General features: G+C 59.2%; 60 protein-coding genes, 2 tRNA genes and 2 pseudogenes (1 of these 64 only partly in view). 19 read left to right on the top strand and 45 right to left on the bottom strand.

Annotated features, from left to right (window positions below; translation table 11 throughout):
- Positions 1–1,696: the 3' end of a hybrid sensor histidine kinase/response regulator gene (locus ACYP2A_RS24920; protein ID WP_459748593.1), read on the top strand. Its footprint begins 1,778 nt before the window's first position; the window shows 1,696 of its 3,474 coding nt (coding positions 1,779–3,474); its start codon lies off the left edge, out of view; it ends in the stop codon at positions 1,694–1,696.
- 36 nt (positions 1,697–1,732) lie between these two features.
- Here the strand turns inward: ACYP2A_RS24920 and ACYP2A_RS24915 are convergent, their stop codons facing one another.
- From ACYP2A_RS24915 to cysK, 5 genes are all read right to left on the bottom strand, one after another.
- Positions 1,733–2,044, bottom strand: coding sequence for a HigA family addiction module antitoxin (locus tag ACYP2A_RS24915; protein WP_459748592.1), 312 nt, complete (start codon positions 2,042–2,044; stop codon positions 1,733–1,735).
- An 8-nt stretch (positions 2,045–2,052) separates the two neighbouring features.
- The gene (locus ACYP2A_RS24910) at positions 2,053–2,331 is read right to left on the bottom strand and encodes a type II toxin-antitoxin system RelE/ParE family toxin (RefSeq protein WP_459748591.1); all 279 of its coding nucleotides are present in this window, start codon (positions 2,329–2,331) and stop codon (positions 2,053–2,055) included.
- 68 nt (positions 2,332–2,399) lie between these two features.
- Positions 2,400–4,118: a bifunctional isocitrate dehydrogenase kinase/phosphatase gene (gene aceK, locus ACYP2A_RS24905; protein WP_459748590.1), complete on the bottom strand. Its 1,719-nt coding sequence runs from the start codon at positions 4,116–4,118 to the stop codon at positions 2,400–2,402.
- A gap of 21 nt (positions 4,119–4,139) precedes the next feature.
- Positions 4,140–5,075: an aspartyl/asparaginyl beta-hydroxylase domain-containing protein gene (locus tag ACYP2A_RS24900; RefSeq protein ID WP_459748589.1), complete on the bottom strand. Its 936-nt coding sequence runs from the start codon at positions 5,073–5,075 to the stop codon at positions 4,140–4,142.
- Between the two features lie 113 nt (positions 5,076–5,188).
- Positions 5,189–6,163 carry a cysteine synthase A gene (gene cysK, locus ACYP2A_RS24895; protein ID WP_459748588.1) on the bottom strand — a complete coding sequence of 325 codons (975 nt, stop codon included), beginning with the start codon at positions 6,161–6,163 and terminating at the stop codon, positions 5,189–5,191.
- Between the two features lie 131 nt (positions 6,164–6,294).
- Between cysK and ACYP2A_RS24890 the strand changes: the two genes are divergently transcribed.
- The 4 genes from ACYP2A_RS24890 to ACYP2A_RS24875 all read left to right on the top strand — a co-directional run bounded on the left by ACYP2A_RS24890 (position 6,295) and on the right by ACYP2A_RS24875 (position 10,343).
- Positions 6,295–7,359, top strand: coding sequence for a DUF748 domain-containing protein (locus tag ACYP2A_RS24890; RefSeq protein WP_459748587.1), 1,065 nt, complete (start codon positions 6,295–6,297; stop codon positions 7,357–7,359).
- A gap of 61 nt (positions 7,360–7,420) precedes the next feature.
- Positions 7,421–8,266, top strand: a complete 846-nt coding sequence (locus ACYP2A_RS24885; protein ID WP_459748586.1) for an AAA family ATPase — start codon at positions 7,421–7,423, stop codon at positions 8,264–8,266.
- Positions 8,267–8,299: 33 nt separating this feature from the next.
- Positions 8,300–9,478: a vWA domain-containing protein gene (locus ACYP2A_RS24880; RefSeq protein WP_459748585.1), complete on the top strand. Its 1,179-nt coding sequence runs from the start codon at positions 8,300–8,302 to the stop codon at positions 9,476–9,478.
- A 166-nt stretch (positions 9,479–9,644) separates the two neighbouring features.
- Positions 9,645–10,343, top strand: coding sequence for a WbqC family protein (locus ACYP2A_RS24875; protein WP_459748754.1), 699 nt, complete (start codon positions 9,645–9,647; stop codon positions 10,341–10,343).
- Positions 10,344–10,351: 8 nt separating this feature from the next.
- Here the strand turns inward: ACYP2A_RS24875 and ACYP2A_RS24870 are convergent, their stop codons facing one another.
- From ACYP2A_RS24870 to ACYP2A_RS24860, 3 genes are read right to left on the bottom strand one after another with little or no spacing between them, the layout of a single operon-like run.
- Positions 10,352–10,876, bottom strand: coding sequence for a DUF2937 family protein (locus tag ACYP2A_RS24870; RefSeq protein WP_459748584.1), 525 nt, complete (start codon positions 10,874–10,876; stop codon positions 10,352–10,354).
- Between the two features lie 30 nt (positions 10,877–10,906).
- Positions 10,907–11,710 (bottom strand): class II glutamine amidotransferase, encoded by an 804-nt coding sequence (locus tag ACYP2A_RS24865; RefSeq protein ID WP_459748583.1) that lies wholly within the window; start codon positions 11,708–11,710, stop codon positions 10,907–10,909.
- A gap of 60 nt (positions 11,711–11,770) precedes the next feature.
- A complete protein-coding gene (locus tag ACYP2A_RS24860) occupies positions 11,771–12,271 on the bottom strand; it encodes an MFS transporter (protein WP_459748582.1) in 501 nt (166 codons plus the stop codon).
- A 141-nt stretch (positions 12,272–12,412) separates the two neighbouring features.
- Between ACYP2A_RS24860 and ACYP2A_RS24855 the strand changes: the two genes are divergently transcribed.
- From ACYP2A_RS24855 to ACYP2A_RS24825, 7 genes are all read left to right on the top strand, one after another.
- Positions 12,413–14,461, top strand: a complete 2,049-nt coding sequence (locus ACYP2A_RS24855; protein WP_459748581.1) for a S9 family peptidase — start codon at positions 12,413–12,415, stop codon at positions 14,459–14,461.
- A gap of 78 nt (positions 14,462–14,539) precedes the next feature.
- Entirely contained in the window at positions 14,540–15,016 is a 477-nt protein-coding gene (locus tag ACYP2A_RS24850) for a Crp/Fnr family transcriptional regulator (protein ID WP_459748580.1), read from the top strand.
- 57 nt (positions 15,017–15,073) lie between these two features.
- Positions 15,074–15,439: a YajD family HNH nuclease gene (locus ACYP2A_RS24845; protein WP_459748579.1), complete on the top strand. Its 366-nt coding sequence runs from the start codon at positions 15,074–15,076 to the stop codon at positions 15,437–15,439.
- Positions 15,440–15,549: 110 nt separating this feature from the next.
- Positions 15,550–17,256, top strand: a complete 1,707-nt coding sequence (locus ACYP2A_RS24840) for a copper resistance system multicopper oxidase (protein ID WP_459748578.1) — start codon at positions 15,550–15,552, stop codon at positions 17,254–17,256.
- 11 nt (positions 17,257–17,267) lie between these two features.
- A complete protein-coding gene (locus ACYP2A_RS24835) occupies positions 17,268–18,140 on the top strand; it encodes a copper resistance protein B (RefSeq protein ID WP_459748577.1) in 873 nt (290 codons plus the stop codon).
- A 42-nt stretch (positions 18,141–18,182) separates the two neighbouring features.
- Positions 18,183–18,683: an RNA methyltransferase gene (locus ACYP2A_RS24830; protein ID WP_459748576.1), complete on the top strand. Its 501-nt coding sequence runs from the start codon at positions 18,183–18,185 to the stop codon at positions 18,681–18,683.
- Between the two features lie 76 nt (positions 18,684–18,759).
- Entirely contained in the window at positions 18,760–19,119 is a 360-nt protein-coding gene (locus ACYP2A_RS24825) for a YgaP family membrane protein (protein WP_459748575.1), read from the top strand.
- 15 nt (positions 19,120–19,134) lie between these two features.
- On the opposite strand, the gene ACYP2A_RS24820 is transcribed toward ACYP2A_RS24825, so the two are convergent.
- A complete protein-coding gene (locus ACYP2A_RS24820; RefSeq protein ID WP_459748574.1) occupies positions 19,135–19,584 on the bottom strand; it encodes a YcgN family cysteine cluster protein in 450 nt (149 codons plus the stop codon).
- A gap of 210 nt (positions 19,585–19,794) precedes the next feature.
- Between ACYP2A_RS24820 and ACYP2A_RS24815 the strand changes: the two genes are divergently transcribed.
- Positions 19,795–20,388 (top strand): nitroreductase family protein, encoded by a 594-nt coding sequence (locus tag ACYP2A_RS24815; protein ID WP_459748573.1) that lies wholly within the window; start codon positions 19,795–19,797, stop codon positions 20,386–20,388.
- A 17-nt stretch (positions 20,389–20,405) separates the two neighbouring features.
- Here the strand turns inward: ACYP2A_RS24815 and ACYP2A_RS24810 are convergent, their stop codons facing one another.
- From ACYP2A_RS24810 to ACYP2A_RS24795, 4 genes are all read right to left on the bottom strand, one after another.
- Entirely contained in the window at positions 20,406–21,338 is a 933-nt protein-coding gene (locus ACYP2A_RS24810) for a D-2-hydroxyacid dehydrogenase (RefSeq protein ID WP_459748572.1), read from the bottom strand.
- 80 nt (positions 21,339–21,418) lie between these two features.
- On the bottom strand, positions 21,419–21,712 hold the full coding sequence (locus ACYP2A_RS24805; protein ID WP_459748571.1) for a YcgL domain-containing protein: 294 nt from the start codon (positions 21,710–21,712) through the stop codon (positions 21,419–21,421).
- Positions 21,709–22,842 carry a ribonuclease D gene (rnd, locus tag ACYP2A_RS24800; RefSeq protein ID WP_459748570.1) on the bottom strand — a complete coding sequence of 378 codons (1,134 nt, stop codon included), beginning with the start codon at positions 22,840–22,842 and terminating at the stop codon, positions 21,709–21,711. The genes ACYP2A_RS24805 and rnd overlap by 4 nt, the downstream gene beginning before the upstream one ends.
- A gap of 132 nt (positions 22,843–22,974) precedes the next feature.
- The gene (locus tag ACYP2A_RS24795; protein ID WP_459748569.1) at positions 22,975–24,666 is read right to left on the bottom strand and encodes an NAD-dependent malic enzyme; all 1,692 of its coding nucleotides are present in this window, start codon (positions 24,664–24,666) and stop codon (positions 22,975–22,977) included.
- A gap of 407 nt (positions 24,667–25,073) precedes the next feature.
- On the opposite strand from ACYP2A_RS24795, the gene ACYP2A_RS24790 reads away from it, so the two are divergent.
- The gene (locus ACYP2A_RS24790) at positions 25,074–25,334 is read left to right on the top strand and encodes a hypothetical protein (protein ID WP_459748568.1); all 261 of its coding nucleotides are present in this window, start codon (positions 25,074–25,076) and stop codon (positions 25,332–25,334) included.
- A gap of 162 nt (positions 25,335–25,496) precedes the next feature.
- Here ACYP2A_RS24790 and gvpU read toward each other — a convergent pair whose 3' ends face one another.
- The 12 genes and pseudogenes from gvpU to dapA form a co-directional block, all read right to left on the bottom strand.
- A complete protein-coding gene (gvpU, locus tag ACYP2A_RS24785) occupies positions 25,497–25,961 on the bottom strand; it encodes a gas vesicle accessory protein GvpU (protein WP_459748567.1) in 465 nt (154 codons plus the stop codon).
- A gap of 164 nt (positions 25,962–26,125) precedes the next feature.
- Positions 26,126–26,578, bottom strand: a pseudogene (locus tag ACYP2A_RS24780) (methyl-accepting chemotaxis protein); the annotation flags it as partial.
- Between the two features lie 105 nt (positions 26,579–26,683).
- A pseudogene (locus ACYP2A_RS24775) lies at positions 26,684–27,454 on the bottom strand (PAS domain-containing protein); the annotation flags it as partial.
- A gap of 63 nt (positions 27,455–27,517) precedes the next feature.
- Positions 27,518–27,982 carry a hypothetical protein gene (locus ACYP2A_RS24770; protein ID WP_459748566.1) on the bottom strand — a complete coding sequence of 155 codons (465 nt, stop codon included), beginning with the start codon at positions 27,980–27,982 and terminating at the stop codon, positions 27,518–27,520.
- 103 nt (positions 27,983–28,085) lie between these two features.
- Positions 28,086–29,123 (bottom strand): GGDEF domain-containing protein, encoded by a 1,038-nt coding sequence (locus tag ACYP2A_RS24765; protein WP_459748565.1) that lies wholly within the window; start codon positions 29,121–29,123, stop codon positions 28,086–28,088.
- A 43-nt stretch (positions 29,124–29,166) separates the two neighbouring features.
- Entirely contained in the window at positions 29,167–30,009 is an 843-nt protein-coding gene (locus tag ACYP2A_RS24760; RefSeq protein WP_459748564.1) for a hypothetical protein, read from the bottom strand.
- A 351-nt stretch (positions 30,010–30,360) separates the two neighbouring features.
- Positions 30,361–31,104: a hypothetical protein gene (locus tag ACYP2A_RS24755; RefSeq protein ID WP_459748563.1), complete on the bottom strand. Its 744-nt coding sequence runs from the start codon at positions 31,102–31,104 to the stop codon at positions 30,361–30,363.
- A 114-nt stretch (positions 31,105–31,218) separates the two neighbouring features.
- A tRNA-Ser gene (locus tag ACYP2A_RS24750) sits at positions 31,219–31,308 on the bottom strand.
- 92 nt (positions 31,309–31,400) lie between these two features.
- On the bottom strand, positions 31,401–32,111 hold the full coding sequence (purC, locus tag ACYP2A_RS24745; protein WP_056835104.1) for a phosphoribosylaminoimidazolesuccinocarboxamide synthase: 711 nt from the start codon (positions 32,109–32,111) through the stop codon (positions 31,401–31,403).
- Positions 32,112–32,139: 28 nt separating this feature from the next.
- The gene (locus ACYP2A_RS24740; protein WP_459748562.1) at positions 32,140–32,898 is read right to left on the bottom strand and encodes an MBL fold metallo-hydrolase; all 759 of its coding nucleotides are present in this window, start codon (positions 32,896–32,898) and stop codon (positions 32,140–32,142) included.
- Positions 32,899–34,017, bottom strand: a complete 1,119-nt coding sequence (bamC, locus tag ACYP2A_RS24735) for an outer membrane protein assembly factor BamC (protein ID WP_459748561.1) — start codon at positions 34,015–34,017, stop codon at positions 32,899–32,901.
- Between the two features lie 18 nt (positions 34,018–34,035).
- Positions 34,036–34,914, bottom strand: a complete 879-nt coding sequence (gene dapA / locus ACYP2A_RS24730; protein WP_459748560.1) for a 4-hydroxy-tetrahydrodipicolinate synthase — start codon at positions 34,912–34,914, stop codon at positions 34,036–34,038.
- Positions 34,915–35,229: 315 nt separating this feature from the next.
- On the opposite strand from dapA, the gene ACYP2A_RS24725 reads away from it, so the two are divergent.
- Together ACYP2A_RS24725 and ACYP2A_RS24720 are read left to right on the top strand one after the other, a co-directional pair.
- The gene (locus ACYP2A_RS24725) at positions 35,230–35,793 is read left to right on the top strand and encodes a glycine cleavage system transcriptional repressor (RefSeq protein ID WP_459748559.1); all 564 of its coding nucleotides are present in this window, start codon (positions 35,230–35,232) and stop codon (positions 35,791–35,793) included.
- A 9-nt stretch (positions 35,794–35,802) separates the two neighbouring features.
- Positions 35,803–36,276, top strand: coding sequence for a peroxiredoxin (locus tag ACYP2A_RS24720; RefSeq protein ID WP_459748558.1), 474 nt, complete (start codon positions 35,803–35,805; stop codon positions 36,274–36,276).
- Between the two features lie 38 nt (positions 36,277–36,314).
- Here the strand turns inward: ACYP2A_RS24720 and ACYP2A_RS24715 are convergent, their stop codons facing one another.
- Together ACYP2A_RS24715 and ACYP2A_RS24710 are read right to left on the bottom strand one after the other, a co-directional pair.
- A complete protein-coding gene (locus ACYP2A_RS24715) occupies positions 36,315–37,385 on the bottom strand; it encodes an AI-2E family transporter (RefSeq protein ID WP_459748557.1) in 1,071 nt (356 codons plus the stop codon).
- Between the two features lie 30 nt (positions 37,386–37,415).
- Positions 37,416–37,664, bottom strand: coding sequence for a sulfurtransferase TusA family protein (locus ACYP2A_RS24710; RefSeq protein ID WP_459748556.1), 249 nt, complete (start codon positions 37,662–37,664; stop codon positions 37,416–37,418).
- A gap of 138 nt (positions 37,665–37,802) precedes the next feature.
- Here ACYP2A_RS24710 and ACYP2A_RS24705 point away from each other — a divergent pair, with 138 nt between their 5' ends.
- Positions 37,803–39,236 carry a M48 family metalloprotease gene (locus tag ACYP2A_RS24705; RefSeq protein ID WP_459748555.1) on the top strand — a complete coding sequence of 478 codons (1,434 nt, stop codon included), beginning with the start codon at positions 37,803–37,805 and terminating at the stop codon, positions 39,234–39,236.
- A gap of 57 nt (positions 39,237–39,293) precedes the next feature.
- On the opposite strand, the gene nadA is transcribed toward ACYP2A_RS24705, so the two are convergent.
- Positions 39,294–40,352 (bottom strand): quinolinate synthase NadA, encoded by a 1,059-nt coding sequence (gene nadA / locus ACYP2A_RS24700; RefSeq protein WP_459748554.1) that lies wholly within the window; start codon positions 40,350–40,352, stop codon positions 39,294–39,296.
- A gap of 250 nt (positions 40,353–40,602) precedes the next feature.
- On the opposite strand from nadA, the gene ACYP2A_RS24695 reads away from it, so the two are divergent.
- Together ACYP2A_RS24695 and ACYP2A_RS24690 are read left to right on the top strand one after the other, a co-directional pair.
- Positions 40,603–41,052, top strand: coding sequence for a DUF7832 domain-containing protein (locus ACYP2A_RS24695; protein WP_459748553.1), 450 nt, complete (start codon positions 40,603–40,605; stop codon positions 41,050–41,052).
- On the top strand, positions 41,049–41,708 hold the full coding sequence (locus ACYP2A_RS24690) for a DUF1963 domain-containing protein (protein WP_459748552.1): 660 nt from the start codon (positions 41,049–41,051) through the stop codon (positions 41,706–41,708). Before ACYP2A_RS24695 ends, ACYP2A_RS24690 begins: the two co-directional genes overlap by 4 nt.
- Positions 41,709–41,764: 56 nt before the next feature.
- On the opposite strand, the gene ACYP2A_RS24685 is transcribed toward ACYP2A_RS24690, so the two are convergent.
- The 17 genes from ACYP2A_RS24685 to ACYP2A_RS24605 all read right to left on the bottom strand — a co-directional run bounded on the left by ACYP2A_RS24685 (position 41,765) and on the right by ACYP2A_RS24605 (position 55,327).
- Positions 41,765–41,840, bottom strand: a tRNA-Lys gene (locus tag ACYP2A_RS24685).
- A gap of 60 nt (positions 41,841–41,900) precedes the next feature.
- Positions 41,901–42,575 carry a 7-cyano-7-deazaguanine synthase QueC gene (queC, locus tag ACYP2A_RS24680; RefSeq protein WP_459748551.1) on the bottom strand — a complete coding sequence of 225 codons (675 nt, stop codon included), beginning with the start codon at positions 42,573–42,575 and terminating at the stop codon, positions 41,901–41,903.
- A gap of 13 nt (positions 42,576–42,588) precedes the next feature.
- The gene (gene queE / locus ACYP2A_RS24675) at positions 42,589–43,236 is read right to left on the bottom strand and encodes a 7-carboxy-7-deazaguanine synthase QueE (protein WP_459748550.1); all 648 of its coding nucleotides are present in this window, start codon (positions 43,234–43,236) and stop codon (positions 42,589–42,591) included.
- Positions 43,237–43,403: 167 nt separating this feature from the next.
- On the bottom strand, positions 43,404–44,216 hold the full coding sequence (gene ybgF / locus ACYP2A_RS24670) for a tol-pal system protein YbgF (protein ID WP_459748549.1): 813 nt from the start codon (positions 44,214–44,216) through the stop codon (positions 43,404–43,406).
- Between the two features lie 6 nt (positions 44,217–44,222).
- Entirely contained in the window at positions 44,223–44,726 is a 504-nt protein-coding gene (pal, locus tag ACYP2A_RS24665) for a peptidoglycan-associated lipoprotein Pal (RefSeq protein WP_459748548.1), read from the bottom strand.
- 54 nt (positions 44,727–44,780) lie between these two features.
- On the bottom strand, positions 44,781–46,082 hold the full coding sequence (gene tolB, locus ACYP2A_RS24660) for a Tol-Pal system beta propeller repeat protein TolB (RefSeq protein WP_459748547.1): 1,302 nt from the start codon (positions 46,080–46,082) through the stop codon (positions 44,781–44,783).
- Positions 46,079–47,242: a cell envelope integrity protein TolA gene (gene tolA / locus ACYP2A_RS24655; RefSeq protein ID WP_459748546.1), complete on the bottom strand. Its 1,164-nt coding sequence runs from the start codon at positions 47,240–47,242 to the stop codon at positions 46,079–46,081. The genes tolB and tolA overlap by 4 nt, the downstream gene beginning before the upstream one ends.
- Complete coding sequence (gene tolR, locus ACYP2A_RS24650; RefSeq protein ID WP_056835064.1) at positions 47,242–47,706, bottom strand: protein TolR; 465 nt, start codon at positions 47,704–47,706, stop codon at positions 47,242–47,244. Before tolR ends, tolA begins: the two co-directional genes overlap by 1 nt.
- A gap of 14 nt (positions 47,707–47,720) precedes the next feature.
- Positions 47,721–48,416: a protein TolQ gene (gene tolQ, locus ACYP2A_RS24645; protein ID WP_459748545.1), complete on the bottom strand. Its 696-nt coding sequence runs from the start codon at positions 48,414–48,416 to the stop codon at positions 47,721–47,723.
- Complete coding sequence (ybgC, locus tag ACYP2A_RS24640; protein ID WP_459748544.1) at positions 48,406–48,882, bottom strand: tol-pal system-associated acyl-CoA thioesterase; 477 nt, start codon at positions 48,880–48,882, stop codon at positions 48,406–48,408. The genes tolQ and ybgC overlap by 11 nt, the downstream gene beginning before the upstream one ends.
- 97 nt (positions 48,883–48,979) lie before the next feature.
- Positions 48,980–50,038, bottom strand: coding sequence for a Holliday junction branch migration DNA helicase RuvB (ruvB, locus tag ACYP2A_RS24635; RefSeq protein WP_459748543.1), 1,059 nt, complete (start codon positions 50,036–50,038; stop codon positions 48,980–48,982).
- Complete coding sequence (gene ruvA, locus ACYP2A_RS24630; protein ID WP_459748542.1) at positions 50,039–50,647, bottom strand: Holliday junction branch migration protein RuvA; 609 nt, start codon at positions 50,645–50,647, stop codon at positions 50,039–50,041.
- A gap of 89 nt (positions 50,648–50,736) precedes the next feature.
- Entirely contained in the window at positions 50,737–51,261 is a 525-nt protein-coding gene (ruvC, locus tag ACYP2A_RS24625) for a crossover junction endodeoxyribonuclease RuvC (RefSeq protein ID WP_459748541.1), read from the bottom strand.
- A gap of 52 nt (positions 51,262–51,313) precedes the next feature.
- Complete coding sequence (locus ACYP2A_RS24620) at positions 51,314–52,060, bottom strand: YebC/PmpR family DNA-binding transcriptional regulator (protein ID WP_459748540.1); 747 nt, start codon at positions 52,058–52,060, stop codon at positions 51,314–51,316.
- Positions 52,061–52,182: 122 nt separating this feature from the next.
- Positions 52,183–53,958, bottom strand: coding sequence for an aspartate--tRNA ligase (gene aspS / locus ACYP2A_RS24615; RefSeq protein WP_459748539.1), 1,776 nt, complete (start codon positions 53,956–53,958; stop codon positions 52,183–52,185).
- 284 nt (positions 53,959–54,242) lie between these two features.
- Positions 54,243–54,572 (bottom strand): ribbon-helix-helix domain-containing protein, encoded by a 330-nt coding sequence (locus ACYP2A_RS24610; protein ID WP_459748538.1) that lies wholly within the window; start codon positions 54,570–54,572, stop codon positions 54,243–54,245.
- Positions 54,573–54,853: 281 nt separating this feature from the next.
- Complete coding sequence (locus tag ACYP2A_RS24605) at positions 54,854–55,327, bottom strand: Dps family protein (protein WP_459748537.1); 474 nt, start codon at positions 55,325–55,327, stop codon at positions 54,854–54,856.
- Between the last annotated feature and the right edge of the window lie 123 nt (positions 55,328–55,450).

The raw sequence follows: 55,450 nt of genomic DNA, 5'->3' as shown, positions 1-55,450 counted from the left end.
GGCCGGCGTGCTGGGTAGCTCTTCGGCCCGCGCAGTGGTCAAGGCCGCCATCGAAGGCCGCGAGATGCAACTCGACGATGTGGTGCGCATTGCCGACGAAGCCTCTGAGGTGCTGGAGTTCAACCGTGCGCTGTTGCAGGGCGCCATCGAAAACATCACTCAGGGCATCAGCGTGGTCGACCAGTCGCTGCGGCTGGTGGCCTGGAACCGCCGTTATCTTGAGCTGTTCGACTACCCGGAAGGCCTGATCGGCGTCGGCCGGCCGATTGCCGATATCATCCGCTTCAACGCCGAGCGCGGGCTGTGCGGACCAGGCGAAGCCGAGGTGCATGTGGCGCGGCGCCTGCACTGGATGCGCCAGGGCCGGGCGCACACTTCCGAGCGCTTGTTTCCCAATGGCCAGGTCATCGAGCTGATCGGCAACCCGATGCCCGGCGGCGGTTTTGTCATGAGTTTTACCGACATCACGCCGTTTCGCGAAGCTGAAAAAGTCCTCAAGGACGTCAACGAAAGCCTTGAGCAACGGGTGGCCGAGCGCACCTTTGAACTGTCGCAGCTCAACCAGGCACTGAGCGAAGCCAAGGCGCATGCCGAAGCCGCGAACGAATCGAAGACCCGTTTTCTCACGGCCGTCAGCCACGACCTGATGCAACCGCTGAACGCCGCGCGGCTGTTTTCCGCAGCCTTGTCGCACCAGCAGGACGGGATTTCCAGCGAGGCCCAGCAGTTGATCCAGCATCTGGACAGTTCGTTGCGCTCGGCTGAGGACCTGATCAGCGACCTGCTCGATATCTCGCGCCTGGAAAACGGCAAGATCACCCCGGACCGCCAGCCCTTCGCGCTCAATAGCCTGTTCGATGCATTGGGCGCCGAATTCAGTGCGCTGGCCCGCGATCAGGGCCTGAAGTTTCGTGTGCGCGGCAGTGCATTGCGCATCGACAGCGACAGCAAGCTGCTGCGCCGCGTGCTGCAGAATTTCCTCACCAACGCTTTTCGTTATGCCAAAGGCCCGGTATTGCTCGGGGTCAGGCGTCGTGGGCGTTACCTGAGCCTTGAAGTCTGGGATCGGGGGCCGGGTATTCCGGAAAACAAGCGCCGGGAAATTTTCGAAGAATTCAAACGCCTCGACAGCCACCAGACCCGCGCCGCCAAAGGCCTGGGGCTGGGCCTGGCAATTGCCGACGGCCTGTGCCGGGTGCTTGATCACCCACTGCAAGTGCGCTCATGGCCAGGTCACGGCAGTGTGTTCAGCGTTCGGGTGCCACTCGCCGAAGCCGTTGCGCACCCCTTGCCGGCGCCTGTCGAGACCGACCGCCAGCCGCTCAATGGCACTCAGGTGCTGTGCGTCGATAACGAAGACAGCATCCTGATCGGCATGCACAGCCTGCTCAGCCGCTGGGGCTGCCAGGTCTGGACCGCGCGCAACCGCAGCGAATGCCAGGCCTTGCTCGACACCGGTATCCGCCCGCAAGTGGCGCTGGTCGATTACCACCTGGACGACGGCGAAACCGGCACCGCACTGATGGCCTGGCTGCGCACCCGCCTGGGCGAGCCGGTGCCGGGCGTGTTGATCAGCGCCGACGGGCGTCAGGAACTGATCGCCCAGGTGCATGCCGCAGGCCTCGATTACCTGCCTAAGCCGGTGAAACCGGCGGCCTTGCGGGCGTTGCTGAGCCGGCATGTGGATTTGAGTTGATGGCGCCGTACGCTTTCGCTGAAGCGCTAGTGCGGTTCAGGCCCAGGCGCAGCAATCAAGGAGATGGACATCGCGAGCAATCTCTTCGCCCTTTTCGATTTCTGCTTTACGCAGATCGTATGAGGCCTGAAGGTTGAGCCAGAATTGCGCCGTCGTCCCCAACGCATGAGCCAATCGCAAAGCGACATCGGCCGTGATATTTCTTCGCCCACGGGCGATATCATTCACTGTCGGCGCAGAAACCTTAAGCGCACGAGCGAGCGCTGCTGGCGTTAAACCTAACGGCTCCAGATACTCTTCCTTGAGAATTTCTCCCGGGTGTATTGGACGCATGCCGTTCTTGAGCATGGTGCACCTCAGTGATAGTCGACGATTTCTACGTTTTCAGGTCCATTGTGGCCCCATACGAAGCAAATCCTGAATTGATCGTTGATACGAATGCTGTGCTGGCCTTGGCGATTACCTTGCAGTTCTTCAAGCCTGTTACCCGGTGGAGAGCGTAGGTCTTTCAGCTCTGTCGCGGCATCAAGCATTGCCAGCTTGCGTTCGACAACATTTTTTATAGTGTTCCAACGCCGTGTTCTGCCTGTCGTGAACAATGCCTCGGAATCGGAGCAGCGAAAGCTTCGGATCATTGTTATTCTTAATGCTTAACGTTATGCGTTAATATGGAGTATACAGAGCTCACCGCATATTTCAATGATCAGCCACGCGCCACGCTACGATACGCAAACACATCTATCACCTTCCCTGCGCGAATATCGGCCTGAATCGCCTGCCAGTAAGCCGCATCAAACAGCTCGCCATGCAGGCTTTCAAATAGCGTTCTAAGCCCCCGGTCGGGAAACAGGAAGGGCGGAAATTCTTCCGGGAATACATCACGCGGGCCCACGGCGTACCAGGGTTCGGCGGCCCATTCGTCTTCGGCGAAACGCGGGGGCGGAATGTGCCGGAAGTTGACGTCGGTGAGCAGGCTGATTTCGTCGTAGTCATAGAACACCACACGGCCATGGCGGGTGACGCCGAAGTTCTTGAGCAGCATGTCGCCGGGGAAGATATTCGCCGCCGCCAGTTGTTTGATCGCCAGGCCATAGTCGTCCAGCGCGTCCTGCACCTGCGCAGGACTGGCCTGTTCCAGATAAAGGTTGAGCGGAATCATGCGCCGTTCGGTCCAGCAATGGCGGATCAGCACGGTATCGCCGTTCTCGATGACCACGGTCATCGCCGCGACCTCAAGCAATTCGGCCAGGCACGCAGGTTCGAAGCAGGTCACTGCAAAACGAAAGTCGGCAAATTCCTGGGTATCGGCCAGGCGCCCTACCCGATCGGTGTTTTTCACCAGCCGATAGCGGTCGATCACCGTCGCCCGGTCGACCAGTTTGGCCGGCGCAAAGCGGTCGCGGATGATCTTGAACACGGTATTGAAGCCCGGCAGGGTGAATACGCTCATGACCATGCCCGGCACGCCGGGAGCCAGGACGAAACGGTCGTCGGTGCGTGCCAGATGGCGGATCAGGGCGCGGTAGAACTCCGATTTCCCTTGCTTGTAAAAACCGATCGAGCTGTACAGTTCGGCCATGTGCTTACCCGGCAATATCCGTTTGAGAAAGGCCACGAAATGCGCTGGCACCCGTACATCGACCATGAAGTAGGAACGGGTGAACGAGAAGATGATCGACACCTGCGCCTCATCGAGAATCAGCGTGTCGACCGTGATGCCCTGCCCTTCGCGGTTCAGCAGCGGTATCACCAGCGGCCACTGCTCATCGACCGTGAACAGCCGCCCGACCAGATAAGCCCCCTTGTTGCGGTAGAACACGCACGTGAACAGCTCGACGCGCAGCGCCGGATCGCGGATGACCCAGTCAGGCAGATTGCCTTGCAGCAAGGTGAACAGCCGTTGCAGGTCGCCTGTCAGATCGGCATACGGCACGTCAAAGCGATAGTCATTGAAGATGCGGATCAGCAGCCCCTCAAGATCACCTCGCGGCCGATAGCGGCGGATCTGTGCCAGAGGATCGCCGGGGCTCAAGGACGGACGCGTGCTGTGGATGAACATGCACTGGTCGCTGATCAGGTCATGACTGAACAGCGCGCAAAAGATCGAGTTGAACCAGGTCTCGGCCAGTTCGGCCTCCGGACGCGGGTCGATCAGCTCAAGGTAAGCCTGTTTGATCGGCGGCCACTGGCTGACCGCCAGCAAGTGTTCGGCTGTAAAGCGCTCACGCAGCCGGGCAACCAACTGGTTGATCTTGAGTTCGTAGAGTTCGATGCGTTCGGCAGAGACGCTCTGGATCAATTGCCAGTGCGCCTGCTCGAAGCGTGAGCGGGCGCCATCGGTCAGGCGCCGGAAGTGGTGGCGGTAATCGTCAAAACCGGCCAGCAGCAACCCGGCGATGGCGCCGGGCAAACGGGGTGACATGGGATTTCCCCATCGTCAGATTCAGAACAGCCAATACCCCAGCAATGTCAGTACCACGACCGCCAACACCGGACGCAGGATGCGGTAGGCCTTGGGATTGCTGCGTTTGAACTGCTTGACCTGGCCGCTGATGCCATTGCTGAAGCGCTTGCTGAAAGCATAGGCGCGATTGATGCCGCCAACGCGTTCGTCGTCGAGATTCTGCGGCGCGGTGGCGCGGCCCAGAAAATCACTGACGCTGCGGTTGATGCGGGTCATCAGGCGGTTGGTCAGCGGTCGCTCGATGTCGCAGAACAGAATCACGCGGGTCACACTGGTTTCGTTCTTGACCCAATGCACATAGGTTTCGTCGAACATCACGTCTTCGCCATCGCGCCAGGCGTATTCCTCGCCATCGACGAAGATGCGGCAGGCATCGGAGTTGGGCGTCGACAGACCCAGGTGATAGCGCAGGGAGCCTGCAAACGGGTCGCGGTGCGGGTTCAGGTGGCTATCGCCGGGTAGCAGGGCAAACATCGCACCCTTGACGTTGGGAATGCTGTTGACCAGTGCCACGGTTTGCGGGCACAGGGTTTCAGCCGACGGCAAGGCCTTGTCGTACCATTTCAGGTAAAAGCGCTTCCAGCCCTTCTTGAAGAAGGAGCCGAAACCGGCATCGTTGTCCTTGGCGGCGGCGCGGATGTAGCCCTCGTCGAACAGGCGCATGGCCTCTTCGCGAATCACCTGCCAGTTGTCCTTGAGCACATCCAGTTCAGGAAACTGGCGGCGGTCCAGGTAAGGCCTGGACGGCACTTTGGAAAACAGGTACATCAGGCTGTTGTAGGGTGCGAACAACGCCGAATGGTTGACGAACTGACGCAACAGCGGCAATCGCGCCCGACCGCGCAAGTGCACATACAGGGTGCTGCCCACGAACAACAGCAGGATCGACGCCTTGACAGCGAACGATAGGGTCATGGAAATCTCCTAGAACACTGCCTGCCCTTCCCCGGCGGAAAGCGGCAGGCAGCGCTTGTCATTAGCCGGCCATCATAAACCTTCACTTGGCCGACAAGAAATCTACTTCACTGTCAGGGTTGTAACTGCTCGTCGGTAAACAGATCGCTGAACAACATGCTCGACAGATAACGCTCGCCCGAGTCCGGCAGAATCACCACCAGCGTCTTGCCCTGCATTTCAGGTTTTTCGGCCAGACGCACAGCGGCGGCCATGGCGGCGCCACACGAGATGCCGCACAGAATGCCCTCTTCCTGCATCAGGCGCAGGGCCATGGCCTTGGCGGCATCTTCACTGACTGACTCGACGCGGTCGATCAGCGACAGGTCGAGGTTTTTCGGGATGAAGCCTGCGCCAATGCCCTGGATCTTGTGCGGCGCGGGCGTGATCGCTTCACCGGCCAGGGCCTGAGCGATGATCGGCGAAGATTCAGGCTCGACGGCCACCGACAGGATCGGCTTGCCCTGGGTGTTTTTGATGTAGCGCGAAATACCGGTGATCGTGCCGCCGGTGCCGACGCCGGCAACCAGTACATCGATGGCACCGTCGGTGTCGTTCCAGATTTCCGGACCGGTGGTTTTTTCGTGAATGGCCGGGTTGGCCGGGTTCTCGAACTGCGCCGGCATGAAGTACTGCTCGGGGTTGGCGGCCAGCAGCTCTTCAGCCTTGGCGATGGCGCCTTTCATGCCCTTGGCGGGCTCGGTCAGTACCAGTTCGGCGCCGAGGGCCTTGAGCACCTTGCGCCGCTCCAGGCTCATCGAGGCCGGCATGGTCAGTACCAGTTTGTAACCGCGCGCGGCGGCCACGAAGGCCAGACCGATACCGGTGTTGCCCGAGGTCGGCTCGACGATGGTCATGCCAGGCTTGAGCCGGCCGCTGCCTTCGGCGTCCCAGATCATGTTCGCACCGATCCGGCATTTGACCGAGTAGCCAGGGTTGCGCCCTTCGATCTTGGCCAGAATGGTGACGCCGCGCGGCGCTATCCGGTTGATCTGCACCAGCGGCGTGTTACCGATGGAGTGGGCGTTATCTGCATAGATCCGGCTCATGACGGTGTCCTTGTGGCAAAGGCATGGAGAAAGACCCAACAGCCTATTCCCCCGACCGTTTTGCGTCCAGTCGCAGCGAACCGATGCCGCTACAGGCAGTCAATCGCTTATCCCGCCTTGAGGCTTGCACCATGAAACGTCGCTACCGCTGGCCACTGTCGACCCTGGCCGGCCTCGCTGCCCTGTTGCTGGTCCTGCACGTGACCCTGCCTTATGTGGTGCGTGACTACCTGAATGACAAACTGGCCGATATGGGCGACTACCGCGGGCGCATTGCGGACGTCGACCTCGCCTGGTGGCGCGGCGCCTACCGGATCAAGGCGCTGGAGATCATCAAGGTCGACGGCAAGGTGCCGGTGCCGTTCGTCAAGGCACCGGTCATCGACATCGCGGTGAGCTGGCATTCGCTGTGGTATGACCACGCCGTGGTGGCCGAGGCGGTGTTTACCGAGCCGCAGCTCAACTTTGTCGACGGTGGCCAGGACCGCACGGCTTCGCAGACCGGTAAAGGCACCGACTGGCGCGCACAGCTCGATAAAGTGCTGCCCTTTACCCTCAACGAAGCGCGGATCGACAACGGCCAGATCACCTTCAACAATTTCACCACCACGCCCAAGGTGCGCATCCAGGCCGACCGGGTCAACGCCAGCCTGTATAACCTCACCAATATCGTCGATGTCGAAGGCAACCGCGATGCGCGTTTCGAAGGCAAGGCGCGGCTGCTCGACAGCGCGGACCTGGAAACCACTGCCACCTTCGACCCGTTTCGCAATTTTCAGGACTTCGACTTCCGCCTGCGCGCCAAGGGCATCGAGTTGCGCCGCCTGAACGACTTCGCTTCTGCCTACGGCAAGTTCGACTTCAATGCCGGCCACGGCGACCTGGTCATCGAAGCCCAGGCCAACGACGGTAAACTGTCCGGCTATATCAAGCCGTTGTTGCGCGATGTCGAGGTGTTCAACTGGCAGCAGGACGTCGAAAACCGCGACAAAGGACTGTTTCGCTCGGTCTGGGAAGCGTTGGTGGGCGCCAGCGAAACGGTGCTGAAGAATCAGCCGAAAAACCAGTTCGCGACCCGGGTTGAACTGAGCGGCAGCGTCGACCAGAAAAACATCAGCGGTTTGCAGGCGTTCTGGGGGATTTTGCGCAATGCCTTTGTACAGGCCTTCAATGCGCGCTATGAAGGAACGGATTGAGGTCGCGCATCAGCGAATGCCCATACGCTATAGTCCGTTGCACATTTTTTGAGGATTGACGATGAAGTTCGAAGGCACTCCCGTTTACGTCGCCACCGACGATCTCAAGCTGGCGGTCAACGCTGCGGTCACGCTGGAACGGCCATTGCTGGTCAAAGGCGAACCGGGTACCGGCAAGACCTTGCTGGCCGAGCAACTGGCGCAGGCCTTCGGCGCGCGACTGATTACCTGGCACATCAAGTCCACCACCAAGGCCCAGCAGGGCCTGTACGAGTACGATGCGGTCAGCCGCCTGCGCGACTCGCAACTGGGCGTGGACAAGGTCCACGATGTGCGCAACTACCTGAAGAAAGGCAAGCTCTGGGAAGCCTTCGAGTCGCCGGAGCGGGTCATTCTGCTGATCGATGAAATCGACAAGGCCGATATCGAGTTCCCCAACGACCTGTTGCAGGAACTCGACCGCATGGAGTTCTACGTCTACGAGACCGATGAAACCATCAAGGCCCGGCACCGCCCGATCATCATCATTACCTCCAATAACGAAAAAGAGCTGCCCGATGCCTTCCTGCGCCGCTGCTTCTTTCATTACATCGCCTTCCCCGACCGCGAAACGTTGCAGAAGATCGTCGATGTGCATTTCCCCAACATCAAGCAGAGCCTGGTCAGCGAGGCGCTGGATGTGTTCTTCGATGTGCGCAAGGTGCCAGGCCTGAAGAAAAAGCCCTCGACCTCGGAACTGGTCGACTGGCTCAAGCTATTGATGGCCGACGATATCGGCGAACAGGTGCTGCGCGAGCGCAACCCGACCAAGGCCATTCCGCCGCTGGCCGGTGCCCTGGTCAAGAACGAGCAGGATGTGCAGTTGCTTGAACGCCTGGCCTTCATGAGCCGGCGCGGTAGCCGCTGAGCTTGTTCACTGCGATAGGAAAGGCCGACAGCCATGCTACTCAACCTGTTCAATGAAATGCGTGCAGCCAAAGTGCCGGTGTCGCTGCGCGAATTGCTCGACCTGATCGAAGCGCTGCAAAAGCGCGTGATCTTTGCCGACATCGACGAGTTCTACTTTCTTGCCCGTACCATTCTGGTCAAGGACGAACGCCACTTCGACAAGTTCGACCGCGCCTTCGGGAGCTACTTCAACGGTTTGCAGAACCTTGACGAGGCCTTGCAGGCATTGATTCCCGAGGACTGGCTGCGCAAGGAGTTCGAGCGCTCGCTGACTGAAGAAGAGCGTGCGCAGATTCAGACGCTGGGCGGCCTGGACAAACTGCTCGAAGCGTTCAAGCAACGCCTTGAAGAGCAGAAAGAACGTCATGCCGGCGGCAATAAATGGATCGGCACCGGCGGCACCAGCCCGTTCGGCTCGGGTGGCTACCACCCCGAAGGCATTCGCGTCGGTGATGCCGGCAAGCGCCAGGGCAAGGCGGTCAAGGTCTGGGACCAGCGCGAGTACAAGAACCTCGACGACCAGGTGGAACTGGGCACGCGCAACCTCAAGATTGCCCTGCGCCGGCTGCGCAAGTTTGCCCGTCAGGGCGCCGCCGAAGAACTGGACCTCGACAGCACCATCGAGCACACCGCCCGCGATGCCGGCCTGCTCAATATCCAGATGCGCCCGGAGAAGCGCAACGCCGTCAAACTGCTGTTGCTGTTCGACATCGGCGGTTCGATGGACGCGCATGTGAAGGTCTGCGAAGAACTGTTTTCAGCGTGCAAGACCGAGTTCAAGCACCTTGAGTACTACTACTTCCACAACTTCATCTACGAAACGCTGTGGCAGGACAACCAGCGCCGCAGCGCGCAACGCATCGCGACCCAGGATGTGCTGAACACCTACGGCGCCGACTACAAGGTGATTTTTGTCGGCGACGCCGCCATGGCGCCTTACGAGATCAGCCAGCCGGGCGGCAGCGTCGAACACTGGAACGAAGAAGCCGGTTACCTGTGGATGCAGCGTTTCATGGCCAAATTCAAGAAGATCATCTGGATCAATCCCTACCCGAAAAGCGCCTGGGACTACACCACCTCAACCTATATCGTGCGTGATCTGGTGGAGCAACACATGTACCCGCTGACCCTTGAAGGGCTGGAGGAAGGGATTCGCTACCTGGCCAAATAGCACGCCGACCAACGGTCGCAGCTACATTGGCCACTACGGCTAACCTCACACAGCAGACAGGCACTCTGCCCGTCTGCTCTCTCTGGTAGTTCCCAAAAAATCTCGATCCGGCGATTCCATTGCCGCTACGGGTGCGCACGTGCAAACGACTCCTGCCCTTGGCATCATGCAGCCCTACTTTTTCCCCTACCTAGGCTACTTCCAGCTGATTGCCTCGGTCGAGCAAGGCATTCTGTTCGATGTCGTCGACTACCAGCGAAAAAGCTGGATGAATCGCAACCGCATGCTCGACGCCAAGGGCGGTTGGCAGTACATCAATGTGCCGGTAAGCCTGGTTGCAGGGCCGCTGATCGAGCATGCCCGGGTTCTGGACGCACCGGCAGCACTGCGGCGAATCGAAGGTCAGCTTGAGCACTATCGAGGCAAGGCACCGTTTTTCAAAGAAACACTACGAGTGCTGCAACATGCCTTTGCGCTTTGCCAGAGCGACCGCCTCACTGAACTGAATGCACGCAGCCTGCAGAGCGTGTGCGACTACCTGGGCATGGATTTTACCTGGAAGGTCTGCTCAGCCCTGCAACTGCCCTTGCCGCCCATTGAACACGCCGGGCAATGGGCGCTGGAAATCAGCAGCCTGCAACGCGCCCAACGCTACATCAATGCGCCAGGCGGGCGGGGAATATTCAAAAATGAAGAGTGGCTGGAGAGAGGCATCGAACTGCGCTTTCTGGACCTGACGCCGCTGAGCTACGACACCGGGCCCTACCCTTTCATCGAAAACCTGTCGATCCTCGATGTGCTGATGTGGAACCCGCCACACGAGGTCATGACGTTCATTCACGAACAGACCCGTGTGGTCCCTTAGGGCCGGTCCTAGCGCCAGCTGGCACGCAGTGGCGGTTTGCGCCGCCCGCCGTTGAGCACCCAGCCGATCAGCAGGAACAGGCTTTCGACCAGCAAGGTCAGGATGAACGCGCTGAAGATGCCCCAACCGATCACTGCAGGCGCCAGCAGCACCTGCCAGGTATAACCATTGAGGGTTTCGCTGCGGATATCCGGGTCGGCGGCGGTGGCCACGTGCCAGGCCTTGCTCAGCCAGGAACCTTGCAGGCCCAGCCATTGGCGTTCCAGCACCTGGGTGCGGGTCTGCAGGGTTTCGATGTTGCTGGCGTCGCTGCGAAACACCGGGTCCTGACTATTGCGGTAGTGCTGGATCAGCGCCTGGATATCACCATTGAAGAACTGCTGCGCGGTCGCCTTGAAGCCCTTCATGGCCTGTTGCGCCTCAATCAGGTGCGCCTCGACACGCTTGCTGTAATCGCTGATCAGGCCGGGCGCCTGAACGCCGAACAGCAGGCCGGTAGTGAACAGCACCAGTCGCAGGTAACTTCGCAGCATTGATATCCCTCTTGTTGGTTTTTTTGGGTGTCAGTTTTTCAAGGGTTGAGGAGACAGATCTTCGGTGGTGCCGTGTGCGATGCATTCGCCCTTGCGCCACAGGCCCCATTGACCGGGCTCGTAGCGCTTCCAGACTTCGTTTTCGGTCAGCGCTTCGGTGGTGATCACCGTCACCACGTCGTGAGGGGTGGTTTCAGCCTGGAAGTCGACGATCACATCGACATCCTTCAGGCGCGCAGGACCAAACGGCGCACGGCGGGTGATGTGCACCAGCTTGGTCGAGCAAAAACAGAACAGCCAGTCGCCATCGCTGAGCATGCCGTTGAACACGCCCTTGCTACGGTATTCGCTGCACGCTTCAACCAGCGTGGGCAGCAATTGCTCGACCTCGACAGGCTCTGGAAAAGCCTCGCGTACCCTATTGAGCAGGTCGCAGAACGCCGCTTCGCTGTCGGTATCGCCCACTGGCCGGTAGAAACGGGTCGAGGGCGTGAAGCCCGCCAACTGACCGTTATGCGCAAAGCACCAGTTACGGCCCCATAGCTCGCGCACGAACGGGTGGGTGTTGGACAGGCAGACCTTGCCGACATTGGCCTGGCGAATATGGCCGATCACCACTTCGCTCTTGATCGGGTAGCGCTGCACCAGTTGCGCCACTTGCGATTCGCAACTGGCCGCCGGGTCCTGAAACAGGCGCAGGCCGCGCCCTTCATAGAAAGCAATGCCCCAGCCATCACGGTGCGGGCCGGTGCGGCCACCGCGCTGCATCAGGCCGGTGAAGCTGAAAACGATATCGGTCGGGACATTGGCACTCATGCCCAAGAGTTCACACATGCTCAGGTTCTCGCTTCAATACATTGCCGGCGCAACAGGCGCATCCCACGAAGCGAATGACTACAAACGCGGCTCGACACGGCCGCGACCGGTGCCGGGCACCCCAGCCGGTGCCGGACGACGCGCGTAGCGGTCGTCGGAAGTGAACGGCTGGTCGTCTTCGTCGGCCTCGGCGGCCTCTTTGGCGGCGGATTGCTGGCGAGCCTGCTCGTGCGCCTGACGTGCCTTGCGTTTGTTTTCGATCGGCCAGCGCACCAGCACGAACAGCGCATAAACAATAAACGCGCACGAACCGTACACGCTCAGGTCCAACAAGGCGGTCCAGACATTGCTGCCGACCTTGAACAACAGGTCCAGGGCGGTAATGGCCAATGCCGGCGCGTAGAGTTCCTTGGCCGGATCGACGATGGTCGGGGTGAACAACAGCACGGCGACCAGCACCCGCAGCGGCTCCTTGAGGTAGCGCCACATCCAGCCAGTCATCAAAAAGGTCACCAACAGGCAGCCCAATGCAGCGACGGCATACAGGCCCCAGGCGATCAGATAGTCATGTTCAGTCATGTCGTGCGTGGTAAGCCGGCCAAAGAGGCGCTTATCATAACGGCTTTTCACTGACCCGGCGCATCCGGCATGTATCAATGCCAGCAATGCCTGTCTGTCCACAGGTCAGTCACCCATGTTTCGATCTTCGAGAGAACGCTCATGCCTTTATCGTCTGCCCCCATCAGCGCCCCCGTTGCCCGCAAGGACGACGGCGCCGATCCCTATGCCTGGCTGCAAGCACGCGACGAGGCCGAGGTGCTCGATTACCTGAAGGCCGAAAACGCGTATCAAGAACAGCAACTGGGCGATCAGCAGGCACTGCGCGAAACACTGTTCCAGGAAATCAAGGCACGCATCCTGGAGACCGACCTGTCGTTGCCCTCGCCATGGGGGCCGTACCTGTATTACACCCGCACCACCGCTGGCGACGAGTACCCCCGCCATTACCGCTGCCCGCGCCCCGCCAACGGCTCGCACGAGGCCGACGAAAACCAGGAGCAGTTGCTGCTCGACCCCAATGAACTGGCAGGCGGCGGCTTTCTGTCGCTGGGCGCGTTCAGCATCAGCCCCGACCACCGCCGCCTGGCCTACAGCCTCGACACCTCGGGCGAAGAGGTCTATGAACTGTTCGTCAAAGACCTGGACAGCGGGCAGATCCATAGCCTGCCGTTCGAGGACTGCGACGGCAGCATGACCTGGGCCAACGACAGCCAGACGCTGTTTTTTGCCGAACTGGACGAAACCCATCGCCCCTACAAGCTGTACCGCCACGTTCTGGGCGAAAGGACGGCCCACGAGGTGTTCTGCGAAGCGGACGGGCGGTTTTTCCTCAGTTGTTTACGCAGCAGCTCCGAACGCCAGTTGATTCTGCAACTGGGCAGCAAGACCACCAGCGAAGTCTGGGTGCTCGACGCCGAACAGCCGCAGCAAGCATTCACCTGCCTGGCGCCGCGCGTCGAGGGCCATGAATACGATGTCGATCATGCCCTGCTCGACGGCGTGTGGAGCTGGTTTATCCGCAGCAACCAGGCCGGCATCAACTTTGCGCTGTATCACGCGCCGGAAAGCCCGTTGCCGAGCCGCGACCAGTGGCAGCCGCTGGTACCGCACAGCGACACGGTGATGCTCGACGGCGTGACCTTCAATGCCCGTGCCATCACCCTGAGCCTGCGTGAAGGTGGCTTGCCGGTCATCGAAGTTCGCCCGCAAGGCTTGCCGGCCTATCGCGTGCAACTGCCCGACGCGGCCTACAGCCTGTATGTGCAAGACAGCCTGGAGTTCGACAGCGACCGCATTCGCCTGCGCTATCAGTCGTTGAACCGCCCGCCGCAAGTGCGCCAGTTGTTGCTCGACAGTGGCGAGCAAAGCGTACTCAAGCAAACCCCGGTGCTGGGTGAGTTCGATGCCGACGCCTATGTCAGTCAGCGCCTGTGGGCGACTGCTGCCGATGGCACGCAGGTGCCGATCAGCCTGGTGGTGCGCCGCGACCGGCTGGGCCAGCCCGCGCCGCTGTATCTGTATGGCTACGGTGCCTATGGCGCCAGCCTCGACCCATGGTTTTCGCATGCGCGGCTGAGCCTGCTCGACCGTGGTGTGGCCTTTGCCATTGCCCACGTGCGCGGCGGCGGTGAACTGGGCGAAGCCTGGTACCGCGCCGGCAAACAGGAGCACAAGCAAAATACCTTCGACGACTTCATCGCCTGCGCCGAACACCTGATTGCCCAGGGCATCACCCGTGCCGAACAACTGGTCATCAGCGGCGGCAGCGCCGGCGGGCTGTTGATCGGCGCAGTGCTCAACCAGCGCCCGGAGCTGTTCAAGGCAGCGATTGCCGAAGTGCCGTTCGTCGATGTACTGAACACCATGCTCGACCCGGAGTTGCCGCTGACCGTCACCGAATACGACGAGTGGGGCAACCCGCAGGAGCCGGAGGTCCATGCGCGGCTCAAGGGCTATGCGCCGTATGAAAACGTTCGCGCCCAGGCTTATCCGGCTACGCTGGTGATCGCAGGCTACAACGACAGTCGGGTACAGTATTGGGAAGCCGCCAAATGGGTTGCCCGGTTGCGTGCGAGCAAGACAGATGACAATCTGCTACTACTCAAAACCGAACTGGATGCCGGGCACGGCGGCATGAGCGGGCGGTACCAGGGATTGCGCGATGTAGCGCTGGAATACGGGTTTGTGTTCAAGGTGCTGGACCTGTAAACCGTTTCGCGGCCGGGCGGGAATCTGCGGCGGCCGCGACTGACTTCAACCTTAGAACTTCAACAACAAGACCGAACCATGCCTGCACACGCTCCCCAACTGAACAAGGCCATCCGCGACATGCTGCTCGACTGCGGCATGTTCAATATGTTGCCGCCGGCCGATCTGCTGAGCATTTCCGGCTATTTCAGCATCACCGAATTCGAGCAGGACCAGCCCATTTTCAACGAGGGCGATGCCGGCACGTTCATGTGCATCGTCCATCAGGGCAGCGTGGTGGTGCGCAAGCTCAACCCCGACGGCAAGGCCGTGGACATCGCCACGTTACGCCGTGGCCGCACCCTGGGTGAAATGGCTGTACTGGACGGCGAACGCCGCTCGGCCAGTTGCATTGCCGCCAGTCACTGCCAGTTGTTGACCCTGGGCCGCGACTCGCTGGACAAGATGTGCGAAGAATCACCGAAGATTGCCGCGAAAATCATTCGCGCCCTGGCGATTTCGCTATCCAAGCGCTTGCGCATGGTCGATGGGCAGCTACTCGCGCAGCAGGTGTGAAATACCCCGCCAGGCACTAAACTACCGGCATTCGTACCCCGTGATACAGGTCAAAAAATGAGCACGCCTACCAACACCTCCAAGCTGGACCGCATCCTTGCCGACGCCCAGCGCGACCGCGAGATGGGCTATCGCGACAAGGCTTTACGCATGTACCCGCACGTGTGCGGCCGCTGCGCCCGGGAATTCGCCGGCAAGCGCCTGAGCGAACTGACCGTTCACCACCGTGACCACAACCATGACAATAACCCGCAGGACGGCTCCAACTGGGAGCTTTTGTGCCTGTATTGCCATGACAACGAGCATTCGCGCTACACCGACCAGCAGTATTTCGGCGATGGCTCGCTGAGCACGCCAAAAATCGCCAAGGCCACGCACAACCCGTTTGCGGCGCTGGCGGGGTTGATGAAGAAAGACGACTGAATGCGTATTGTCCGGCCGTTACGGCGGCCAACCTGACGCAAATGTAATCACTCGCCGCTCTCCCTTGTGGCATCTTCGCGTCCGATCACTGGGCACAGGACATCGGCGCGATGCATTGCAAAACCTCAAGACGTACCTTCGTTCAAGGCCTGGCCGCCGGCGGCTTGCTCGGCAGCCTGGGCCTGTGGCCCACGCCATTGCGGGCCAGCGACGATACCGGCCATGCCATAGAACTGAGCGGCACGGACTTCGAGCTGTTCATCGGCGAAACACCGGTGAATATCACCGGCAAGCCACGCACGGCCTTGACCATCAATAACGGCCTGCCCGGCCCCTTGTTGCGCTGGCGCGAAGGCGACACCGTCACCTTGCGCGTGCGCAACCGCCTCAAGGAAGCGACCTCCATTCATTGGCACGGCATTGTGCTGCCGGCCAACATGGACGGCGTGCCGGGCCTGAGTTTCGACGGCATCGCCCCCGATGGCCTGTACGAATACCGCTTCAAGGTCCGTCAGAACGGCACGTACTGGTATCACAGCCATTCCGGGCTGCAGGAACAGGCCGGTGTCTATGGGCCGCTGATCATCGACGCCAAAGAGCCTGAGCCGTTCACGTACCAGCGCGAGCATGTGGTAATGCTCACCGACTGGACCGACGAACAGCCCGCCACCCTGCTGAAAAAGCTCAAACAGCAAGGCGACTACTACAACCGCAACAAGCGCACCTTGGGCGACTTCATCGACGATGTCGGCCGCGACGGCTGGGGCAAGACGGTGGCCGATCGCACGATGTGGGCGCAGATGCGCATGAACCCCACCGACATTGCCGACGTGGGTGGCGCGACCTACACCTACCTGATGAACGGCCAGGCCCCGGACAAGAACTGGACCGGGCTGTTCAAGCCAGGCGAGAGGGTTCGCTTGCGCTTGATCAATGGCTCGGCCATGACCTATTTCGATGTGCGCATTCCCGGCCTGAAGATGACGGTGGTCGCCGCCGATGGCCTGCATGTCGAGCCTGTGACGGTGGACGAGCTGCGCATTGCCGTGGCAGAAACCTATGACGTGATCGTCGAACCCAGCGAGCCGGTCTACACCCTGTTCGCCCAGGCCATGGACCGCAGCGGCTTTGCCCGTGGCACCCTGAGCAGCCGCGCAGGCCTGATTGCGCCGGTGCCGGCGCTGGACCCAAGGCCGCTGCTGAGCATGAGCGACATGAGCATGGATCACGCCGGTATGGCGGGCATGGATCACAGCAACATGGCGGGTATGGACCACGGCGCCAGCGCATCCAGCCAGTCCCATCCGGCCAGCGAACACAACAATCCGCTGGTGGATATGCAAACCACCCAACCCACCGCCAGGCTGGACGATCCCGGCATTGGCCTGCGTAACAACGGGCGGCGGGTGCTGACCTATGCCGACCTGCGCAGTACGTTCGCCGACCCGGATGGCCGCACACCGGGTCGCACCATCGAGTTGCACCTCACCGGTCATATGGAAAAATTCGCCTGGTCGTTCAACGGCGTGAAATTCTCCGACGCCGAGCCGTTGCTGCTGACTTACGGCGAGCGGGTCAGAATCGTGCTGGTCAACGACACGATGATGACCCACCCGATTCACTTGCACGGCATGTGGAGCGACCTTGAAGACGAACACGGGCAGTTCAGGGTGCGCAAACACACCATCGACATGCCGCCCGGCTCACGCCGCAGTTACCGGGTGACCGCCGACGCACTGGGCCGCTGGGCCTACCACTGCCACCTGCTGTACCACATGGAAACGGGCATGTTCCGTGAAGTGCGGGTGCAAGAATGAGCCTTTTTGCCATGATCAGAACGCTGCCCCTGCCCGGCTCGCTTGCCTGCCTGCTACTGATGTCCACGCACAGCCTGGCGGCGGGCATGGATCATTCCGCGCACGATATGAGCGGCCATGACATGAGCGGCCACGCCGGGCATAGCATGCCCGCCGCACCGACCGAGACACTGACGGGCAAGACACCCTCGCCCGTGCCACCGCTGACCGATGCCGACCGCGCAGCAGTGTACACACACCCCGACGGCCATCAGATGCACGACAACGCACTCAACGGCCAACTGCTGATCGACCAGCTCGAATGGCAGGATGCCGATGACGGCAGTGCCCTGGCCTGGAACGTCAATGGCTGGATCGGCGGCGATATCGACCGCCTGTGGCTGCGCTCCGAAGGCGAGCGCAGCCAGGGCCGCACCGAACACGCCGAGGTGCAGGCGTTATGGGGCCACGCGATTTCGCCCTGGTGGGACGTGCTCGGCGGGGTGCGTCAGGACTTCAAACCCGGTTCGCCACAGACCTGGGCAGCCTTTGGTATCAAGGGTATGCCGCTGTCGGGCCTGGAAACCGAAGCCATGGCGTTTATCGGCGAAGCCGGGCAAAGCGCCCTGCGCCTGGAAAGCGAATACGACCTGCTGCTCACCCAGAACCTGATTCTGCAGCCCAGGGCCGAGGTAAACCTGTACGGCAAAAATGACCCGCAACGCGGCATGGGCGCGGGTCTGGCCGACAGCGAACTGGGTTTACGGCTGCGCTACGAGATCGTTCCGGAATTTGCGCCGTATGTGGGCGTAAGCTGGAACCGCAGCTACGGCAAGACCGCCGACTACAGCGAAGAGGATGCCAGCCAGACCCGCCTGGTGCTGGGCGTGCGTTTGTGGTTCTGAATCTGCCGTATACTTGCCGGCTTTTATTCAGAGCACTCCCCCGTGGCCAACAAACGCTACGCCTGTATCGGTCTGTACAACCCCAAATCGCCGGAGAACGTCGGCTCGGTCATGCGCGCCGCCGGCTGTTATGGCGTGGCGTCGGTGTTCTACACCGGCAAGCGCTTTGAACGCGCCCGGGACTTTGTCACCGACACCAAGAAGATTCATCAGGACATCCCGCTGATCGGCATCGACGACCTCAAGAAAATCCTGCCACTGGGCTGCATTCCGGTGGCCGTGGAACTGGTCGATGGTGCTCGCGCGCTGCCCGAATACACCCATCCCGATCGCGCCTTGTATATCTTCGGCCCTGAAGATGGCTCTCTGGATCAGGACATTCGCGACTGGTGCGAAGACGTGGTGTACATCCCCACCGAGGGCTGCATGAACCTGGCCGCCACGGTCAACGTGGTGCTTTACGACCGCATGGCCAAAGGCAATAACACCCGTTCAGGGCCGGGCTTTGGCCGCGACAAGAACGGACCTTCCGGCAGCCATTGAGCCACGCCGAGGGAACAGTTGACCCACGCGGCAGTCAGTTGTGATTCAACCCCGATACGATGATGGAGAGCTACTCATGAGCGATACCCCGATCATTGAACGCATCGACCGCGCTTTGCCGCCACAACGTCCCGAGCAGAATGTACAGGGCTGGGAGCGCATCACCTCGCTGGCAGGCGGCGCGGCACTGGTGGGTAAAGGGCTGCGCCGTGGCGGCCTGTTCGGCCTGGTGCAACTGGCCATTGGCGGTGCGGTACTGGCACGCGGCATCAGCGGTCACTGCTCGGCAAAGAGCTTGCTCGAAAAGGGCCGCAGCGACCTGCACAGCGCCCGCAACGATATCGAGCGGGCAGGCGCCCAGCTGCATCACCTGAAGAAAAAAGCTGAAGAGGCTGTACCGAAAATCATCGAGTCCGAACCCAAGCCTCTGGTCTGACTCAGCCGAGGTCGCTCAGCCGGCGCGAAAGATCAGGTAATCCTCCCAGTCGTCCTCGGGCACATTGCTTTCGCTGAGCATGCGCCCGGACTGGGAGATACGCTTGCGGTGCACTGCCTGGCGGTCGCCGCACACCAGATGGTGCCACTCAGGCAAATCCTTGCCCTCGCTGATCAGCCGGTAGCCGCAGGTCGGTGGCAACCATTTGAATTCATCGGCCTGGCCCGGCGTGAGCTGAATACAGTCAGGCACCGCCTCGCGCCGCCGCGGATAATCCGAGCACTGGCAGGTGTTGAGGTCGAGCAACTTGCAGGCGATACGCGTGTAATACACGCTGTTGTCGTCCTCGTCCTCAAGCTTTTGCAGGCAACACAGGCCACACCCGTCGCACAGCGACTCCCACTCCTGCGAACTCAGTTGTTCGAGGGTCTTGCTGATCCAGAAAGGTTGGGCGATGGCGGTCATGGTTCGCAGAAAGCTGTCAGGTTTTGAAAGGCCGCCAGTCTAGTGCCATGGCGGCTGTGGGCCAAGCATTCACGACTGCCGGTCAACAGGCTTGTCAACGAGAAAGCGAAACAGTAGCTTTAACAGGCTTTGTTACACATCGCTGTCGATGCTTGCCGACTACGGCCCATCCTGCCCTTCCCTTCTTTTTATCGCTACGACAGGACCGCCATGAGCACTAATTCTCGCGTTACCGACTTTGCCATTGACCCGCAGTTCATCGCACGCTGGTCGCCACGCGCCTTCGCCGACGACACTATTGCCGAAGAAACCCTGCTGAGCTTTATCGAAGCCGCCCGCTGGGCGCCATCGGCCTATAACTCTCAGCCATGGCGTTTTCTCTACGCCCGTCGTGGCACGCCGAACTGGGAACGTTACCTGGGCCTGCTCAACGAGTTCAACCGTGGCTGGGCGCAGCACGCCTCGGCATTGGTGGTGATCGTTTCCAAGACCACCTTTACTGCACCGGGCGCCAGCGAAGAAACCCCGGCCTTGTGGCACACCTTCGACACCGGCTCTGCCTGGGGCCTGTTTGCCCTGCAAGCCAGCCTCAGCGGCTGGCACACCCATGGCATGGCCGGCTTCGATCAGGACCTGACCCGCAAGGAACTGAAAATCCCTGACGAGTACGCCATTCATACCGTGATCGCGGTCGGCAAGGTCGGTGACAAATCGTCGTTGCCGGAATACCTGCAAGGCCGCGAAACGCCAAGCCCGCGCCGTCCGGTGAGCGAGCTGGCGACTGAAGGTGATTTCAGCCTGTAACACGCTGCGCGGGTCGATCAATACCCGCGCACGAAATCCACTTCACCCCGTAAGGGCTGGCCGGCCTGGAATGCACGAAGGTTTTCGACGAACAGGTCGGTCATGGCTGGCGGTGACGTGGGTGCCGAGCTATGCCCGGTCAGCAGCAGGCCGTAGGCGGTCCAGAATGGATGGCGATGCGGCAGCGGTTCCTGACGGCAAACGTCGATGACCGCCCCTGCCAGGTGCCCCTCCTTGAGCGCCTCGACCAGATCGGCATCGACCACCGCGACACCGCGCCCGACGTTGATGAACAACGATGTCGGCTTGAAGCGTGCAAACAGCCTGGCATCGAACAGATCATGGGTCTGTGGCGTGTTGGGCAACAGGTTGATGACGTAGTCCATATTCCCCAGCACATCGCCCATCTCTGCCAGAGCAACGACCTGGGCAAACGGTTCCTGGCTGCGCGCCGTCGAGGCCACACCATGCACCTCAATGCCGAAAGGCAATAAGAACCGCGCCACAGTCTGACCAATATCGCCGGCACCCACGATCAGCGCCTTGCGCCCAGCCAGGCTTTGTCCGGTGCGGTTGTCCCATTTGCGCTCGACCTGGCTCATCAGCCGCGCCAGCACTTCACGCTCGTGCCCGAGCATATACGTCAGTACGAATTCGGCCATCACCTGACCAAAGATGCCCACGGCCCGGGTCAGGCGGTAATCCTTGGGCAGGCGCTCGCTCAAGAGCGGCGTAATGCCCGCCCAGGTCGATTGCATCCATTGCGGTTTGTTGCCCTGGCGCAGCAGGCTGGCCAACAGATCGGGCTGACCCAGCCAGACCTGCGCGTCACTGGCCATTTCAGCCAGGCAGGCCGAATCACCGCTGCTCAGGACTTCGATATCGGGCGCGGCCTGACGCAGCAACCGGGTGTAGAGAGCGTAATCATGTTCAGCGATCAGAACGCGCATACAAGACAACCTTGAAAATTCAGACAGGCAAAGATCGATGTAACCGGTCGATGGCGGCGCAAAACCCTCGACCGGCCCGGCTACATCGGATCGTTACGACGCAGCAGTTCTTCGGGCAAATGCTCGATGTATTCGTCTTCAGGCGGTGGCAGCTGCAAGTGATAGCCCTGGGTATCGAGGTTTTCCAGCACTTTAGCGATGTCTTCCCGGGCCAGGGTGCGTTCCGGACTCAGCACCAGATCAAAGGCGTGTTGCGGCTTGCCGAACAACCCGAGCAGCGCATCGGGGACGCGGGTCAGTACGTCGCTCTTGAGCACATAAAGGTACATCTGGCTCTTCTTCGGGCTGCGATAGATGGAGCAAATACGTTTCAAGACTGTTCTCCGGCAGTGGCCAGGCTGTCGAGCAGCGCCTGACCCATCCGTTCGCGGCGCCATCCACGCAACGACTCGGGCAATTGATAAGGCCCTTGAGGAAAACCGCTCTTGAGCAGCAATTCCAGGGTTTTCTTGCGCAGCATCAGCTCAGGTGCAATATCGAGGCGCTCGGCATATTGCTGGCCGATGGCGCGCAGCGACTTGAGTACGCCAGCCGCTTCGATCGGCAACGGATCGGGCAGTGCAGCAGGCCACTGGTCGGCCGGAATGTTCGCCGCCTCCTGGATCAACTCCAGCAGAAATTCGCCGTCCTGACGTACCGTACGCGGGTGCATGTCTTCGATGCGTGACAGCGCCGAGAGGTTATCCGGTTGCGTCTTGGCCAAGGGCCATAACGAGTGCTCGCGCAGAATCCGGTTGCGCGGCTGATTGCGCAGGCGCGCCTGCTGTTCGCGCCAGGCGCACAGCTCACGCAATACCGCCAGTTGCTGACGGGACAGCTTCCAGGCCAGTTTGGCGTCGCGGTACACCTCGTAAGGGTCGGTTTCGCGACGCAGGTTGGCTACCAGTTCAGCACCGTCCTCCAGCACCCAGGCGTATTTGTCTTGCGACAGACGCGGTTGCAGCAGGGTGAACAGTTCGGCCAGGTGCACGGCGTCTTCGGCGGCGTAGCTGATCTGGGTCTCGGACAACGGGCGTTGCAACCAGTCTGAACGGGTTTCGCCCTTGGGCAGCTCGATGCCCAGCACCTCCTGCACCAGACGCGAATAGCCCATCGAAAAGCCGATGTTCAGGTAAGCGGCTGCCAGTTGCGTGTCGAACAACGGCAACGGCAGGCTACCGGTCAGGCGCAACAGCACTTCGAGGTCTTCGCTGCAAGCGTGCAGCACTTTGATGACATCAGGGCTTTCGAGCAGCGCCGCCAGCGGGCGCCAGTCATCGATCGACAATGGGTCGATCAGCCAGGCAATCTTGCCGTCACTGATCTGCAGCAGACCGGCAATCGGGTAGAAGGTGTCGACCCGCATGAATTCGGTGTCGAGCGCGATGAATGGCAGCGACTGCCATTGCGTGCATTGGCGGGCGAGGCTGTCGTCGTCGCGAATCCAGTGAATATCGATGGCCACACGGCTCTCCCTCGGATAGTGGCGCGCAGTATATATCGCCACGGAAGGTATAGCGCATCGGCTCTGCAAGTCTTTGCCTGACTGGCATCGCAGCAGGGCCGCAGCGCTTGGCAGCTGCGGCCCTGCCGCCGGTCAGTTGGCGCTGCGACGGTAGTTGCGGTATTCGGGCACCCAGAAGTTGCGCTCGATGGCAGCCAGCAACACCTCTTCAGAGGTCTCCAGCGCCAGCCCTTCAACCTGGGCTTCCTTGGCCACGGCCAGGGCAATCTTGCGGCTGACCTGCTGAATGTCCTTGAGCGGCGGCAACACCGCATCGCCCTCACCGGTGACGATCGGCGAGCATTCGGCCAGGGCATTGGAGGCGGCCATGAGCATGCGATCGCTGATGCGCGATGCCTTGCAGGCGATCACACCCAGGCCAATGCCGGGGAAGATGTACGAGTTGTTGCACTGCGCGATGTGCACGGTGCGGCCGTTGATGCTCACCGGCGCGAACGGGCTGCCGGTGGCGACCAGTGCCTGGCCGTCGGTCCAGCGCAGGATATCTTCCGGGGTGGCCTCGACCTTGGAGGTCGGGTTCGACAGCGGCATGACCAGCGGCTGCGGGCAATGCGCGTGCAGTTCGCGGATCACTTCTTCGCTGAACAGACCGCGCTGGCCCGAGACACCGATCAGCACGGTAGCACCGGCATGCTTGACCACATCGAGCAGCGAAGCATAGGCCTCACCTGCGCTGGCCCAGCCGGCCACATCGCCGGCTTGTTGCGCCAGACGTTGCTGGAAGTCCAGCAGGTTGTCCATGCCTTGGGTCAGCAGACCGAAGCGGTCGACCATGAAGATGCGCTGGCGCGCCTCGGCTTCACTCAGGCCTTCGACCTGCATGGCAGCAATGATGTGTTCGGCGATACCGCAACCGGCGGAACCGGCGCCCAGGAACACCACTTTCTGCTGGCCAAGGGTCTGTTGCTTGGCCTTGCACGCGGCCAGCAATGTGCCCACGGCCACCGAGGCGGTGCCCTGAATGTCATCGTTGAAGCAGCACAACTCGTCGCGGTATTTCTCCAGCAGCGGCATGGCATTGGCCTGGGCGAAGTCTTCGAACTGCAACAGCACGTCCGGCCAGCGGCGTTGAACGGCTTCGATGAACAGCGCAATGAAGTCTTCGTATTCCTTGCCAGTCACGCGCTCGTGGCGCCAGCCCATGTACATCGGGTCGTCGAGCAATTCACGGTTGTTGGTGCCGACGTCGAGCACGATAGGCAGGGTATAGGCCGGGCTGATACCGCCACAGGCGGTGTACAGCGACAGTTTGCCGATCGGGATGCCCATGCCGCCGATGCCTTGGTCACCCAGGCCAAGGATGCGCTCGCTGTCGGTGACCACGATCACCCGGATGCGGTCCTTGGTGGCGCTGCGCAGGATATCTTCGATACGGTCGCGATCAGGGTATGAAATGAACAGGCCGCGATGGGTGCGGTAGATCTTGGAGAATTCCTGGCACGCCTGGCCGACGGTCGGGGTATAGATGATCGGCAGCATCTCTTCGAGATGCGAATCCAGCAGACGGAAGAACAGGGTCTCGTTGTTGTCCTGGATCGAACGCAGGTAGATGTGCTTGTCCAGATCGCTGGCGCACTGTCGGTACTGGTCGTACACCCGGGTGAGCTGTTCTTCGATGGTCTCGACGGTCTGCGGCAGCAGGCCGATCAGGTTGAAATCAATACGCTCTTGCGGCGTGAACGCGCTGCCCTTGTTAAGCAGGGGCGTTTCCAGCAGGGCAGGACCTGCGTAGGAAATGTATAAGGATCGCGTGGTGTTGGTCATTCTTCTTCGCCTTTTCGTCTCTCATTGATTCTGTGCAAGACCTTGGCGTGCAATCTGGCGTATTGCGTTATTTTTCTTCTTGCCAGCTCTCTCAGGCCATCTCGGAAAATTCGGTGGGCAAGGTCTATAGCCTCACTGCAGGGCGCACATATTACTCGCCATTGGCCAGCCTGCGACATATTGTCGCTAAAAAACGACGATTTTCAGCCAATTACACTGCCCGTCAGGCTGCACCGAATGTATTGCGATCTGACGACAGGCACGGATTTCAAGGGTCCTGAGACCGCAATCGTGCAATGAGTGGCAAGACACGATGGTTTGCAACAAGGCATTTCAGCCGTAAAGCGGCTGAACTTCCCTCTCAAGGTGGCCCCCTAAGACATTCAACTGCCTTGAAGGAGACCATCATGTCCAAAGCCCTCGCCCGTATCCTGATCGTAAGCTGCGCCCTGGGCCTTGCCGCCTGCGACTCCAAGTCCGAACAGAAAGCCCAGGACGCTCAAGCCCATAGGGAATCGGCGCAGATAAACATCGAAAAGGCCGAACAACAGAAAGCAGAAGCCGCCAAGGATCAGGCGGCCTCCAAAGAAGCAGCCGCTGAAGAAGCCAAGACATTCGTGCCGACGTCCGAGACGCCGCAGCATTTGCAGACGCCAGAAAAAAAATAACACCGCCTGCGAAACCATCACCTCAACTTCACGAACTTTTCACAGCGGCTCTTGCATTCTGAACCCGCTCCCAAGTGTGAATCCTTAAGCCCGCTCCCCCATCGCGGGCTTTTCTTTGTCCGGCGTTTGGCCCGGATGCAGGCCAGGCCAGACGCAGATTCATTATTTGGTGACGATCTGACCGACGCTGAAGCCATCCACCGCCGCGATACGGCCGCGCCACAGCACACCGGACTCACAGATCGGGCTCTGGTCGGTGGAATAGGTCTTGCTGTCTTTCAAGTGAATGAAGTGAAAATCAGAGGTGTCCTCTGCCAGATCGCCTGGCTTGAACGACAGAATGATTTCTTTCAGCGACTTCTCGGCACCGTTATCGTACTGCCCCAAAGGTGCAGCCAGATCCTGGGCCAGTTGATCGAAATAGTCGTCGTGGGAGATCAGCAGTCCCGACACCAGATTTCCGCCGATCGACAAGGTCACGCCCAGCTCGACCTTGGTGCTTACGACAAACTTGACCAGCCATTGCAACAGCCAGTCGATCTGCTTGCCTTCTGCCTTGAACTGCGCGATCAGCTCGTGATCGCTTGGCAACGACTGTGATTGTGCTGCTTGATCTACGTCGGACATCTGAAACTCCTCGCCATACACCTGAATGAACCCGGCGCTTCATGCGTGCCGGGCGACAGCAAAACCATGCAACGCTCAATGGGCAGTTTTCCCACCCTGGCGTGTGCACGTTCAGAAAGGATAGACGAGGCTGATGACATGCAAGCAAGTGTGTCAGGAGCGAATCACTCACCCGGCGCTGATTGCAGGTCGACCGTGACACGGCTTACCGCCTTCACAACCTCGCGAGCCCCCTCCTGAATATCAATGATTGCCGTGCCGGCCCGCTCGGCCAAAAGCAGCCCTTGCTCGGCCTGGTTACGACTGGCGCCGATATCCTCGACGGCCTTGTCTGCCAGCAGTTTGTTCTGTTGCACGATCTGCACGATTTCTCCGGTGGCCGTACTGGTTCTGCCTGCCAGTTGCCGCACCTCATCGGCTACCACGGCAAAACCGCGCCCCTGCTCACCGGCCCGGGCGGCCTCGATTGCGGCATTAAGGGCCAATAGGTTGGTCTGCGAAGCAATGGCACCGATTTTTTCGACCATGCTGCTGATCAACTGCGACTGTTTGCCGAGCGCTTGCATGCTGGTGGTAGCGGACTGCATCTGGCCGGCGATGCTTTTCATGGTCTGCACCGTTTGCTGAACCACTTCGGCGCCACTGGCAGCATTGATATCGGTCTGGCGAGAAATATCGTAGGCCACATGGGCGGCCTGCCGGATCTGTGCCTCGCGGCTGACGTCATCGGTCACCACACTGGCAAACTTGACCACCTTGTATAGCTGGCCCTCCGGGCTGTGCACCGGGTTGTACGTCGCTTCCAGCCACACGACCTGCCCACGGCTGTCGATACGACTGAAGCGGCCAGCCACATACTCACCACGATTGAGCCGCCCCCAGAACGCCTGGTATTGCGATGAGGTGGCCTGCTCAGGCGAGCAGAACAGCCGATGATGCCGGCCCTGGACCTGATCGTGCGTATAACCCATCGCCTGCAGGAACTGATCGTTGGCGCTGATGACGGTGCCGTCGAGGCGAAACTGAATGACCGCCGTGGACTTGACCAGTGCCTGCATCATTTGCGATTCGTCCCGAAGCCGCTCCATCAATTCACTGATGTCCGAACCATGGCCCTGCACATACAGCAGGCTGCCATTCTGCGCCTTGATCGCTGACCAATGCATGTTCAGCCAGGCGATCGAGCCGTCAGCCCGCTTGAAACGGTAACACTCCTGAATCGGCTCGAAGGCTCGCAGTGCCCTCATGAACGTCGTGCGAAGCGTTGAAGTGGCGGCAAAATCCTCGACAATGTCCGGCAAGGCACAATTGGCCAGCGAAGACCGCGAACGCCCCAGCACCTGCTCAAGCTTGTGATTGATCTGCTCGATCCTGAGGTCCGGGGCCAGCCTGATCGACAACAGGCCTGTCTCCAGTTGCGCCAGTAGCTGTTGCTGCACATCGCGCTCGGCATTGCACCTGACGAGCTCTTCTTTCAACTGACGACCGAACATATCCCCCCCTTGATGAAATTTTGTCGTTAATGCACCGCCTGATTGACGAGTACGGCACACCACTCAAGCCCGGAACTTTATAAGCCCCAGGGTCGTCAGCTGTTTGCTGGACCGATAAAGAATCGTTGCGCATAACGCCTCCATCTCGTTCAGCGAAATACTCAGTGTCTTCATGCGCGTCGAAACCGGACTGATATCGCCAACAATACTGCCGAGCAGCAAAAGCTGTTGCCTGACTTCATCAGCCAGCAGACCGGCCAGGCCAAGAATACGAAGAATTCCCTCCTCCACCACTGAAACCAGTCGACTCATTTCACTTTTTAGTTGCGACAAAGAAGGTTCGATCGCCAACACCCTGATGCCCACCTGCTCTTGACCGATCTGCTCCATTGCAACCAACAACGACTTGATGACATCAATCGCGCAGTCAACTTCATTGACCTTGATTAAAAAGCAGGAAATATTGTTACTCATACGCTGCACGCAAGATTCGAAATCATCCAGCGCCTCATGCAACTGATGGGTCATGGTCATTCCTTATTGCTTCATGAATAAAACATGTAAACAGTCGCAGGCCGCTGACGATCAATAGCCTGTCGAATCCTGAATAAAAATTCAAACAATGAAGTGATTAATATTTCAAAGCGTGGGTAACCCGCAGGCATTCATGATGCAAGCCATACTTGACATTGTCCTTGCCAGACTTCTTGGCCGCATACAGTTGGCGGTCGGCCTCTCTGAGCACTTCGGACATGTCACCCCCCGGCATGAACGCTACCAGCCCGGCACTGACGGTAAACCGGCAAGGCAAGCCGGTCATGTTGCGCACCGCCAGCAGAAGCTGCTGCGCATACTCCAGCGCCTGCGTTTCACTGGGTGTCTCAAGTATGACGCCGAACTCCTCGCCCCCCAGGCGTCCGTGACAATACCGATGATTGATAGACGCCATGCACCGGGCCAGGGCGCACAGCACCTGATCACCCACTTCATGCCCCCACTGGTCATTGACGCTCTTGAAGTTATCAATGTCGATCATCAGAAAAAAGCCGCCTTTGCCACTTGCTGCGACCTGCTCGAAGCGTTGCATCAGGGCACGGCGATTAAAGATACCGGTCAGAAAATCCGTTTCGGCCATGACCCGGTACTGACTCTCCAACACCAGCAGATCTCGCAGGGACGCCATGTAGGTATGGTTGTTGACCCACCCCAACGCTACTGAAAAAAAGCCGAAGAGCAGCATGTAGTGAGCCGCCCCGGGCAGATCGACCTCGATAAACGGCCACACCACCAACCAACTGATCATCGCCGTCAAAATGTAATCGGTCGTGTTTCGAACCAGGAGCGAAGCACCCAGTACGGTGATGACGGCAAACGGCAGGGAAAAGGCCTGATACAATGCATCGAACTGCATAAACAGAAACTTGAAACTGCCCGCAAACGTGAGAATGAACACCAGCCCCGACAGTCGCCAGACCCGATCGGAGCGGCTGAAGGTCTGCACACAGAAAACGATCAGCATCGCCATGAATGAAATCAGGGCGGTCTTGTGCGGTACATGAGCCTGCGTAAAGGCATGCACGGTTACCCAGCTGGCAATGGCCAGTAATTCGGCGCGCACGACGCCTTTCTTCAATAAACTGCGGATGCGATGATCCATGGATAACTTCATACCGGCTCCTGGTGGGTGTGAGACGCCTCCTTGATGCTGTGTTTCAGTCCTCTCCCAGCCTGATGCAGACCCGTGTGATAGCAAAACTGACCAGCATCAGCCTGCGCACCAGCGCCATGAAAGGCTCGGTTATTTCAAGACCACTTTTGCCTACGTTGAAATAACCTTTCTTTTCACCCTCTCTGACCATGCGGATCAGGTGCGTACTGGACACCGATAACCGCGAGGATAACTGCGCGTAAGTCGAAACCTTGTAGCTGCCCGCGCTCGCACACGGCCCCCGCAAGGCATCGCTGAAAAAGGCGAGCATCAACATGTGCCCGCCATCCCGGTTCATTAACCAGCGTGACTCCGGCACCAGAGCGTCCAGGGTAAGATTCGCCTCAAGCACCTTGTTGAAGCCCTTGAAGTAAGCCTGCACGGTTCTGCTGTCGATCCTGCGCTCACTGTCTTCTGCCTCCAGCAACCCCATGGCCGGGAAATAATAGGCACTGAGGACTTTTACCGTTTCAGCCATTGCCCGCAGCGAAGGCTTGAAGACCCTCAGGCGACGGTCTTCAGGATGATCGCCGACGTCCATATAGCCTGAAATAATAAAAAACGAAAAATAGGACTCCAGGCTGTTCTTCGAGAGATACCCCCGCCGCTCACAGAACTCTTTGACCCTGGACAACGATGGAAAATGATGGCAGTAATAATGCGCCAGCATCGATAACACGACCAGAAACCGGTCGTACTTCAAAATACTTTTATAAAAGAACGGCCGCTCCGTATAGTGCTGCTCCATCAACTGATAGTGACGTGTAATCCGGGCATCAATATCGACGCAGCCGGAAAGCGTTTTTATTTCAGCCTCCAGGCAGTCAAGCAACGCTGTACGATCCATAACCGCCCTTGATTACCCCGAAACACCCGCAAAGATATCAAAACGCTAGTAACATGAAGCCATACTAACTTGTTTTTGTCCGACAATACTTTCAACCCAGAAATGTTTCTGGGCCATTGTGTTTCTTGAACCCGACACAAAGACCATCGCTTTATCAAGTTTAATGGATCCAAATAACCACAAACTTGAACATCTTATTGTCAACTTAGCGTGTTAACGCTTTTCCCTGCATCCGCGCCGCCTCGACGATCCGGGCAACCACGCCTTGATGACCTGCCAGTACGGCACAGCTATACCTGAACCTGGGCACCTGGAGCACGGTGTATACCGAGGTCTGGGATCGCCCTACTGTCATCCCGACACAGGGCTCCTGATCTTTAATCTCTGTACTGCACTGGCGCATCCATACTCTGCGGCTTTATTGAGATAGCGCAGCTTCTCTTGCTTCAGAGGCGGCGTAGATAACTGGGTTGCCAGGGTCATATACAGATTGGCGCGAAAGCCTTTTTCGTCGAGCGACACGATGGCAGGGCCACGAGCCCGACCTTTGCTCTCGCAAATCGGCAGTGTCGTCGGCTGAGGGTAGTACTTGCCATACAGGGTTTCATCATTCGGCAGTGCGTCGACCAATGACCGGAATTCAGGCGTTTTAACTTGCTCGAAACAGAAAGCCAGCATCTGCAAGCCCGCCGGTGTAAATCCATTACTCAGACTGGCTCTGAGAAGGCCACACACTTTTTCGTCAGAGGGTCCCAGAGGCTCAAACGTCGACAACAGCATAGCCAGGCGATACTGCGCAGCTGGATTGCCTTCTTCCGCTGAACGGCTGACCAGAGGGGCTGCGTGTTTGACAAGCGCTTGCATCTTATCCCGGTAGTATTCCCTTTTCTGCTGAGGGAATGTCTCGCCAGCCGGTAACTGGTGTCTGATCGTGAAGATCTCGTTGTCTATTTCGTCGATTCTTTGCAGGTAAGGCAGTGCCTTGAAGTACAGCGCTTCGCCTTCGGCGGACAGGTTCAGAGAGGTTGCGTTGGCGCTGGATAGGAGAAAGACAGAACAAATAGTGAGGACACTCTTGAGAGAAACGTTTACCACCGGGACGCCCTTTTCGTATCTGCCGGGGTCATGACTATAGCTGAATCATCCCCCCACATTTCCCCCAGACGAAAAAAAGCCCCGAGCGATATTAGCGCTCGGGGCTTTTAAATATGGCGGAGAGATAGGGATTCGAACCCTAGGTACTGTTGCCAGTACAACGGATTTCGAATCCGTCCCATTCGGCCACTCTGGCATCTCTCCAACTGGCGCGCATGATACCAGCCTGATTGCAGGTGTCGAGCCTTTTCTGCAATTTTTTTCGTGGTATCAAGCGCTTGCGTCAGTAGCGCGCCTTACAGCGGCACGCCCAGACGATGAGCAACTTCTTCGTAGGCTTCGATCACGTCGCCCAGACCCTGGCGGAAGCGATCCTTGTCCATTTTCTTGCGGGTTTCCTTGTCCCACAGGCGGCAGCCATCCGGGCTGAATTCGTCGCCCAGGACGATTTCGCCGTGGAACACGCCGAATTCAAGCTTGAAGTCGACCAGCAGCAGGCCGGCGTCGTCGAACAGCTTGCTCAGCACGTCGTTGACTTTCAGCGACAGCTCTTTCATGCGTGCCAGGTGCTCGGCGGTGCCCCAACCGAATGCCACGACGTGGGATTCGTTGATGAACGGGTCGCCCTTGGCGTCGTCCTTCAGGAACAGCTCGAAGGTATAAGGCTCAAGCTTGAGGCCTTCTTCGACGCCCAGGCGCTTGACCAGGCTGCCGGCGGCGTAGTTACGCACGACGCACTCGACCGGGATCATGTCGAGCTTTTTGACCAGCGACTCGTTGTCGCCCAGCAGTTTGTCGAATTGAGTCGGGATGCCCGCCTCTTCGAGTTTTTGCATGATGAACGCGTTGAACTTGTTGTTCACCGTGCCCTTGCGGTCCAGTTGTTCGATGCGCTTGCCGTCGAACGCCGAGGTGTCGTTACGAAACAGCAGGATCAAGCGGTCAGCGTCGTCGGTCTTGTAAACCGACTTGGCTTTGCCGCGGTAGAGTTCTTCACGTTTTTCCATGATGGGCTCCGCTTGCTAAATGGTAGGGCTAGGCGATTTGTCGCCAGTCGAGCCCACAATCTTGATCGGCCAGTTGCAGCCAGTCCGGGTCGCACCCAAGGGTATCGACGAAACATTGCCGGGCCAGCTGCGGCAGGTTGTTCTTGCTGCTCAGATGGGCCAGCACCAGATGTTGCAGTGTCTGCCATCCCAGCTCGCTCACCAGGCTTGCGGCCTGATGATTGTTCAAATGTCCTGAGTGACCACCCACCCGCTGCTTGAGAAAAACCGGGTAGCGGCCTCGGGCAAGCATGTCGCGGCAGTGGTTGGCCTCGATCATCAGGGCGTCCAGGCCCTGATAGCGTTGCAGCACCTTGTCGCAGTAAGTGCCCAGGTCGGTCAGGATGCCGAAGCGTCGCTGCCCGTCACTGAAGACGAACTGGGTGGGCTCCAGCGCATCGTGCGAGACCGACACCACGTCGATCTCCAGCGCGCCGATGTGCAGCGGCGTTCCGGCGCACAGCAGGCCAGCAACTTCTACCGGCTTGCGCAAGCCGCGCAAGGTGCCACGGCTGAGGTACACCGGCACATTGTAGCGCTGAGACAGCAAACCCACGCCATGCACATGGTCGGCATGTTCGTGGGTCACCAGAATGGCGCTCAGTTGCGCGGCCTCGACGCCCAGCCTGGCCAGGCGTCGCTCGGTCTCACGCAGCGAAAAGCCGCAATCGACCAGCACATAGGTTTCATGGCTGGCGACCAGCGTGGCATTGCCACGGCTGCCGCTGCCCAGTACGGCGAAGCGCACTTAACCCAGGTGGTCTTGAATGACGCTCAACACACGGCGTGCCACATCGGCAGGAGCCACGGTGTTGATGTTCTTCTCGACCGTCACCTGCACGCTGTCGCCAACCTTGCTCAGGCGCACCTGATAACGCTCGGCGCGTGCTTCGATCTCTTCCTTGCTGGCCTTGCCGCCGAACAGGCCGCTGAAGAAGCCCGGCTGGTTCTCCGGCTTGTCGGCACGCTCGGCCAGGTTGATGTAGTACAGGCCCAGGCTACGGTTGATGTCTTCAACGCGCCAGTCACCCTGATCCAGGGCGCGGCCGACACTCGACCAGGCACGGTCCAGGTCTGCACCCAGGTTGAGCATCGGGTTACCGCTGCCGTCGACGCCCAGGGCCACGCGGCTCGGGGTATCGAAATCACGCGCTGCCAGCAACGACACCGAACCGCCCTGCCTGGCGTTGCGGTTCAGGTTGGCGAGCAGGTCGTCGGTCAGCGAAGCATCCAGGCCAGGGCTGGCGGAGCGATCCGGGAAGCCGATTTCAGCGGTGCTGCCGGCCGGACGCGAAACGCTGGCCACATACACCTCACTGGTATTGCGCTGCACGCCTGGCTCGATGCGCACCCGTACGCGGGTTTCGCTGTCGGCGGCAGTGCCACTGGCGCTCAGGCGACGCGAAACCGAAGCCGAAAGCTCATCCAGACGCTGCCAGGTAGTGCTGAATTCGCCGGTTTGCGGACGCTCTTCGGCAATCCGGAAACCGTTGTCTTCGAAATACTGATGCGCTACCGACCAGATTTCGGCCGGTGGGCGCTGAGCCAGGATCCAGCGTGCTTCGCCACTTTGCTGCAGGCTGAAGTCGCTGGAATCGGCGGCGCTGGTCGCCAGTGCCGCAGGACGCGGAACGGTATATTCGCCCTTCTGGGTGCTGTCGGCCACGTTGCGCGGGATCGGCAACAGTGGGTCCAGACGCTTGACGCCGGTAACGTCGGCAGGCACTTGCATCGGTGCAGTCTGGGTCGACTCCAGGTAATCGCTACCGCGATCACGGAAGTAACCGTCAGGACCCCAGACCCAGCCACAACCACTGGTGCTGGAGATAATCAGGGCAAGTGCGGAGAATCCGGCCAATCGCTTCATTGCGTTGTACTTCCTCAATTAAACCAGTACGCCGGCCTGGCGCAGGGCCTGGCGCAGCGGTTCGTGACAAGCCTGGGTGAGCCAGGTCAGTGGCAGACGGATACCGTCGGCCATCATGCCCATTTCATTCAGTGCCCACTTCACGGGGATAGGGTTGGATTCGATGAACAGGGTGCTGTTGAGCGCGGAAATCCGCTCGTTGATCGCCCGGGCTGCGGTGGCATCGCCACGCAGGGCAGCAGCGCACATGTCGCTGACGGCACGCGGTACGACGTTGGCGGTCACGGAGATATTGCCCTTGCCGCCCAGCAGTATCAGCTCGACAGCGGTGGCATCATCACCGGAAAACAGCAGGAAATCGTTGCTCACGCCGGCCAGGATGTCCTTGGCGCGCTGCAGGTCGCCGGTGGCTTCCTTGATGCCGATGATGTTCGGCACGGTCGACAGGCGAATGACCGTCTCGGCCTTCATGTCGCAGGCGGTACGGCCCGGCACGTTGTAGAGGATCTGCGGAATGTCGACAGCACGCGCAATGTGGCTGAAGTGCTGGAACAGGCCTTCCTGGGTCGGCTTGTTGTAGTACGGCGTGACCAGCAGGCAGGCGTCGACGCCGGCAGACTTGGCGTTGCCGGTGAGTTCGACCGCTTCGCTGGTGGAGTTGGCGCCGGTGCCGGCGATCACAGGGATACGCCCGGCGACCTGATCGACCACGCGGCGAATCACCTCGATGTGCTCGTCTACACTCAGGGTCGCCGACTCACCGGTTGTGCCCACGGCAACGATGGCGTTGGTGCCCTCTTGCAGGTGGAAGTCAACCAGTTTGCTCAGGCTGTCCCAGTCAAGACGACCTTGTGCATCCATTGGTGTGACCAGTGCCACCATACTGCCCGCAATCATGCAACCGCTCCTGCCGGAAAAAGAGAGCCGTAATGGTACTGGCGCCATCAGCCTTGCACAAGCGAAGTACCACGCTCTGAGCATTCCCCTGAGCGATGGTTTTCGCTACCCTTCGTCCTTTGTTCGGTACAGGTTACCTGCGCCCTGCGTTCAATCTCCCGGTTTTGCCCTCCAAACCCCTGCTCCAGCGCCTTGTAGCCCTGCCGTGCAGGTCGGTATCGTGGCAAGGTCAGGCCGACGTTGCGCAGCCCGCATCACCGAGTCGACTCTGCAAGAGCCGAAATGTACCGACCGTTCATCATCTAGGAATGCTGCATGTCGTCCACCCCCTCAGTTCGCGAACAATTCCTTGTTATCAGTGCTCTTGGCGCCAACCCCATGGAGCTGACCAACGTGCTGTGCCGCGCCAGCCATGAAAGCCGTTGCGCAGTGGTCAGCTCACGCCTGACCCGTCATGGTGAGTGCAGCGCGCTGATTCTGCAGATATCCGGCAGCTGGGACGCTCTGGCTCGCCTGGAGACCATCCTGCCGAACCTGAGCAAGAAGCACGCCTTCACCACCAGCGTCGTGCGCAGCGCGACGCTTGAGAGCCGCCCCGAAGCGCTGCCTTACGTGGCCTATATCAGCTCGGCGTATCGCCCGGACATCATCAACGAGCTGTGCCAGTTTTTCATCGACCACAATGTCGAGCTGGAAAACCTGGTGTGCGACACCTACCAGGCACCGCAGACCGGCGGCACCATGCTCAATGCCACCTTCACTGTCACGTTGCCGGCCGGCACCCAGATCAGCTGGCTGCGCGATCAGTTCCTCGACTTCTCCGACGCTCTGAACCTTGATGCGCTGATCGAACCATGGCGCCCACAGACTCCAACTTGAGGAAAACCGATGGCCGTTGCAGTCGACCAATCCGTTAGCGATTTCCAGGTGCCTGCCACTGGCGGCCAGACCGTGAGCCTTGCTGCGCTCAAGGGTCGCCAGGTAGTGATCTACTTTTATCCCAAGGACAACACCCCTGGCTGCACCACTGAAGGCCAGGGCTTTCGTGACAGCATGGCGCAGTTCGAAGCGGCCAATACCGTGGTGTTCGGCGTGTCGCGCGACAGCCTCAAGACCCACGAGAACTTCAAGGCCAAGCAGGCGTTCCCGTTCGAGCTGATTTCAGACAAGGACGAGGCGCTGTGCCAGTTGTTCGACGTGATCAAGCTCAAGAAGCTGTATGGCAAGGAATACATGGGCGTCGATCGCAGCACGTTCCTGATCGACAAGGAGGGTGTGCTGCGTCAAGAGTGGCGCGGTGTGAAGGTCCCAGGCCACGTGGCCGAGGTACTGGCCAGCGCCCAGGCACTGCACCAGGCCTGAGCCCATTGCAAAGGCGCCGCACCCGCGGCGCCTCTGGCTTACATCAGCGGTGCAACCACCGGCTCGTTGCGCGGCCAGGCATCTAGCACGGCCTTGAACAGGGTCGCCAGCGGAATCGCAAAGAAAATCCCCCAGAAGCCCCACAGCCCGCCGAACAACAACACCGCGCAGATGATCGCCACCGGGTGCAGGTTGACCGCCTCGGAGAACAACAGCGGCACCAGCACGTTGCCATCCAGCGCCTGAATGATGCCGTGCACCATCATCAGATAGATGAACTGGTCACCCCAGCCCCACTGGAACAGGCCGATCAGCGCGACAGGGACGGTCACCACCACTGCACCGACATATGGCACCACCACTGAAATGCCGACCAGCATCGCCAGCAACGCGGCGTAGTTGAGCCCCAGCGCGACAAAGGCCACATAGGTCACCCCGCCGCAGATGAAGATCTCGATGACCTTGCCACGAATGTAGTTGGCGATCTGCCGGTTCATCTCTTTGGCCACCCGCGTCAGCAAGCCCCGCTCACGCGGCAGGTAGCCACGCGCCCAGCGTGCGAACAGATGGCGATCCTTGAGAAAGAAAAACACCAGAATCGGTACCAGCACCAGATAGATCATCAGGTTGACCAGCAATGGCAGGCTGGACAGCGAAAAGGTCAACGCCATTTGCCCGAACTTGCCCACCTCGCCTCGCGCCACCTCGATGGCCTGCAAGACCTGCTCGTCAGAGACCAGATGCGGATAGCGCTCCGGCAGCATCAGCATCAGCGATTGCCACTTGGCGAGCATGCCGGGCAGCTCGTTGAACAAGGTGATCAACTGATGCCACAGCAACGGCACCAGCACCAGTGTGAACACCAGCAACACGCCGATAAACAATGCAAAGACCAGCACCACCGCCACGCGCTCCGGCATGCGCAAGCGCTCCAGCAGGCCAACCACGCCCTGCATCAGAAACGCCAGAACCATCCCGGCCAGCACCGGCGCCAACATGCCGCCCAGGGTCAGGATCAGGGTGAAGGCCAGAAACAACAACACCGCCAGCACCACCGCTTCTTCATCCGAGAAGTAGCGCTGCATCCAGTCGCTAAGCACTTTGTACATCGAGCATCCTTTTTGCGCGAGAACGGTTGCCTATGCCTTACGCAACCAATAGGTATAAAGCCCTGCATCAACCTGCTCATGCACTAACGCATGCCCTGCCAGCCTGGCAAAACTGCGAAAGTCGCGCTGAGAACCGGCATCGGTTGCCAGCACTTTGAGCACCGCGCCACTGGCAAGACGATTGAGCTCCATCTTGGCCTTGAGCAGCGGCAACGGGCAATTGAGCCCGCGTGCGTCGAGTTCGGCATCACAGAATTGGGGGGCTACAGCGTCAGACATCGCTTTTCTCCGGGCAGACACATCGTTCTGGCAAAAAGTCATCATCAGGCTTTGCGCAGGCGCGCAAGAATACCGCACTCTGGTCAGCAAGCCATTGAGACGGCTACAGTAGATGCACATTCGCCCAGAGCCAAATGCATGAATTTCCTGCGTCCTACATTGCTCACCCTTGCCTGCCTGCTGGCGACACCGGCCCTGGCCGACGACTTGCCTTCACTGGGCGACTCCAGCTCATCGATCGTGTCTCCCGAGCAGGAACATCAACTGGGGCGGGCATGGCTGGGAATGTTGCGCTCGCAGGTAAGCCAGTTGTCAGACCCGCAACTGAAGGACTTTGTCGAGACATCGGTCTATAAACTGGCCGAAACCAGCCAGGTACAGGACCGGCGCCTGGAGTTCATCCTGATCAACAGCAACCAGCTCAACGCCTTTGCAGCGCCTGGCGGCATCATCGGGGTCAATGGCGGGCTGTTTCTGTATGCACGGACCGAAGGCGAATACGCCTCGGTCATGGCCCACGAACTGGCTCACCTTTCACAGCGTCACTTTGCCCGTGGCGTAGAAGCCCAGCAACGCATGCAAGTACCGATCATGGCCGCCATGCTGGCTGGTATCGTCATGGCCGCCGCCGGTGCCGGGGATGCCGGTATTGCGACCATCGCCGGCACCCAGGCGGCTGCGATTCAGGAACAGCGGCGCTTCTCCAGGCAAAACGAGCAGGAGGCCGACCGCATCGGCATTCTCAATCTGGAAAAGGCCGGCTACGACCCGCGCAACATGCCAACGATGTTCGAACGCCTGATGCGCCAGTATCGCTTCGATGCACGACCACCGGAATTCTTGCTGACTCACCCGGTCAGCGAGTCGCGTATCGCCGACACCCGCAACCGCGCCGAACAGTCAAAGGCTGGCGGCCAGGAAGACAGTCTGCGCTACCAACTGATGCGCGCGCGGGTCGCGCTGTTTTACGAAGAAACACCCGGCATCGCTGCCAAGCGCTTCCGCGCCCAGCTCGCCGAGAATCCGAACGGCGACGACGCTCGTTATGGCCTGGCCATTGCGCAGATCAAGGGCGGCCAGCTCAATGAGGCCCGTGAGATCCTGAAGACGCTGCTCGACAAGTCACCCAATGAGGTGACCTACAACCTGGCGCAGATCGACCTGGACATCACCAACAATCGCCTGGCCGAAGCGCGGCAACGGGCCGAACGCATGCTGACGCTGTACCCGGGCAACTATCCGCTCAATCAGGCGCGCATCGATGTACAGCTAAAACAAGGCCGCTCGGCCGACGCCGAGAAAGCGCTTGATGCCCTGCTCAAGAGGCGCCCTGCCGATCCGGACATCTGGTATCAGGTGGCCGAGGCACGCGGCCTGAACGGCAACACCGTGGGCCTGCATGAGGCACGCGCCGAATACTTCGCCCTGATGGGTGATTTCCGTCAGGCCATCCAGCAACTGGACTTCGCCAAACGCCGTTCCAATAACAACTTCCAGCTGGCCTCGCGTATCGATGCACGACAGAAAGCACTGGCCGAACAGGAACGCATGATCAAGGGCATGATGAATTGATCGTCTCTTGAATAAAAAAGCCCGGCAAGTCAGCCGGGCTTTTGATTGGCGCAAGAATCAGGCGTTACCGGCTTGTCTCAGGCGCGCCGCCTGAGTGAAGTCGAGCATGCGCTGTAAAGGCCGTACGGCGTGCGGAATCAATGCCGGGTCGACGAAGATCTCGTTGCTGCCTTCACGCAGACACTGCAAGGTGCGCTCCAGCGTGTTCATCGCCATCCACGGGCAATGTGCACAGCTGCGGCACGCCGCGCCGTTACCGGCCGTAGGCGCCTCGATGAAGATCTTGTCCGGGCACAACTGCTGCATCTTGTAGAAGATGCCGCGATCAGTGGCCACGATAAACATCTTGTTGGGCAGGCGTTGTGCGGCGGCGATCATCTGGCTGGTCGAGCCGACGGCGTCAGCCAGGGCAATCACGGCCTCCGGCGACTCGGGGTGCACCAGCACTGCGGCCTCCGGGTACAAGGCCTTCATGTCTTCGAGCTGCTTGGACTTGAACTCTTCGTGGACGATGCAGGCACCGTCCCACAACAGCATGTCGGCGCCGGTTTCGCGCTGGATATAACGGCCCAGGTGCTTGTCCGGTGCCCAGATGATCTTCTCACCGTTGTCCATCAGGCTTTCGACGATCTCCAGCGCGCAGCCGGAGGTCACGACCCAGTCAGCACGCGCCTTGACCGCCGCCGAGGTGTTGGCATAAACCACCACCGTGCGCTCGGGGTGCTGGTCGCAGAACGCCGAGAACTCATCGACCGGGCAACCCACGTCCAGCGAGCAAGTCGCCTCCAGTGTAGGCATGAACACGCGCTTTTCCGGATTGAGAATCTTGGCGGTCTCGCCCATGAAACGCACACCGGCCACCAGCACGGTACTGGCCGAGTGGTTATTGCTGAAACGCGCCATCTCCAGCGAGTCCGCCACGCAACCACCGGTTTCTTCGGCCAGCGCCTGGATCACGGGGTCGCAATAATAGTGGGCGACCAGCACCGCATCGCGCGCTTTAAGCTCGACGGCGATTTGCTCGCGGTAATGGGCTTGTTCTTCAAGGCTCAACTCTTTCGGTTGTTTGGCAGCGAGATGCGCCTGCACCAGAAAGCGTTCGGAAATCTGCGTCATGTTGGCTGGACCTGAATGCGCGGTAGCGCGTAATGCAAGTTTACACCCCTCGGAGCCAGCAGGATCACAGTCCCGCAGTAGAGGCGGGCCGATTCTAACCTTAAAGAACAACAGGGGAGCAATGTTTTTAAACAGCAAAGATACAAATGATTATTATTTAAATAAAACATTCAAATCAGGAACTCTTTTATAAACCGCTGTCTGAATCGATGACTGAAGAGACTGTCACTCCCCCATAGGAAAACGCACCATGAAGTACGACGATGCCTCTTGGCATTACCAGGGCGACTACCCTGCGGACCTGCCCGACAAGGCGAGCGCCACACATATCGGCATGTTCTTGAGCTGGATGGTCATCAATGACCTGACCAGCGAAGAACTGCAGGAAGATGCTGAGGACGAAATCGGAGACCTCAAAGAGCGCACCATCACCGGCGCAGGTTTCGTGCTGAGCATGCTGGACGAAGCAATGACCGACCAGGAGTTCAGCAAGACCGGCAATGCATTCGCCCTCGCCTATTACCAGGGACGGGATAACGACAGTCGCTATATCGACGATTACTTTGAGACCTTCGGTGTAAACGAGCATTCGCTCTATCGTGTCGATGACACCTGGACCAATTACGATAAGCTCTCAGGCCTGATAGATGCCCGCTTCAAGGCCTGGAACGAGACGGGTCGGCCCGAGTACATCGCTTGAGTGCGCGCGATAGCAACAACGCCACAAGCCGAATGACACAGGTTCTGGAAATGTCATTTTCGACAACTGCCAGCGCAGTTGCATCCGGCATCACACTGGGCGGCAATGCCGCACGTGTCGAGCACTGGCCGCACAATCCCGACGGTGAGCCGCTGATGCTTGTCGCAACCATTGACTGCAGTCAGGCACTCGAACGCACGCAGGCCACAAGCCTGCCCGCAGAGGGTGCTCTGTATGTTTTTTCAACCTACAGCGCTACAGACTACTTTCTGGACAGCATCACCAGCGATGCAGCCGTGATGCAACAGCCAACGCGCCCGAGTGGCTATACCGCCGTGTTGCCCGACGGCGACCACACACTCAAATACAGCCCTGTGCAAGGCATAGAACAGCGCGCTGCCGTGCTGGGTGAGCGGTCGCTGGAGAAGGACAGTATTGCGGCTTGCTCATTGATCTGCACGGCATCGCCACACTGGGCAGCTGTAGAGCCGCACATTGGCGCCGATTATGAGTTCTTTTGCCAATTCTACTCGAGCGATTTCCCGGAACCGTTCAAAGACCTGTTTTACCTGACAGACGCTGTTGCACATCTGTATCTGCGAAAAGCACACAGCCAGGCTCAGGCAGCAGGTCTGTTTTTTGTGCACACGGCATAATTTTTACGCCGCAAACGCAGAAGCCCTCCATAAGGAGGGCTTCTGTTTGTTGCGTATGGTGGGTCGTGTAGGATTCGAACCTACGACCAATTGGTTAAAAGCCAACTGCTCTACCAACTGAGCTAACGACCCGTTGCGTGGGGCGTATATTACTGATTTTTATCAGTAATTCAACACCTTCGTGCAAAAAAATTAAAAATAATTGGTGGGGTCTGCTACACCGGCTGTGGCGAAGCCTTCTGCACGCAGACGGCAGCTGTCGCATTTACGGCAGGCGCGCCCTTGCTCATCGGCCTGATAACACGAAACGGTCAGCGAGTAATCGACACCCAATCCGATGCCGGCAGTGATGATGTCCGCCTTGCTGAGGTTCTGCAGCGGCGCCTGAATCGTGAAGCCATTGCCTTCGACACCCGCCTTGGTGGCAAGATTGGCCAGGCGCTCGAACGCCTCGACAAACTCAGGCCGGCAATCCGGGTAACCGGAATAGTCCACGGCATTGACACCAATGAAGATGTCGCGCGCCTCAAGCACTTCGGCCCAGCCCAGTGCCAGCGACAAGAACACCGTATTGCGCGCCGGCACATAGGTGACAGGTATGCCTTCGGTGGGTGCTTCGGGCACTGCGATGCTGCTGTCGGTCAGTGCCGAGCCGCCCATACCGTCCAGATTCAGGCCGATGACCTTGTGCTCGATAGCACCCAGATCCCGCGCAACGCGCGCTGCTGCCTGCAACTCGGCGCGGTGGCGCTGGCCGTAATCGAAACTCATGGTGTAGCAGGCGTAGCCCTGGGCACGCGCCATGGCCACCACGGTGGCGGAGTCCAGACCGCCGGACAACAGGATTATCGCTTTTTTGTCGCTCATGATCTTTTCTCCCTCAGCGCCCAGGCTCGTCATCCCAAAGCAGTTTATGCAGTTGCATCTGCAGACGAACCGGCAGATTGTCCGCCACGATCCAGTCTGCCAGATCGCGCCCTTTCAACTGATGATGACTGGCCGAGAACAGCACCTCACCCGCGCGCTGGTCCAGTCGGTACTGGATCAGCTTGGACACGGCCCAGTCATAGTCTTCTCGCGAGCAGATCACGAACTTGACCTGATCGTTAGGCGTCAGCAAATCCATGTTTTCGTAGCGATTGCGCGTCACCTCCAGCGAACCTGGCGTCTTGAGGTCGACCACACGACTGACGCGCGGGTCGACTGCCGAGATATCCAGGGCACCGCTGGTTTCCAGCGACACGTCGTAGCCGGCATCGCACAGGCGCTTGAGCAGCGGGATGGCATTGGGCTGCGCTAGCGGCTCGCCACCGGTCACACAGACGTAGCGAGGACGCCAGGTGGCGACCTGCTCGACGATGGCGTCCAGCGTGGTGATCGTACCGCCACTGAAGGCATAGGCACTGTCGCAGTACTGGCAACGCAGAGGGCAACCGGTCAGCCTCACGAATACGGTGGGCAGCCCGGCGGTGCGGGTTTCACCCTGCAACGAGTGAAATATTTCGGTGATGCGTAAAGTGTCTTGCATAGGGGCCACGGGCGTAACAGCTAAACAGGCTGTCCGCCTCCGTCAGGCACTTCAGAACATCCGCGATCGCGTAATGCCCAAAAGCGTAATTAGCAAAAATTTCGGGTGCGAATTCTAACGAAAAAAGCCGCGACAAGCGCGGCTTTCTTGAACAACGGTTCAGGCGATCAGAGACGTTGCAGGTCGCGTTGCGCCAATTGCGCAGCGGAAGTGCCCGGATATTGGGCAATGACCTGCTGAAGAATGCCTTTGACCTTGTCGGTATGGCCCAGGCGACGCTCGACATCAGCCAGCTTGTAGAGCGAATCCGGCACTTTGGCGTGCTTTGGATAAGCCTGGCTGACTTTGGCGAATGCTTGACCCGCACCTTGCAGGTCGCCTTTGGCCAGATTGACTTCACCCAGCCAGTATTGGGCATTGCCCGCATAGTTGCTGTTGGGGTACTTGCGCAGGAAAGCGGCAAACGCCTGGCTGGCCTTGTCGAAATCCTTGGCCTTGACCAGATCGAAGGCTGCTTCGTAATAAAGCTTTTCCTTGGCCGGATCAGGCGGCTCGGTACCCGCCGCCGGTGCTTCGTTGGCCGGGGCTGAAGGCGTCCCGCCGGCATTTATTGCATTGCCAGCAGGTTGAGAATTATTGCTCGCCGAGGCGGCAGCGCCACTGACGATACGCTGATCGAGGTCCTGATAACGCTCCAGGGCTTCCTGCTTGATGCGCTGGATGTCATTTTGCTGGACTTCGACGATACCGCGCAGACGCGCGATTTCTTCTTGCATCTGTTGCAACTGTAGAAACAGTTGACCCTGTGCCGAGGGCTGGGCCGCAACCCCTCCCCCGGCATAGGCGCCGGACGTGCCATATCCCGCTGGCGGATAACTGCTGCCAGAGCCAGAATTGTCACCGACTACAGGTACCGCACCCCACGCAGCAAGCGGAAGGGTGAGAGCCAAAACGGTTAGAGCACGACGGCAAGTTCGCATGTCAAATTACTTACGCAGTTCGACGCGACGGTTTTGAGCCCAGGATTGCTCGTCGTTGCCGGTAGCAACTGGACGCTCTTCACCGTAGGAAACCAGTTCCAGCTGAGCTGGCGAAACGCCTTGCAGTACCAGGTAGCGCTGAACGGCTTTCGCACGACGCTCGCCCAGAGCCAGGTTGTACTCGCGGGTACCGCGCTCGTCGGTGTTGCCTTCCAGAACGACGCGAGCGCCGTTGCCTTTCAGGTCCTTGGCATGAACGTCCAGAGCGCGCAGGGCTTCTGGCTTCAGGTCCGAGCTGTCGTATTCGAAGTAGAAGGTGGTGATTGCGCGCAGAGCAGCTTCTTCGCTCAGGCTGCCGTCAACAGCACCAGTGTTAGCGCCGTAACCAGCGTTAGGATCTACAGCGCCGTTACCAGCACCAGCATTGTCGCCGCCTTTCGAGGAGCAACCTACAGCTACAGCCATGGCCAGAGCCAGCGCAGCAAACTTACCAAACTTCAGCATTTCCATCTTGAAACTCCTAATGAACCCCAGTGTGTTAAGCAAAAACTTTGTAGCGCCGCGTCAGTTCAGGTAAGGGGACCAGGACGGTTCTCTGACTTCGCCTTGAGCGGTAGGAAGCGGGAGCCTCACGCGTCCATTAATGGACACGAGCATCAAGACTCCCCGGCCCTGCTGGCGGGTGGCGTAGATTACCATGGTGCCGTTGGGCGCAACAGTAGGTGACTCATCAAGGTTACTGTCTGTGAGGATTTTTACACTCCCACGGGCCAGATCCTGAGCCGCCACCTTGAAATTGGTGAAGCCTTCCTGGCGGTGAATCATCACCAGGGTCTTCTCGTCAGCCGACAGTTTCGGGTTGGCATTATAGTTGCCAACGAAGGTTACGCGCTGTGCGCCGCCCCCGGAAACACTGGTTTTGTAGATCTGCGGCTTGCCGCCACGGTCGGACGTGAAGTAGATCGTCGAGCCATCCTTGCCGAAGAACGGTTCGGTATCGATCGAAGAATCATTGGTTACGCGAGTGATCTGGCGGCTGGCCAGGTTCATCACATAAATTTCCGGGTTACCGTCTTTAGACAGTACAAATGCCAGGCGACTGCCGTCCGGCGACCATGCAGGCGCGCCGTTAAGGCCTTCGAAGTTGGTGATCTGCTCACGGCGACCGGTATCGATGTGCTGAACGAAGATGCGCGGGCGCTTCTGCTCGAACGACACATAAGCGATACGCTTACCATCGGGCGCGAAACGCGGCGACAGGATCGGCTCACGCGATTGCAACAAGGTCACTGCACGCGCACCGTCGTAGTCCGAACGCTGCAGAGTGTAGCGCGTGTTGGCTTCCGAGAAACGCTCGGCAGTCACGTACAGCATGCGGGTCGAAAAGGCGCCCTTGATGCCGGTCAGTTTTTCGAACGACTGGTCGGCAATATAGTGCGACATATCACGCAACTGATCGGTGGTACCTGAAACGCTGCCGGCATACACCTGCTGTTCGGTGGCCACGTTGAACAGTGCGTATTGCACCTGCAGGCGCCCGCCGGCCGGGACGATGTTACCCACCATCACGTATTGCGTACCCAGCGCTTTCCAGTCGCGAAAAATGACTTCGCTGGCCTGAACCGGCAAGCTGATCATGTTCTGACGTGGAACCGGGGTGTAGTAACCCGAGTTGCGCAGGTCGTTGCCGATGATTTCAGCCATGTCGTCAGGCAGGACGTTACCGCCCTGCCAGCCGAACGGCACAACAGCGATCGGCGTGGCACGGTCACTTCCGCTGGTGACCATAATGTTCTTTTCGTCTGCGACGGCCAGTCCTGCCGCACAGCAAAGAACTACAAGCAGTCCTCGAAGAAGGTTAATCACAAGGCTAGATCCTCAGGTGTGAATGTCATCTTGAATGAACGATAGGGCGCGAACTCAGCTGGCTTGAGCCCCTGCATCTCTGTCAAACGACCAATATTCTTGACCGCTGCTACCGCTGAACTGTCGAACGGACCATCGCCACTGGCCTTGATGATCTTGACCGAGGTCACGGTGCCGTCAGGCAACATGCCGATCTGCAAGACCACAGCCATTCCCTTGCGAGCCGACGGTGGACGAGCCCAGCCTTCGGAAGCACGCAGTCGAATCAGGTCATCGAAGCTACCCGCCGTTTCATTACCTACCTCATCGGCCAGGGCCTGTTGCCGCTCGGGCTTGTCGGAGAGCAAATCGGCCAATGCCTGCGCCTTCTTGTCTTCGGCCGCCTTGCGTGCAGCATCCTGAGCTTTTTTGGCAGCCGCATCGGCGGTGGCCTTCTTCTTCGCGTCTTCAGCCGCTTTTTTCTTGGCGTCCTCGGCAGCCTGTTTCTTGGCGTCCTCGGCGGCCTTTTTCTTGGCCTCGTCGGCAGCCTTCTTCTTGGCTTCTTCGGCAGCAGCTTTCTTGGCGTCCTCGGCAGCGGCCTTTTTGGCCTCTTCCTCGGCTTTTTTCTTCGCCTCTTCTTCAGCCTTCTTCTTGGCTATATCAGCCAATTGTTTCTCTTCTGCCTTTTTGGCATCAGCCGCTTTCTTCGCGTCGTCTGCAGCCTTCTTGGCTTCATCGGCAGCTTTCTTGGCCTCCTCGGCCTTTTGTTCGGCTTTTTGCTCGGCAGCCTTTTCCTGGGCTTCCTTCTGCTCGGCGGCCTTTCTGGCCTCTTCGGCAGCCTTTTGATCTTCGGCTTTTTGAGCGGCGTCAGCTTTCTTTTGTTCCGCAGCCTTTACAGCTTCCTGTTCGATCTTTTTCTGTTCCAGCTGCTCGGCCTCACTCTGCCGCGCAGCAGTTTTCTTCGCCTCGCCTGCGATCTTCTGGTTGGTCTGGGTCGTTGCCTGACTTTTCGACTTGAGCTGGTACAGCGTAGCCTGAACCACCGGTTTGGCCTCAGGCAGCTCGGGGGTCATGGCAAAACTGACGAAAAGCGTGCCAAAAATCAGGATGTGCAAAGCCACGGCCCAGACAGTAGGCCAGAAGTAATTCTCCGAGGCGGACGGCTCTCGAATTGGCTGCATCAGGGCGCCTCGGTAATCAAGCCGACGTTGGCAATCCCGGCTTTCTGCAGCCCGCCCATGGTGACCATGACCGAGCCGTAGTCGACAGCCTTGTCACCACGGATGAACACCTGTGTCTGCTTGCCGGCATCACGCCCGGAAGCAACGATCTTGGTCACGGCACTGGTCAGTTGCGGCAAGGTCATGGCCTTGTCCATCTGCTTGTCGGTGTCGACTTCGCTACCCAGGTTCCAGTAATACGTCTTGTCGGCCTTGATCGAAATGGTCAGGACCTGGTTGTTGTTGTCCTGCGGCAAGGCCTCACTGGAGACCTTGGGCAGATCGACCTTTACGCCCTGGTTGATCATGGGGGCTGTCACCATGAAGATGACCAGCAATACCAACATCACGTCGATGTAGGGCACCACGTTCATTTCGGCGACCGGCCTGCGTTTTTTGCGACGATCTCGAGCGATCAAAGCCATGGGGAATTAGCGCCTCATTCTTCGCTGGTGTGCACTTTGCGGTGCAGGATGGCCTGGAATTCATCGGCAAAGGTGTAGTAGCGATTGATCAGGGTCTCGCTGCGTGCGGCGAAGCGGTTATAGGCCATGACGGCCGGGATCGCGGCGAACAGGCCGATGGCTGTCGCGATCAGTGCTTCGGCAATACCCGGTGCAACGGTTGCCAGAGTGGCCTGTTGCGCCGTGGCAAGACCACGGAAGGAGTTCATGATGCCCCATACCGTACCGAACAGGCCGACGTAAGGACTGGTCGAACCGACGGTGGCCAGAAACGACAGACCGGTTTCGAGCTTCTCTTCTTCACGCGAGATGGCTACACGCATGGCACGCGCCACGCCTTCCATGACCGCATCGGGATCGACACCCGATTGCTGGCGCAGACGGGAAAACTCCTTGAAGCCGGCGCGAAAAATCTGCTCGACGCCCGAGTCAGGGTCCGGGCTGCTGCCCGCCTGACGATAGAGCTTGGACAGGTCGATACCCGACCAGAAGCGCTCTTCGAAGCTGTCCAGTGCCCGGCGACCGGCACGAATCATATTGCTACGCTGAAAAATCATGACCCAGGAGGCGACCGAGGCCGCCACCAGGCTCAGCATCACCAACTGAACGACAATGCTGGCATTGCTGACCAAACTCCACATGGAGGTATGGTCGACGACGTTAGCTTCCACGCTGTATCTCCTGCTCTGAATCCGAATAGGTGCCCGTGTCGCACTGATCATCGGCAAAGGCCGCGCGCAGTGCTTGGGGAATGGCCCGGGGTTTGAAACTATCGGCGCTTACACACGCCACCAGAAACTGCCCTTCACAGAGCAGCGTTGCATCCGTAACCCGCCTGACCTGCTGACGAAAACGCAGGCTGGCACGGTTCAATTCGATGACCTGCGCACTGACCGACAACTCATCATCGAGCCGTGCCGGCTTGTGATAACGCGCCTCACTGGAATGCACGACGAACAACAGGTTCTCATCGGCCAGCCGGGACTGGAGAAAACCCAGTTGCCGCAGCCGCTCGGTGCGAGCCCGTTCCATGAATTTCAGGTAATTGACGTAGTAGACGACGCCGCCGGCATCCGTGTCCTCGTAATAGACACGACACAGATGGGCGAACGACTGAACCCCGTTTTGCGCGCGCATACTCTAGTGCTTACTCCTCGGGTTGCCAATCAGGTGATACAACTGTTTTTCAACGTTTTTGCAAAACAGAGCGCTCTTGAACCGCGCCCCGATGCCATTAGTCGACAGGATCATCGACTGGTTCCCCAGCAACTGGCATATCGCCCATTCGTGAAGGAATGTTCAGCCCGAAATGCAGATAGGCATGGCGGGTCACCACTCGCCCTCGCGGTGTACGCATGATGTAACCCTGCTGGATCAGGTACGGCTCCAGCACATCTTCAATGGTGTGGCGCTCTTCGCTGATCGCCGCAGCCAGGTTATCGACACCGACCGGACCACCATCGAACTTCTCGATCATGGTCAGCAGCAAGCGACGGTCCTGGTGATCGAAACCGTGTTCGTCGACATCCAGCAGGTTCAGGGCCTTGTCAGCGGTCTGCCGGCTGATCTGACCGTTACCACGCACTTCGGCGAAATCACGCACCCGACGCAACAGACGGTTGGCAATACGCGGCGTACCACGAGCCCGACGCGCCACTTCAAATGCCCCTTCAGGCTCGATGGTCAGCCCGAGAATACCGGCCGAGCGCGACACGATGGTCGACAGGTCGGCAATATTGTAGAACTCCAGACGCTGAACAATACCGAAACGGTCACGCAATGGATTGGTAAGCATCCCCGCACGCGTCGTCGCCCCGACCAGGGTAAACGGCGGCAGATCGAGCTTGATCGAGCGGGCAGCAGGCCCTTCGCCGATCATGATGTCGAGCTGAAAGTCTTCCATGGCCGGGTACAGCACTTCTTCGACGATCGGCGAAAGCCTGTGAATCTCGTCGATGAACAGCACATCATTAGGCTCAAGGTTGGTCAGGATCGCGGCCAGATCACCCGGACGCTCCAGAACAGGCCCCGAAGTACTCTTGATCGAAACCCCCATTTCCTGGGCGATGATATTGGCCAGGGTGGTCTTGCCCAGCCCCGGCGGGCCAAAGATCAGCGTGTGATCCAGCGATTCGCTGCGTCCGCGGGCAGCCTGGATAAACAGCTCCATCTGCTCGCGCACGGTCGGCTGGCCAATGTAGTCGGCAAGACTCAGGGGACGAATGGCACGGTCGATCTGCTCTTCACGATCGCGGCTGCCAGTCGCGCTTATCAGGCGGTCGGCGTCTATCACTTAACCCATCCCCTTCAAGGCACGGCGAATCAGATCGGCACTGCTCAAGTTTTTATCCTTGATGGCGGAGACGGCTTTGCTCGCCTCTTGAGGTTTGTAGCCCAGGGCAATCAGCGCACTGACAGCATCGGCCTCTTCGGAGGCGGCAGGTTCAAGCGGGTTCGGCCCATTGGTCACCAGAGCAAAGGTGCCCGGCAGTGCCTCCCAGGCCTTGAAACGGTCCTTGAGCTCGACCAGCAGGCGCTCGGCGGTTTTTTTGCCGACACCCGGAATGCGGGTCAGCGCGGAAGTGTCCTGAGCCTGCACACAGCGCACCAGCTCGTCGACTTCAAGCCCCGACATCAACGCCAGGGCCAGCTTGGGGCCCACACCATTGAGCCGGATGAGCTCGCGAAACAGTTCGCGCTCGCGCTTTTCGAAAAAGCCATACAGCAGGTGCGCGTCTTCACGCACGACCAGATGGGTGTGCAGCGTCACGTTTTCACCGACATGCGGCAATCGATATAAGGTGGTCATGGGCACTTCAAGCTCGTAACCGACCCCATTCACATCCAGCACCAGATGTGGCGGCTGCTTCTCGACCAGTGCACCCCGTAAACGTCCAATCACCGTCAAATCCTATAGTGCCCTTGGCCCACCGGAAAAGTGGACAAAATCATGGCTGCAAGCAAGTAAAAAAATGCGAGCGAATGCTGCAATCAGAGCCGCAAGCGTCCGCGTCGACTACGCGCCGCACTCAACCCGTGAGGTGCCAGGCTGGAGCGGGTATGGGCATGGCACAGGGCAATGGCCAGCGCATCGGAGGCATCGACCTGTGGCTTGCTGGTGAGCTTGAGCAAATGCATGACCATCATCATGACTTGTTCCTTGTTGGCACCACCGGTGCCGGCCACCGCCTGCTTGACCTGGGTAGCGCTGTATTCGGCGATTTCCAGCCCCTCCTCGGCCCCGGCCACAATGGCAGCACCACGCGCCTGACCCAGTTTGAGTGCAGAATCGGCGTTACGTGCCATGAACACGCGCTCGATGCCCATGGTCACCGGACCATAGGCCTTGATCACTTCGCGCACGCCACGAAACACGATCTGCAGACGCTCAGGCAACTCGCCTTCACCCGTACGGATGCAACCAGAGGCCACATAGGTACAACCCCGACCGGTGTCGAGCACCACGCCATAGCCGGTAATACGCGAGCCTGGGTCGATACCAAGAATAAGAGTCATAGTGCCAACAGTCCGGCGCACCAACGGCGCCTTATAAATGCAGAAAACCGGATCAGCCTAGCTGCTCCATGATTTCATCGGGAATTTCAGCGTTCGAATAGACGTTTTGCACATCGTCGAGGTCTTCGAGCATGTCAATCAGCTTGAGAACCTTTTCAGCATGCTCCAGATCCAGCACGGCACTGGTCGTTGGCAACAGAACGATCTCGGCATCGGTGCCCTTGAAGCCTGAGGCTTCCAGCGCATTGCGTACCGCGTAGAAACCGGCAAAAGAAGTGAACACGTCGATGGTGCCATCTTCATTGGTCACCACATCGTCGGCATCGGCTTCCATGGCCGCCTCGATCAAGGCATCTTCGTCGACGCCCGCGGCAAAGGAAATCTGCCCCTTGCGATCGAACAGATAAGCCACCGAGCCATCGGTGCCCAGATTGCCACCGCATTTGCTGAACGCGTGGCGCACGGCGGCGGCCGTACGATTGCGGTTGTCGGTCATCGCTTCGACCATGACCGCCACACCGCCGGGGCCATAACCTTCATAACCCAGCTCGACCATATCGTCGGCATCGGTGGCGCCAGCGCCACGGGCCACAGCACGGTCGATGGTGTCACGGGTCATGTTGGCACTCAGCGCCTTGTCCAGCGCCAGGCGCAGACGCGGGTTGGAGCCCGGATCGCCACCACCCTGACGGGCTGCAACGGTCAGTTCACGAATCCACTTGGTGAAGACCTTGCCCTTCTTGGCATCCTGACGCTCTTTGCGGTGCTTGATGTTCGCCCACTTAGAATGACCTGCCATTTTTCGCTCCAGAATCTTTCAGAAACACACGTGCCTCTCGCTCATTGAAACAAGCGAAAGGCTCGATTAACTGATCGTCAGCGTATGACACAGGGCGCACCAGCGATGCGCCCCGCCTCGCCTTACTCGGCCTTTTGCTGCTCGCGCAGACGAATGTGCAGCTCGCGCAGGGCCTTGGCATCGACAACACCCGGCGCCTGGGTCATGACATCGGCAGCGCTCTGGGTTTTCGGGAAGGCGATGACTTCGCGAATCGACTGGGCGCCGGTCATCAGCATGACCAGACGATCCAGACCGAAAGCCAGGCCGCCATGCGGTGGCGCACCGAATTTCAGTGCGTCGAGCAGGAAGCCGAACTTCTCTTGCTGCTCGTCTTCATTGATACCCAGAAGACGGAACACCGCCTGCTGCATCTCTTTGCGGTGGATACGGATGGAACCGCCGCCCAGCTCGGTGCCGTTGAGGACCATGTCATAGGCACGCGACAGCGCCTTGCCCGGATTGGCTTCCAGCTCTTCGGGGCTGCATTTTGGCGCCGTGAAGGGGTGGTGCAGCGCCGAGAACGAACCATCGTCGTTTTCTTCGAACATCGGGAAGTCGACGACCCACATCGGTGCCCACTCGCAGGTGTGCAGCTTGAGGTCGTTGCCCAGCTTGATACGCAGCGCGCCAAGGGCTTCGCTGACGATCTTGAACTTGTCGGCACCGAAGAACACGATGTCGCCATCAACTGCACCTACACGATCAAGGATGACTTGGAGGTTTTCTTCAGGGATGAACTTGACGATCGGCGACTGCAGGCCCTCGGCACCTTTGGCGCGCTCGTTGACCTTGATGTAGGCCAGGCCTTTAGCGCCGTAGATGCTGACGAACTTGGTGTAGTCGTCGATCTGGCTGCGCGGCATGTTTGCTGCACCCGGTACACGCAGGGCGGCAACACGACCTTTAGGGTCGTTGGCCGGGCCGCTGAATACCTTGAACTCTACGCCCGACAGCTGATCGGCAACGTCGACCAGTTCCAGCGGGATACGCAGGTCCGGCTTGTCCGAACCATAGCGACGCATGGCTTCTTCGAACGGCATGTGCGGGAATTCGCCGAACTCGACATCCAGCACTTCCTTGAACAACTGACGGACCATTTTCTCGGTCAGGCCGATAATGTCGTCTTCGTCCAGAAAGCTGGTTTCGATGTCGATCTGGGTGAATTCAGGCTGACGGTCGGCACGCAGGTCTTCGTCACGAAAGCACTTGGCAATCTGATAGTAACGGTCGAAGCCGGCAACCATCAGCAGCTGCTTGAACAGTTGCGGCGATTGCGGCAAGGCAAAGAAGCTGCCGGGGTGTGTGCGGCTTGGCACCAGATAGTCGCGGGCACCCTCAGGGGTTGCACGGGTCAGGATCGGCGTTTCGACGTCCAGGAAGCCGTTTTCGTCCAGATAGCGACGAATGCTGCTGGTGATGCGCGAACGCAGGCGCAGCTTTTCGGCCATTTCCGGACGGCGCAAGTCGATGAAGCGATAACGCAGGCGGGTTTCTTCGCCGACGTCGGAGTATTCGTTGAGCGGGAACGGTGGCGTCTCGGACTCGTTCAGCACTTGCAGTTCGTAACCCAGAACCTCGATGCCGCCGGAGGCCATGTTCGCATTGACGGCACCCGCCGGGCGGGCACGTACCTTGCCGACGATCTTGACGACGTACTCGCTGCGCACACGGTCGGCTGCAGCGAAAGACTCGGCACGATCCGGATCGAAGACCACCTGAGCCATACCTTCACGGTCACGGATATCGAGGAAAATCACGCCACCGTGGTCACGACGACGGTGGACCCATCCGCAAAGGGTAACTTCCTGACCTTCCAGACTCTCGTTCAGTTGGCCGCAATAGTGGCTGCGCATCATGATGTTGTATTCACTTCCGTAATTCGAGATTCAGTGGCGGCGTTGGCCCCTGGCGTGCGCCCGATAGTGCAAGAGCAACGACTTGCAGTTCAAGCCACTGCGCCCGCGCAGAGCCATGCCCATTGGCAAGACGAAGGATTATATAGAGTTAATCGAAGCCTTGCAGCCGCACGAACCTATCCGATGAAGGGCAGGCCCGTGACGGCCGGGACAGCCCGGACATTGCCCGGGCCTGAGCACGCTTACCGAACGGTAATCGAGCATGAAAACTGGAAGTACCGCCTTCAGGCCTGATGCTGGGCCTTGAGCAGATGAGTCACGCAGACGACCCGGATCAGGCCGCTGAAATTCTTGACCCCGCCGTAACGCAGATGAACCTCTCTGTCGACATAGGACAGCACCGCGTTGACCGAGCAATTATTGGAGCGGGCAATCGCAGTCAGAATGTTCCAGTAAACATTTTCCAGCCTCAGGCAGGTCGCCAGGCCATTGAGCCTGACCGATTTCGAATGAGGCTGGGCCAGCGTCATGTTGAAATCCTCGACGAAAGGATCGTCGGGAATGGTCACATGGCGAATTGAATCTTTTACCTCACGTTCAACACCTCGAATCATGGCAGGGATGACCTCCGAATAGTCAATTCGACGAACCTTAAAAAGAAACATTTAAAAATAAATAAATGCACACTTATAAAGCCCGAATCATGAACACTAATCCAGCAGGCCCAGCACTCAAACCCTGTAGGACATAACCACACCGAAACGAGGAATTGGTAATTCAGGAGTAGCGATATCAGAGAACCACAGAGCAGGTATTAAATATGTATTTAAATATGGGACTTTGCCCTACATGAAACGGTAACGAGTGGCGCAGATGCGCCACCCGCCAGCAGTGATTACTGACCTTCGAGAAGAGAACGCAGCATCCACGCCGTTTTCTCGTGGACCTGCATGCGCTGGGTCAGCAGGTCTGCGGTGGGCTCGTCGCTGACCTTGTCGAGCAACGGAAAAATGCTGCGAGCCGTACGCACTACAGCTTCCTGCCCCTGAACCAGACTCTTGATCATGTCAGTGGCGTGCGGCACGCCTTCTTCTTCCTTGATCGAAGAAAGACGCGCATAGGTCGAGTAGGTGCCCGGTGCCGGGAAGCCCAATGCACGAATACGCTCGGCAATGGCATCAACGGCCAGCGCCAGTTCGTTGTACTGCTCTTCGAACATAAGGTGCAGGGTGCGAAACATAGGCCCGCTGACGTTCCAGTGAAAGTTATGGGTCTTGAGATACAGCACATAAGTATCGGCCAGAAGATGGGAAAGTCCGTCGACGATCGACTTGCGATCTTCTTCACTGATACCAATATCGATTGCCATGTTAAAGCTCCTTTAATGACGATAAAAAACCCGCGACAGGGGCCACTTTAGCAAGACAGGCCACAAGGTGCAGCACTATCGGGGCGATAGAAAACACACATGCGGCGTCCTGTCACCACCCGG

The organism is Pseudomonas sp. 3A(2025) (assembly GCF_054589175.1).
The sequence above is the reverse complement of the archived record's forward strand: the minus strand, read 5'-3'. Positions and strand labels throughout refer to the sequence as shown.

What these genes read in the sequence shown, in the direction of transcription:
- ACYP2A_RS24915 (WP_459748592.1), bottom strand. Translation starts at nt 2,044, where the DNA reads ATGCTCAAGAACGGCATGCGTCCAATACACCCGGGAGAAATTCTCAAG.
- ACYP2A_RS24910 (WP_459748591.1), bottom strand. Translation starts at nt 2,331, where the DNA reads ATGATCCGAAGCTTTCGCTGCTCCGATTCCGAGGCATTGTTCACGACA.
- aceK (WP_459748590.1), bottom strand. Translation starts at nt 4,118, where the DNA reads ATGTCACCCCGTTTGCCCGGCGCCATCGCCGGGTTGCTGCTGGCCGGT.
- ACYP2A_RS24900 (WP_459748589.1), bottom strand. Translation starts at nt 5,075, where the DNA reads ATGACCCTATCGTTCGCTGTCAAGGCGTCGATCCTGCTGTTGTTCGTG.
- cysK (WP_459748588.1), bottom strand. Translation starts at nt 6,163, where the DNA reads ATGAGCCGGATCTATGCAGATAACGCCCACTCCATCGGTAACACGCCG.
- ACYP2A_RS24890 (WP_459748587.1), top strand. Translation starts at nt 6,295, where the DNA reads ATGAAACGTCGCTACCGCTGGCCACTGTCGACCCTGGCCGGCCTCGCT.
- ACYP2A_RS24885 (WP_459748586.1), top strand. Translation starts at nt 7,421, where the DNA reads ATGAAGTTCGAAGGCACTCCCGTTTACGTCGCCACCGACGATCTCAAG.
- ACYP2A_RS24880 (WP_459748585.1), top strand. Translation starts at nt 8,300, where the DNA reads ATGCTACTCAACCTGTTCAATGAAATGCGTGCAGCCAAAGTGCCGGTG.
- ACYP2A_RS24875 (WP_459748754.1), top strand. Translation starts at nt 9,645, where the DNA reads ATGCAGCCCTACTTTTTCCCCTACCTAGGCTACTTCCAGCTGATTGCC.
- ACYP2A_RS24870 (WP_459748584.1), bottom strand. Translation starts at nt 10,876, where the DNA reads ATGCTGCGAAGTTACCTGCGACTGGTGCTGTTCACTACCGGCCTGCTG.
- ACYP2A_RS24865 (WP_459748583.1), bottom strand. Translation starts at nt 11,710, where the DNA reads ATGTGTGAACTCTTGGGCATGAGTGCCAATGTCCCGACCGATATCGTT.
- ACYP2A_RS24860 (WP_459748582.1), bottom strand. Translation starts at nt 12,271, where the DNA reads ATGACTGAACATGACTATCTGATCGCCTGGGGCCTGTATGCCGTCGCT.
- ACYP2A_RS24855 (WP_459748581.1), top strand. Translation starts at nt 12,413, where the DNA reads ATGCCTTTATCGTCTGCCCCCATCAGCGCCCCCGTTGCCCGCAAGGAC.
- ACYP2A_RS24850 (WP_459748580.1), top strand. Translation starts at nt 14,540, where the DNA reads ATGCCTGCACACGCTCCCCAACTGAACAAGGCCATCCGCGACATGCTG.
- ACYP2A_RS24845 (WP_459748579.1), top strand. Translation starts at nt 15,074, where the DNA reads ATGAGCACGCCTACCAACACCTCCAAGCTGGACCGCATCCTTGCCGAC.
- ACYP2A_RS24840 (WP_459748578.1), top strand. Translation starts at nt 15,550, where the DNA reads ATGCATTGCAAAACCTCAAGACGTACCTTCGTTCAAGGCCTGGCCGCC.
- ACYP2A_RS24835 (WP_459748577.1), top strand. Translation starts at nt 17,268, where the DNA reads ATGATCAGAACGCTGCCCCTGCCCGGCTCGCTTGCCTGCCTGCTACTG.
- ACYP2A_RS24825 (WP_459748575.1), top strand. Translation starts at nt 18,760, where the DNA reads ATGAGCGATACCCCGATCATTGAACGCATCGACCGCGCTTTGCCGCCA.
- ACYP2A_RS24820 (WP_459748574.1), bottom strand. Translation starts at nt 19,584, where the DNA reads ATGACCGCCATCGCCCAACCTTTCTGGATCAGCAAGACCCTCGAACAA.
- ACYP2A_RS24815 (WP_459748573.1), top strand. Translation starts at nt 19,795, where the DNA reads ATGAGCACTAATTCTCGCGTTACCGACTTTGCCATTGACCCGCAGTTC.
- ACYP2A_RS24810 (WP_459748572.1), bottom strand. Translation starts at nt 21,338, where the DNA reads ATGCGCGTTCTGATCGCTGAACATGATTACGCTCTCTACACCCGGTTG.
- ACYP2A_RS24795 (WP_459748569.1), bottom strand. Translation starts at nt 24,666, where the DNA reads ATGACCAACACCACGCGATCCTTATACATTTCCTACGCAGGTCCTGCC.
- ACYP2A_RS24790 (WP_459748568.1), top strand. Translation starts at nt 25,074, where the DNA reads ATGTCCAAAGCCCTCGCCCGTATCCTGATCGTAAGCTGCGCCCTGGGC.
- gvpU (WP_459748567.1), bottom strand. Translation starts at nt 25,961, where the DNA reads ATGTCCGACGTAGATCAAGCAGCACAATCACAGTCGTTGCCAAGCGAT.
- ACYP2A_RS24770 (WP_459748566.1), bottom strand. Translation starts at nt 27,982, where the DNA reads ATGACCCATCAGTTGCATGAGGCGCTGGATGATTTCGAATCTTGCGTG.
- ACYP2A_RS24765 (WP_459748565.1), bottom strand. Translation starts at nt 29,123, where the DNA reads ATGAAGTTATCCATGGATCATCGCATCCGCAGTTTATTGAAGAAAGGC.
- ACYP2A_RS24760 (WP_459748564.1), bottom strand. Translation starts at nt 30,009, where the DNA reads ATGGATCGTACAGCGTTGCTTGACTGCCTGGAGGCTGAAATAAAAACG.
- purC (WP_056835104.1), bottom strand. Translation starts at nt 32,111, where the DNA reads ATGGAAAAACGTGAAGAACTCTACCGCGGCAAAGCCAAGTCGGTTTAC.
- bamC (WP_459748561.1), bottom strand. Translation starts at nt 34,017, where the DNA reads ATGAAGCGATTGGCCGGATTCTCCGCACTTGCCCTGATTATCTCCAGC.
- dapA (WP_459748560.1), bottom strand. Translation starts at nt 34,914, where the DNA reads ATGATTGCGGGCAGTATGGTGGCACTGGTCACACCAATGGATGCACAA.
- ACYP2A_RS24725 (WP_459748559.1), top strand. Translation starts at nt 35,230, where the DNA reads ATGTCGTCCACCCCCTCAGTTCGCGAACAATTCCTTGTTATCAGTGCT.
- ACYP2A_RS24720 (WP_459748558.1), top strand. Translation starts at nt 35,803, where the DNA reads ATGGCCGTTGCAGTCGACCAATCCGTTAGCGATTTCCAGGTGCCTGCC.
- ACYP2A_RS24715 (WP_459748557.1), bottom strand. Translation starts at nt 37,385, where the DNA reads ATGTACAAAGTGCTTAGCGACTGGATGCAGCGCTACTTCTCGGATGAA.
- ACYP2A_RS24710 (WP_459748556.1), bottom strand. Translation starts at nt 37,664, where the DNA reads ATGTCTGACGCTGTAGCCCCCCAATTCTGTGATGCCGAACTCGACGCA.
- ACYP2A_RS24705 (WP_459748555.1), top strand. Translation starts at nt 37,803, where the DNA reads ATGAATTTCCTGCGTCCTACATTGCTCACCCTTGCCTGCCTGCTGGCG.
- nadA (WP_459748554.1), bottom strand. Translation starts at nt 40,352, where the DNA reads ATGACGCAGATTTCCGAACGCTTTCTGGTGCAGGCGCATCTCGCTGCC.
- ACYP2A_RS24695 (WP_459748553.1), top strand. Translation starts at nt 40,603, where the DNA reads ATGAAGTACGACGATGCCTCTTGGCATTACCAGGGCGACTACCCTGCG.
- queC (WP_459748551.1), bottom strand. Translation starts at nt 42,575, where the DNA reads ATGAGCGACAAAAAAGCGATAATCCTGTTGTCCGGCGGTCTGGACTCC.
- queE (WP_459748550.1), bottom strand. Translation starts at nt 43,236, where the DNA reads ATGCAAGACACTTTACGCATCACCGAAATATTTCACTCGTTGCAGGGT.
- ybgF (WP_459748549.1), bottom strand. Translation starts at nt 44,216, where the DNA reads ATGCGAACTTGCCGTCGTGCTCTAACCGTTTTGGCTCTCACCCTTCCG.
- pal (WP_459748548.1), bottom strand. Translation starts at nt 44,726, where the DNA reads ATGGAAATGCTGAAGTTTGGTAAGTTTGCTGCGCTGGCTCTGGCCATG.
- tolA (WP_459748546.1), bottom strand. Translation starts at nt 47,242, where the DNA reads ATGCAGCCAATTCGAGAGCCGTCCGCCTCGGAGAATTACTTCTGGCCT.
- tolR (WP_056835064.1), bottom strand. Translation starts at nt 47,706, where the DNA reads ATGGCTTTGATCGCTCGAGATCGTCGCAAAAAACGCAGGCCGGTCGCC.
- ybgC (WP_459748544.1), bottom strand. Translation starts at nt 48,882, where the DNA reads ATGCGCGCGCAAAACGGGGTTCAGTCGTTCGCCCATCTGTGTCGTGTC.
- ruvC (WP_459748541.1), bottom strand. Translation starts at nt 51,261, where the DNA reads ATGACTCTTATTCTTGGTATCGACCCAGGCTCGCGTATTACCGGCTAT.
- ACYP2A_RS24620 (WP_459748540.1), bottom strand. Translation starts at nt 52,060, where the DNA reads ATGGCAGGTCATTCTAAGTGGGCGAACATCAAGCACCGCAAAGAGCGT.
- aspS (WP_459748539.1), bottom strand. Translation starts at nt 53,958, where the DNA reads ATGATGCGCAGCCACTATTGCGGCCAACTGAACGAGAGTCTGGAAGGT.
- ACYP2A_RS24610 (WP_459748538.1), bottom strand. Translation starts at nt 54,572, where the DNA reads ATGATTCGAGGTGTTGAACGTGAGGTAAAAGATTCAATTCGCCATGTG.
- ACYP2A_RS24605 (WP_459748537.1), bottom strand. Translation starts at nt 55,327, where the DNA reads ATGGCAATCGATATTGGTATCAGTGAAGAAGATCGCAAGTCGATCGTC.